Source organism: Pseudomonas sp. CJQ_9 (assembly GCF_043106615.1).
GTDB lineage: Bacteria > Pseudomonadota > Gammaproteobacteria > Pseudomonadales > Pseudomonadaceae > Aquipseudomonas > Aquipseudomonas juntendi.
This window is the reverse complement of sequence record NZ_JBICMS010000023.1, coordinates 1-57,241: the sequence shown is the minus strand read 5'-3', so window position 1 is coordinate 57,241 and position 57,241 is coordinate 1. Positions and strand designations below refer to the sequence as shown.

Below are 57,241 nucleotides of genomic sequence, written 5' to 3'. Positions count from 1 at the left end.
GCCTCGCCCCGGCGGATCCAGCCCTGCGCCTGCAGGGCCTGGAGAAATTGCGGCATGGCCCCAGGTTCAGCCAACCATTGGTTGATAGTGCGCCCCTGTAGCCGGCAACGGTCTGAGTGCATGAACTGGCCAAACTGACGCTTCTGCTCCAAGGCCTGAACCAGTGCTGTTTCCAGGTCGAAAAGGCTGATCAGGCTGGGGGTATCGAGCCCAAGGTCATTCAGGCGGTAGCCGCGCCGTACGCGCTGATAGAATGCGCAGGCGTCATGGGGCGGACAGAGCTGGCGTAAAGCCTGGATAGACAAGTGGGCATGGCCGCTGGCAGCGTTGTCGATCGTGACATGCAATTGGAAATACTGGCCGTCGATCCCCAACTCGGCGAGTTCGTAGGTGGTAATCAGCAAATGCAACGGCGGTTGTTCGTAACCGAGGTTGTAACCGATCAGCTCAGGGAGGAAGTCCTCACCGTAGCGGCCCAGTGCCAGCTGCAGTGCCCCCTGCAAATATCGCTCGTCTTCAAGCTGCAATGGCTCCAGGCAACCCAGGCGGCTCAGCAGCCGCTGATAGATCGCAACATGGTTACAGCGCGCATCACCGCTGCCCAATTCTTCCAGGTAAGTCCGGATCAACCCGTGGTAGCGCGGGTCTGCCCAATGCCGCAATGTGCTGTGCAACCACGCACCGTCAACCGCCTTGGTCGGTGCCACCTGCTGCAGGAACCATAGCGCTTGCGCGCGGGTGGCAAAATAGCGACGTGGCCCACCTTGCTGGCGTTGTGCCAAGTAGGCGGCAAAACCTTGAGCTACTTGCCCGGCGTGGCGCGCGCTCCAGGCTTCAAGCTCCACGGGGTCGGCTGGCAGGTCATCCGGCAAGTGTCTGGCACGCTCCAGTTGCGCATTCAACCAGTCGGCGCCAGTGATGTCAGTGCCTGCCAGCAAGGCTTGGTAACGCTGTTGCAGGCTGGTTGTGGCCAGTGAGGCCGGAACTGTCGCGGCGGTCTTGCGGGTCATGACCGTCATGCCGTTTTCCTCATGCGCGTTTATTGACTGGGTTTCTGACCTGGCATAGGTTCAGGATCGGGCGCAGGTTGGGGCGCGGGTTTTTCGGCGGGCTGGTGCATCTGCAGGGACGATTTGGTGGTGTCGGCGTCGTCCTTGCCTGGGTGGCCATTGTCTCGATCGAAACAGCCCCCAACCAGCACCAGGGCGCCCGTCAGGGCGGCTACGGGTATCCATTGCATAACGACCTCCAGGTTTGCTTGATTGCAGTGCCGGTTGCCCGGCACTGCCAAGCCTCGTTTACGAGCGGCCACCTTTACGGCCTGATTCGCTGCTTTGGCCGCCGCTGGAATGTTGGCCGCCCTTGCGGCCTGCCTCGGAGGCTTTCTCGCGGTCATTGGCAAAGTTGCCCGAGTTCTTGTTACCGCCCTGGCTGCCTTGTTGATTGCCGGTACGGCTATTGTCTTTAGTGGCCATGGTCTGAAACCTCATATGATTTCGGGATGCACGGCATGAGCGCCGTACAGTACTTCGGAGTGCGGGCTCGGGAGGGGATTCGTTCCGATTGGCAGGCTTCGGACCGGTGGCATTAAATAAGCGGCAAGTCCTTATTTGGCGCGCCTTTCAGTCGTGCGGCGGATTATCCATATGGGCCTGACGGCGGCCAAGCCAGCCGCCGGTGGCCGCCCAGGCCACGGCCAGTACCGCGCCAATCAGCATGGCCAGTTGCGGGTGGTCCCCCATCACGTCCAGGGCACGCTTGAGCCAGCCACTGAGGGCGTCACCACCCCGGTACACCACCGTGTCGATGAAGTTCTTGGCCTTGTACTTGTCCTCGGCCGGCAACACAGTGAACAGCATCTCGCGCCCCGGGCGCACCAACGCGTACTCCCCTGCGCGGCGCACCACCATGACCATTACGAACACCGCGAACACGGGGGCCAGCGCCAGCCACAAGAAGCCCGCTGCCATCACCAGCGGCACGGCCATCAGCAATATGCCCACCCCCAGGCGACGCGCCAGCCGCCCGGTGAGCAAGACTTGCGTGAGGATGGCCAAGGCTTGAACAACGCTGTCGATCAAGCCGAATACCTGCGTTTGCCGGGTGGGGTCGGTGAAGGTCTGGCTGACGATGCGTGCCTGCTCGAAGTACAGGAAGGTACTGACACTTGCCAGCAACACCACGAACAGCGCGATGCCCAACAGATAAGGCGAGCGCAGTACCGCAGTGGCACCGGCCAGTGGGTTGCCGCCCAGCGGCCTTGCGGCACCACGCTCGGCATGCGCTGGCAACGGATGCTGCTGTCGCCAGCGCTGCAGGAACAGGCTTGCCCCGACGCTGCCGAGCAGGAATACCGCCGCCAGCAGCAGCAACCCGGCATGGCCCAGCGGCGCCACCAGTAGCGTACCCAGGATCGGCCCGCTGAGGCCACCCAGGCTGGCCCCGGCGGCCAACAGGCCGAACAGGCGCTTGCCTTGGGCCGTAGAGAACAGGTCGGCGAGCACGCTCCAGGCCAGCGAGATGGTCAGCAGGTTGAACACCGAAAGCCAGATGTAGAACACCCTCGCCGTCCACAGGTTTTCTGGCGAGCGGGTTATCAATACGGCGAACAGCAGCAGGTTGCTGACAAAAAAACCATAGGTACAAGGCAGAATGAACCGGCGTTGCACGCCGCTGGCAAGCCAGCCGAACACTGGCAGGCATGCCAGGCTGGCGATGAAGGTACCGGTGAACAACCACTGCAGGTTGTCCACGCCACCGGCAACGCCCATGGTTTCGCGTACTGGGCGCAGCATGAAATAACCGGTGAACAGGCAGTAGAACAGCAGCAGGCCGGCGATAACCGCCGGCCCTTCGCCAGGCTGTAGGTTCAGCCCTTGATCCAGGCGCCGCCGCCAGGCACTCATGTGCTTAGCTAAATTGATTGATCAGCGCCTGTTGCTGCGCCTGGGTAAGCAGTGGGCCCTGGCCAGCCTTGAGCTGGTCGAGCTGGCGGTCAGGTCGACCGGTCGCAGGGATTACTGTCGTCACCGCCGGGTGGCTGATGGCGAACTTGAGAAACAGCTGAGCCCAGCTGCCGATGCCTGCTTCAGCGGCCCAGCCGGGCAAGGGCTGGTCTTTGACGCGGGTAAACAGGCGCCCATCATCGAACGCGCGGTTGATCAGCACCGCTACGCCCCGCTCCTGGCACAACGGCAGCAATTCGCCGGCGGCCTGGGGGGCGCTGACTGAGTAGTTGATCTGGATGAAATCCAGCGCCTCACTGCGCACCAGCTCGGCGACTTCGGCGTGGCCACTGTTCAGGTAATGGGTGATCCCCACATAGCGGGTTTTGCCCTGCTGCTTGAGTTCGCGCGCATAGGGCAGTTGGGTTCGCCAGTCACGCAGGTTGTGCACCTGCAACAGGTCGACCTTGTCGGTGCGCAGCCGCTTCAGGCTGTCAGCCCATTGCGCTTGGGCTTCAGCGCGGCTGTCGGCGGCAATCTTGGTGGCAATGAAGCAGCGTGAATGCCAGCCCCCCTCCTCCAGCAATTGGCCAAGAATGCTGTCGGCGCCACCGTAATTGGGCGAGGTGTCGATCACCCGCCCGCCACCGTCGAAAAAGGCCTTGAGCACTGCCTGCAGTTGCTGGTAGGCAGCCGAGCCGGCTTCTACCTCGAAACTGCCGGAAGTACCGGCGCCAATCACCGGCAGTGCTTCACCGCTAGACGGCACGGCGCGGGTCAACATGCCTGCCGGCGTGGCTGCGTGCAACCAAGGGGCGCTGGCCAACAGGCCCAACGTAGCGCCCACGCGTAGGACATCACGACGTACATACATGGAAAAGCTCCCGTCATTCCAGGGAAACTTCCAAGGCTAGCCGCTCTACCCGGCGCGCGTGGGCGTTTCTGTGTCTGGATGTTTTTACCTGGCCTGCAGCAGCGGGGTCAGGTCGACACCGGTGGCGCTGATTGGCGGGCACCAGTAGTAGCCGCCGCTCAGGGGGCGGCTGAAGCGGTACAGGCCGTCGATGATACCGTCCTCCAGGCCACTCATGCGCCGCAGTTGCACTTCGAAGGCATCGAAGCTGCGGCCCAGGGCAACGAAAGCCAGGCCGGCACCGCGCTGATCGGCCCATGATACCGAGCGGCGCACCATGAAGGCCTCGGGCTCGAAGCTTTCCTGGGCAGTACGCTTGACGTGTGCCGACTCGGGCGCGTCGTCGAGTTCTTCGTTGTCACTGAGGCGGCGGCCCATGATGTTGTCCTGGTCGGCCTGAGGCAGCGACTTGAAGTACGCCAGGTCGTGCTTCCACAGCTGAAACGCAGCAAAGCTGGAACCATCGGCAGCGATCGCTGCCTGCACCGCATCCTCGTCCACCGGGTTTTCCGTGCCGTCTTCGTAGCCGGTCAGGTCCAGCCCACCCCGGTGCAGAAACCCGTCAATACTGTCGGCCAAGCGCAGGGCTGGCGCCAACGCCTGCTCCAGTGCCTGGGCCCGCAGCAGCAGGTCGCCGCGTTCGTTACCACGCAGCCACAGCCACAACGCGTGCTGAGTGCTGGGGTTCTCTACCGCCGCATCCAGCAGCGGGAAGGGACGCAGGCCAGGTACTTCACGGCCCAGGGCCTTGGCCATGGGCGCGCCTACGCCGAGGATCACCTGCACGCCATCGACCTGCGGTAGCAAGGCATCGAGGGCGGCAGGCAACGCCTCAGGCGATTGCAGGGTGAAGAACAAGTGGCGGGCGTGGGCCGGCACCGGGGTGGCAAGCAGACCTTGCTGGAACGGCATGACAGGCTAATCCTCGAAAAAGGCGGCATGCTACTGCGCCTGCGGGCCTGCTGCAACGCGCCATGCAGGGCTGATGAGGGCTGTCCTTGGTAACAAATGGTTACCAAGAGCTGGCTTTTTGCAATTATCTATCCATCCCGGCCCACCTAGACTGCATCGGATCCTTCACCCGAGAGACTGCCGATGACCGCCTCGCCCCTGCTCACCGCCGTTCTGCCCCTGGCCTTGGGCATCATCATGCTGGGCCTTGGCCTGTCGTTGACCTTGGCCGACTTCGCACGGGTGGTGAAATACCCCAAGCCCGTGGTGGTGGGCCTGGCCTGCCAGATTCTGCTGTTACCGCTGGTGTGCTTCCTGATCGCCAACGGCTTTGGCCTGGAGTCGGCGCTGGCGGTGGGGTTGATGCTGCTGGCCGCTTCGCCGGGTGGCACTACGGCGAACCTGTTCAGCCACCTGGCACATGGCGATGTGGCGCTGAACATCACCCTCACAGCGGTCAACTCATTGATCGCTATCCTGACCATGCCGCTGTTGGTCAACCTGTCGTTGAGCTGGTTCATGGCGTCGGACCAGGCCATACCGCTGCAGTTTGCCAAGGTCATGCAGGTGTTCGCCATCGTCCTGCTGCCGGTGGCGCTTGGCATGCTGATTCGCCGCTTTGCCCCAAAGTTTGCCGCGCGCATGCAAAAGCCGATGAAGCTGGTGGCGGCATTGTTTCTGGCATTCACCATTGTCCTGGCGCTGGCCAAGGACTGGCAGACGGTGGTCGAGTACGCGCCGGTCGTGGGCCTGGCGGCGCTGTTGTTCAACCTGTTGAGCCTGGCGGTGGGGTACTGGGTGCCGCGCCTGCTCAACATCCCCAAGCGCCAGGCCATCGCCATCGGCATGGAAATCGGCATACATAACGGCACGTTGGCGATTGCCCTGGCCCTGAGCCCGTCGCTGCTGAACAACCCGACCATGGCAGTGCCGGCAGCGCTGTACAGCCTGATCATGTTCTTCACCGCCGCCGGTTTCGGCTGGTGGGTCAGCCGAGGGCACGCCGTGGCGCAGCCTGAAAGCGGCACCGCCAGGTAACGCCCAGGCAGTCAGCGCCGGTTGCGCTTGCCCCGCAGTTGCTGTTTCAACACCTTCAACGGCGGCGCGTAGAAAAAACCGAACGACACCCCTCCGGTGCGCCCCTTCACTGCATGGTGCAGCCGGTGCGCCCGGTACAGGCGTTTGAGGTAGCGGTTGACCGGCCGTGGCCGGCGCGGCCAGTGCCGATGAAAGAAGCCATCATGGGCCAGTACATACAGTACGCCATAGCCCGCCACGCCACCGCCCACCCACTGCAGCGGCGCATGGCCGCCCTTGCCCAGGGCGATCAGGGCGGCGGCTACCAGCGCCAGCGCCAGCAGGTAGAGGTCATTGGTTTCGAGCATGCCCAGCTGTGGCTCATGGTGCGAGCGGTGCAAGCACCAGCCCCAGCCATGCATGATGTACTTGTGGGCCAGCGTACCTACGCCCTCCATGGCCACCAGGGTGCCGAACAGCACGGTCAGATTGAGCAGCATGGAACGGTCCGGGTGATCGCATAGGGTGGCGCAAGGTTACCGGCTGATGGTTTTTTTTTCCATGTGGCAGGCCCGGCTGCAGGGCATTTGCCGATTAAGCCATTGTCATCTTTCCCCACTTGACCGGTATTGCCGCGGGGCGTATGGTCCGCGTCGCAATTTAGCCGTCCGTACAGGAGACCCACTTTGGACAGTAGCCCCAGTCGCTTGCGACAGGCCCACGTGGCGCGCTAGCTCGGCAGTGTCCTGCACTGTCTGGCCAGCCTGGCAAGACGGTGGTTTCTTGTAACCCCGCTTCACGTCCCTCCCCCCGTGGTCCTGCGCATCTTTCTGGTTTTTCAACAGCGCCCAGTGAAGGCGCTCATGCGGGCGTGTGCCCGTGGAAGAGGTGAGCTATGGATTGGAACGTTTTTCTGCTGCGCGTGGGTGTCGCGCTGCTACTAGGGGCGCTGATCGGCGCCGAACGCCAGTTGCGCCAGCGCCTGACCGGGCTGCGCACCAATGCACTGGTCAGTACCGGGGCCTGCCTGTTCGTACTGATGACCCAGGCAGTGCCCGGCATGGCCGCTGCCGATGCTTCACGCGTTGCCGCCTATGTGGTCTCGGGCATTGGGTTTCTCGGGGGCGGGGTGATCATGCGCGATGGCTTCAATGTGCGCGGCCTGAATACCGCCGCCACCTTGTGGTGCACGGCAGCGGTCGGTGTCTTGTGCAGCCTGGGGCTGTTGCTGGAGGCCGCGCTGGGGAGCCTGATGGTGCTGTGCGCGAACATCCTGCTGCGCGACATCGCCCAACGCCTCGACCGCCAGGGCATTGTGCCTGCCAGCGAGGACGAGCAGCATTTCGAGGTGCGGATCGTCTGCCGCGCCGAGGACGAGATTCAGGTGCGCAGCCTGATGCTGCACAGCCTGGCCGACCCGCAACTACGCCTGCAGTCGCTGCAAAGTGCCGACCTGGACAACCCGGCCAGGCTTGAGGTGCGTGCAGAGTTGTTGGGCACCGCACAGGCACCGGCGCAGTTGGAGCGCCTGGTCAGCCGGGTCAGCCTGGAAAAGGGCGTTAGCTCAGTGCGTTGGCAACTCCAGCAACACGTGCTGGCAGCAGACTGAGCGCCACCGGGGTCGCCGCCGGTGGTGAAAAAGATTAAACCTTTGCCCTGCCCCGGCCCTCAACCGTACGCGACACTGAGGTCGCGCCAAGGTTTAAGGAGTGCAGCATGAGCAGTCTCTTCATCAAGCGTGTCGGGTTATCGTTGGTGCTGGGCCTGGTATCGGCCCACACGCTGGCAGCCAGCTCCGATGATTTCGTCGATGCAGCGGTCGAATCTGGCATAGCCGAAATGGTCACCGGCAAGCTGGCCCAGGAAAAAAGCCAGAACGCAGAGATCAAGACCTTTGCCCAGCAAATGGTCACCGACCATACCCAGGCTAATCAGCAACTCGCCGACATCGCCCGTAAACTGGATATTTCCGTACCCGACGACGCGGCGATGACTGACAAGGTCAAGAAGATGATTCTGGAATGGCGTGACGACTCGTTCGACAAGTCTTACCTCAACAACCAGGTCGATGCGCACGAGAAAGCGGTCGAGCTGTTCAAGAAAGAAGCTGCGTCCTCCGACAAGGCTGAGCTGAAGGCCTTCGCCAGCGAAACCCTGCCTAAGCTGGAACAGCACCTGGAGCACGCCAAGGCACTGCAGGCCAAACACGCTAAGTGAACGTGAGGTTCGATATGAGTAACGATGCACTGAAAAGCGAAGTACTCACCCGTCTGCTGCATGCTCACCCGCAGGGGCTGGGCAAGGAAGTGCTGGACAACTATCGTGGCGAGAAGGCCGTTGCAGGTATGCTCAAGACCCTGCAGGACGCTGGTCTGATTCATGATGGCAGCGTGGTGGTCAGCGATGACCACCAAATCAGCGTCCAGTACCCCATCAAGCTGTCGGCGGCCGGTGTGGACGCCGCCAGGCAAGCCGAGGGCTAAACGCTGGTAAACCGGGGGTTTTGCGGAGCCTGGCCTTACAGGCCCGGCAAATTCCTCGGTAAACCCGCCAGCCCATTTCGCTCAGCTGGCGGGCTTTTCTGCCTGGGATTTCTACTTCTTCTCCACATCCCTGGGTGGCTTGGCGGGGCCCTGCGGGTCAACCTGTGGATCGTCGAGGTCCGGTGAATCCGGGTCGAAACCCAGCTCACTCTTCTTGTCCGCCTGCTCCGACGAGTGCGGCCCCTGTTTGTGCGGTGGATGTTTATCAGGCATGGCGATATCTCCTTGAGGTGTTTAGGGAAGAAAGCGCTGCTTCGAAAAAGTTTGATTAACCTGCTGCTTCGGCCACCAACGCCCGGCACTGCGCCAGCGCCTCGTCACGCTCGCGCAGTTGTTCCTCGAAGTATTTCAACTGCCGTGCTTGCTCGGCACACAGCTCGCGCCGCTGTTCAAGGCTCTGTGCCTGGGTATCCAGTTGCCGGCGCATTTCCTCACTGGCGCCCTGCGCCTGCGCCAGGATCGTGCGCAAACCCTGGATCTGCGCATCACGTTGCTCCAGCAACTCCCCTTGCGCCCGGCATTCGCTGGCCACTTGGCGGTGCTCGCCCAGCAAACGTTCGTTATCGCGGTGCAGGCGGGTCAGCTCGTCCTGCTTGACGATCATGCCCTGCTGCAATTGGCGCATTTCCACCTGCAACTGCTGCAACTGCGCCTCGTGCCGCCGTTGTTCCTGCTCGCGCTGCTCACGGCTAGCGCTGCGGTAATGCTCGAGGGCGTCGCGGGCATGGCGGTGCTTGTCTTCCAGTGACTGGATCTGTTCGTCCTTGTCTGCCAGACGCAGCTGCAGTTCGCCCAGCGACTGGTTGAGGCTCGCACTGCGTAGCTGTTCGGCCTGCAACGTGCTTTGCGTGGACAGCAGCCGCTCGGATTCGGCAGCCAGTGCCGCGGCATCGATCTGGTGCTGCTGGTGCGCGGCCGCCAAGGCTTGCTGCGCGATTTCGAGCTGCGCCTCCAAATGTTCACGCTGCTGGGTAAACGTGCTTTCGGCCTGCTCGATGGTCAGATCGGCCTCGTCCTGCAACTGGGTCGCCAATTGCCCAACCATGCGGGCCAGCACCTCACTCAATGCAACGCCACCTTCCGAGGCAACCGGCTGCTGGCCGTTCAACTCTTTCAGGTAGCGGTGAATGGTGGTTTTCGAGCCGGTATTGCCCAGCTCGATACGAATGGCATCGATGCTGGGGTTTTCCCCCCGGGCGATCAGCGCCTGGCGTGCCTGCTGCACCACCACCTTGTTTATACCACCCCGGGCCATGTGTGCTCCTACGATTTCGTACTGTATTATGTAGCATGTAATTACGTACTGATTATGCCAATCATGGCGTTGGCCGGCAAAGGTTTTCTCACATGGAATAATCACGGCTTATCGCATGTGAAGGCTAAATTCGTGCGATTGGTAGTACTTGCAGTGGTACCAGGCTCGGCAACCACCCGCCTTGTGTCCCAGGCGCTTTGCCGCCACCATGAACGTCCGGTTCCTGCCCCTGCGAAAAGCACCCGATACCAATGACCCTGGATAACTACAAGGCAATTGCCGACAGCATCGCCCTGTTGCTGTACCCGCACGCGGAAGTCATCGTCCACGACCTGCGCAGCCAGACGGTGGTGCACATCGCCAACAACTTTTCCCAACGCACCTTGGGTGACGACTCGGCGATCGATCATGAACTGGGCGACTTGCTCCAGGGCACGAACCTTGGCCCTTACGAGAAACTCAACTGGAACGGCCAGAAGGTCCGCTCGATCAGCACCCTGCTGCGCAATGCCCAGGGCGAAGCCGAGCACCTGATGTGCATCAACCTGAACGTGTCGGTACTGGAGCAGGCCCGTGTTGCGCTGGATGCGTTTTTCCAGATGAGCCGGCTGGTTCCGCAACCGGACGCGTTGTTCCGTAACGACTGGCAGGAGCGCATCAACACCTTCCTGCATGGCTGGCTGCAGGCGCGCAACCTGTCACTGCAAACGCTGCGCATGAAGGACAAGCGCAGCCTGGTGCAGGCACTGCATGCAGAGGGCGCGTTCCAAGGCCGAAGTGGCGTGGACTATGTGGCCAACGTACTGAGCATGGGGCGCGCGACCGTGTACAAGTACCTGAAAGAGCTCAAGGCCCTTTAAACCCACTGTCGCTGGCTTGCCGGGATGAGCACGGCGAGGCATGCGCACGCCCGCTTGCGTCGAATAGAATAAACGTCTACGGTAGACGGATATTCCATATCTATGCAGGTTTACAGCATGGCAGCCACTCCCGCTCTTGCGCCCGTTACCGATGCCACCCATTTGGATGGGCTTTTTCGGTCCATAAAGGATGCCCATACGGCACTACGCCCTGCCGTCAGTGTGACGCCACTGACCCGCAGCGCCCGCCTCTCGGAGCAGACCGGTTGCGATGTACTGCTTAAATGCGAACACCTGCAGCACACCGGTTCGTTCAAGTTTCGCGGCGCCAGCAACAAGATCCGCCTGCTGCCAACCGAACAGCGGGCTGCCGGGGTGATCGCCGCGTCTTCGGGCAACCATGGGCAGGCCTTGGCAATGGCCGGCAACGCTGCTGGGGTGCCGGTAACGGTGTACAGCGCCGCTTCAGCGTCGGCCTACAAGCTGGCAGCGATGCGTGCCTTGGGCGCCGAAGTCATCTGCCTGCCCACCGACCCATTGGGTGCAGAACTGGAGGCCGCCAGGCAAGCGCGGGTGCGGGGTGTGCCATTTGTGTCGCCGTACAACGACCTGCAGGTCATCGCAGGCCAAGGCACCCTCGCAATGGAGTTGTTCGAGCAGGCACCCGACCTGGACGCGGTATTCGTCGCGGTGGGCGGCGGCGGGCTGATTGCCGGTATCGGCGCCGCCCTGCGCGTGCTCAAGCCAGGCACCGAGATCATTGGTTGCTGGCCCGAAAATGACCCCGCACTGGCGCGCTCGCTACAGGCGGGTGAGATCATCGAAGTGCAGGCGCGCGAAACCCTTTCCGACGGCACCGCCGGTGGCATCGAGCCAGGTGCTGTCAGCTTCCCGCTGTGCCAGGCGCTGGTCACCGGGACGGTACTGGTCAGCGAGGACGAAATCCGTGCGGCCATGCGCGACATTGCCCGCCACGAGCGCTGGATCATCGAAGGCGCTGCGGCAGTTGCCGTCGCCGGGATGCAGAAACTGGCCAGGCAGTACCAAGGCAAGCGGGTTGCGGTGGTCCTGTGTGGCCGCAACATTGTCCTGGACAAGTTCCTCGAAGCGGTCGGGTGACAGCTGACGCAGGGCCCGGCATTGCGCCGGGCCCCAACGTCAACCGCTCAGAGCAGGCGCTGCACCTGGGCTGGCGTACGCTGCATCAGCACCTTGCCATGGCGCACCGAGACCAGCGCATGCCCTTGGCTGCGCACCATCTCGTAGTCATCGGGTGCCGACAGCAGCAACAGGTTGGCTGGGCGCCCCACCTCGATGCCATAGTGCTCGCCAAGGTTCAGGGTGCGGGCGCTGTTGTCCGTGATCAGGTCCAGGCAACGCTGCAAGTCTTCGTAGCCGAGCATGTGGCAGATGTGCAGCCCCGCTTCGAGAATGCGCAGGATGTTGCCGTTGCCCAGCGGGTACCACGGGTCCACGATGGAGTCCTGGCCAAAGCACACGTTCATGCCGGCGCGGTCGATTTCGGCTACCCGGGTAACCCCACGGCGCTTGGGGTAGTTGTCGAAGCGCCCTTGCAAATGGATGCTTTCGGTTGGGCAAGACACGAAGTTGATGCCCGACAGCTTCAACAGGCGGAACAGCTTGTAGCAGTAAGCGTTGTCATACGACCCCATCGCCACGGTATGGCTGGCGGTGACCCGGGCGCCCATGCCACGTACCCGGGCTTCCTCGGCCAGAACTTCAAGAAAACGTGACTGCGGGTCGTCGGTTTCGTCGCAGTGCACGTCTACCAGGCAGCCGCTGCGCTCGGCCAGGTCCATCAGGAATTTTATCGACGACACGCCCTGGTCGCGGGTGTTCTCGAAATGCGGAATGCCCCCCACCACGTCGGCACCAATGGCCACCGCTTCGGTCATCAATGCCCTGCCGTTGGCATACGACTCGATGCCTTCCTGCGGAAACGCGACGATCTGCAGGTCGACCAGCCCGCGGACTTCGTCGCGTACCTCGACCATGGCCTTGAGCGCGGTAAGCGTCGGGTCGGTGACATCGACATGCGTGCGCACATGCTGGATACCGTGGTCCACCAGCATGCCAATGGTTTTCTTCGCGCGGGCCTTGATGTCATCGTGGGTGGTGAACTGCTTGCGCTCGGCCCAGCACTCGATGCCCTCGAACAGCGTACCGCTCATGTTCCACCTCGGCTCACCGGCCGTCAGGGTGGCGTCAAGGTGGATGTGCGGCTCGACAAAGGGCGCTACCACCAAGTTCTGTGCAGCGTCCAGGTCGCCGGGCGCCTGCGCCACTGCATTGGCCTGCGGCACGATTGCGCTGATGCGCTCGCCAGCAAGTTCAATGCGGAACAAGCCGGGTTTGCCGCGCAGCCGGGCGTTGATGATGTTCATGCGGTTACTCCTTGCCGTGGGCTTCGCTCATGCGCCATACCAACATGGCGACCGAAGCATTCATGCGAAAAAGCGGGTCGTCGATCGACTGTCCGCTCAGTTGTTCGATGCGCTGTATGCGCTGATTGACAGTGTTACGGTGCAGGCCCAGGCGCTGGGCGGCTTTGAGGCTGTTGCCATTTTCCATGAGCAAGGCGTCGAGGGTGTGGACCAATGCAGTGGCTTGCTTACGCCCTGGTGCCAGTAGCGGGCCAAGGGTACGGCTGACGAAATCGTCGATCAGCGAGCGGTCGACGATGCCCTGCAGCAAGCGCAGCACCCCCAGCTCATTGAAATTGCAGTAACCACTGGCCGGGCGCAGGTGCCGGGCCACATCCAGTGCCTGGCGCGCTTCGTTCAAGGCCTGGCGGTAGTGTGCACAGTCTTCGGCAAGGCTGGAAAGCCCCATGTACAAGCTCAACTCGCCGGCTACCCCTTGTAATTGCCGGTACAGCGCGGTCAAACGTTCCGGCAGGTCTTGCGTGTCGGCCAGCAACACGACGAACAGGTCACCGGGCAGGTGCGCCGTGACGCTGCCCGGCTGCTGCCGGCACCAGGCTTGCAGTTGGTCCTCCAGGGCCTGGCGGGTGTGCTGCCAGCGCCGCTCGCCGAGTGTCAGCCCCAACCGCTCGAACAGCTCATCGACCCCGGCCAGGCGCAAGGCCAGCAGCCGGCGCGGCTCATCCAGCGTCATTTGCAGGTGCGCAGCGCGCTGCCGGGCAATCGCCAGGCTTGGGTAATCGCCACTGAGCAGTTGGCCGAGGATGTCGTTGCGCGAGCGGCGAACCTGGGTCATCTGCACCAGCGCAGTACCGATCAAGTGGGTGACCACCACCATTTTCAGGGCGTAAGGCTGTTCGATCAGTGGCAAACCCAGCTGCTCGGCACGGGCAATCACCGCAGGCGCAATGTGCTGGATGAAACTGCCGCCGGTGAGTATCACCAGCCCGGCAATGCCGACGGCTTCGCCGTCTTCGACCAGGGCAAGCAGGTTGGCCTCACCCCGTGGGTGGTTGATGCCGGTGACGAACACCAGCTCGCCGCCCATCACCCATTCGGCGATACCTTCGTTTTCTGCCACATAAGGCCAGCGTACCCGCCGTTGCAGGTTGCGCGCCCCGGCGCGCACGCTCATCTCGTGCAGGCCGGGCAGCTGCAGGATTTCTTCCAGCGCCAGGCTCACGGTTCGACGCCCGCCTGGGCCGCTGCGCGGCGCCCGCCCAGCTCGAGCACGACGATGTAGCACAGCGCCGAGGCGCCGATACCCACCAGCGGTGCCACCCACGGCGAAGCGTAGGCCAGTACGGCGCCAACGGCGTAGGCGAACAGCCCGACCAGGTTGTAACGGGGCAGCGTTGCAGTGCCCAGCGCCGGGTATTTGCCACGGTGGCGGTACCAGAAATCGGCCATGATCACCCCACCCACCGGCGGAATGATCGAACCCAGCAGCACCAGGAACGGGATCAGCATCTCGTACATCCCACCCATGGCCAACACGATACCCACAGCGGCCGCCAACAGGGTCGCCGTGCGCCGCCGCTCGCTGCGCAGCAGGTGGCACGCGGCAGCCGAAACGTTGTAGATGGTCGGCCCCTGGATGGTCCACAGGTTCAGGCACAGCATGACCACTGCGGCAAAGGACAAGCCCTGCAGCATCATCACTTCGACGATATCGGCCTGCTGGTAGACCATGGCGCACCAGGCGCCTGCCACCACCATCAGGCCGTTGCCCAGCAGGAACGCGACCACACTGGCGCTCACCGCTACCCGCCCGCTGCGCGACAGGCGTGTCCAGTTGGTCGCCTGGGTAGCGCCGCTGGCAAAGGTGCCGAACACCATGGTCACTGCCGCGGAAAACGTCATGGTCTCATGCGGTACCACCGCCGCCAGGCCGGCGAACCCACCGGCATCGCGGGTGGCGATGTACATCGACACCAACAGCAGCACGAACATCAGTGGCACCGAAACCCGGGCCAGCACATCCAGCCCCTTGAAACCGAGGATGGCGGTGACGCTGAAGCCCAGGCCGAAGACCACCATCAACGGCAGGCTGAAACCCTCTGCCAGGCCAAGCAACTTGACCAGCACGATCGCCACCGTGGCGGTGCCCCAGGCGTACCAGCCCAGTTCGGCGAAGCCCAGCAGGAAGTCGGACAGCCGGCTGCCTGCCTCCCCGAAACAGAAACGCCCCATCAACACCGTGTTCAGGCCGCTACGCGAGGCAATGAAGGCCAACGCGGCGGCATACAGCGCAAGCAAGCTGTTACCGAGGGTGGCGACCCATAGCATGTCGGCGAAACTGAACGCCATGCCGAGTTTGCCGCCGGCAAACATGGTGCCGGTGAAGAAGGTGAAACTGAACAGGACCATGGTGATCGGCAGCAGGCCCTTGCGGGCTGATGGCGGCGCTTCGCTGAGTGGAAATTCGCTGGGTGAGCTCATTGCACGGGGCTCCAGGTTGTAGTTGGGAGCAGCTGGAGCAAGATGCGGGCCGCTTTTTGCGGCCGCCAAACAGCGAAAAAAACCGGGCATGCAGCCCATTGCTGCATGTGCACAGTGACCAGTAAAGCTGGGTTTTACCCCGGTGAAAGTGTGCGGCACGACTTCTTTTGAGGCATTCATGCACCAAAGCGGTTCCGGGCTGAGTAGTAACCACTCAGCCCGACACCGCACGCAACGTTATGCCGCCCCGTCCAGCCCCATCTGCCAGAAATCCGCTTCCAGGCTGGAGGCCTGGGCGAAAATGGCTGCCAGTTCGGCAAAACGCTGCTCGGTCATGCTGCGTGCTGCCAGCTCGTCGAGGTGCCGGCGAGCTGCCGCAGCCACCCCCTGGTAGGCTGCACCCGCGTACTCGCCAATCCACTCGCGGTATGGGTGGCCGCTCAAGTCGCCAATCTGCTCGGCCAGGGCGCGGCCGATTTCGGCATAGCCGACCACGCAGGGGGCCAGTGCCACCTGCAGCTCCAGCAGGTCCCCGGCAGCGCCGCAGTCCAGCACGTAACGGGTGTAGGCCACGGTGGCCTGATGCTCTGGCGCCGCTTCAATGTCGGCCTGGCTCAACCCCCAGCGCGCGCACAGCCGCAGGTGCAGCTCGGTTTCATCGAGAATGGCCGCCAGCGTGGTCTGTGCGGCACGAATGTCCGCCGGGCGTCGGCTTTTGTAGGCAGCCAGCGCCCAGGCCCGGGCAAACTGGACCAGGAACAGGTAGTCCTGCACCAGGTAGGTACGAAACGCTTGCTCGCTCAACGTGCCCTCGCCCATCTGCTGCACGAAGTCGTGCGTGACATAGCGGGCCCAGGGGCGATTGGCGGCGGTTTTCAGGCGTTCGAAGATATCCATGCTCACTGGCCCTCCGGGTAGATGGCGTCGAAGAAAGCCAGCTCCAGTGCCACGGTGCGTTGGTAGAAGTCACTGGCCAGCGCCGCGGCCTGCGGGCCTACCCGGTCCAGTTCGGCCTGCAGGAAGGCAACGAAGTCCTGGAAGGCCGGGTTGTCATGCAGCGTGATCCATTCGGCATGGACAAAGTTCTCCGGCAAGGGCTTTGGCGCTTTTAGCGCCCAGTCCAGGTACAGGCCTTCGGCAACGTTGAGCACCGCCAGCGCCGCCGCGTAGGAACGGGTGGCGGCCGCTTCGCGCATGATCGCCTTGAAACCGGCGGTGGGTGCGGTATCGGCGGGTTCACGGCGTTGCGCCGGGCTGACATCCAGCGCCTCGAACGCGCGCAGGAAATAGGTGTTCTCGTCGCTGCAGATCATGCCGGCAAAGCGGCCGAAGCGCAGCCGGGCCTCGAAGGTATCGGCAGTGGCGATGGCGGCACCGAGCAAGGTCAGGAAGCTGTCGAGAAAGCGGTGGTCCTGCACCAGGTAGTCGATCATGATCGGCGCCGGCAGGCTGCCGTCGCACAGTTGGGTCACGAAACGGTGGCCAACGGCGGCCGACCAGGTCGGGTCGCTATGGCGGCGCAGGGTCTGGCTGAAGCGTTCGGTCATGGTGCTGTCCTTGTGGGGGGATGGCAGCGAGACCTTGGCACTGGGCATGAACGAGCCTCGCATGTGAGGCCGGCAAAAAGGCAGGTAACGACACGTATCGAGCCCATCCCTTCGCCGGCATGATCCGGATCAGGTTCGAAGGGTCACCGCGCTGCGATGCTCAGCGGTTTCTCAGCCCGTTGCCGGGCTCCCCTTGGTCGCGCTCAGGTATACCGCAGCGTGCCGCTGCTGTACAGCGCGCCCGATCACGCCCGGGACAGCCGGGTGATTTAGGTTTATCGTGTAGCCGTCCTCCACCGCCGCTTGCACCATGACCGATATCGAACGCTACCTGCGCGCCGCCACCCGCGACAACACTCGGCGTAGCTATCAGGCTGCCGTCGAACACTTCGAAAGCCACTGGGGCGGCTTTCTGCCGGCCACCGCCGAGAGCATCGCCCGCTACCTGGCCGAGCATGCCGACCAGCATGCGGTCAGCACCCTGCGCCAACGGCTGGCCGCGCTTAGCCAGTGGCACGTTGCCCAGGGCTTTCCCGACCCCACCAAGGCCCCCCTGGTGCGCCAGGTGCTGCGCGGCATTCGTAGCTTGCACCCCGCCCCGCCCAAGCAGGCAGCGCCGCTGCTGCTGCAGCACCTGCAAACGGCGGTCGCCTGTTTTGAAGAGGAAGCCCGCCAGGCCCGTGAGCGTCACGACCTGGCCGCCTTGCGCCGCGCTCGGCGCGATAGCGCGCTGCTGTTGCTGGGCTTTTGGCGGGGTTTTCGTGGCGATGAGCTGGCGCGCCTGCGCGTGGAGCATGTCCAGGCCGAAGCGGGTGTCGGCATCACCCTGTTCCTGCCACGCAGCAAGGGTGACCGCGAAGCGCTGGGGGTGCAGCACCGCACCCCCGCGCTCAAGGCCCTGTGCCCGGTCACGGCCTACCTGCAATGGCTGGAGGTTGCCGGCATTGCCCACGGGCCGGTGTTTCGCAAGCTCGACCGTTGGGGCAACCTGGGCGACAGTGCGCTCAACAGCAACAGCCTGGTGGGGCTGCTAAGGCGCATGCTGGCACGCGCCGGGGTTCCGGCAGCCTTGTATACCGGCCACTCGCTGCGGCGCGGTTTCGCCACCTGGGCCACCGCCAATGGTTGGGAGTTGAAAGCGTTGATGAGCTATGTGGGCTGGAAAGACGCCAAGTCGGCGCTGCGCTACATCGATGCGGCACAACGCTTCGGCGAACTGGCCGCCCTACCGGTCGGCCATGAGCAGGTGCTCATTCCCTGACGGCTGCGCAGCGCCACAGGCGGGCGATGTCACAGGCCCGCGCCTGCAGCAGCTCAACGGCATCGGCACACGCCTGCTCCAGGCTCATTGGCCCACTGCTCAGGGCAAAGGCCGCATCCACGCCGTGCGCATACAACTGCTGGTAGCCCTCACCCAAGGTCCCGGCCAGTACCACCACCGGTACCCCGTGGCGCTTGGCGACCCGGGCCACGCCCATTGGCGTCTTGCCGCGCAAGGTCTGTGCATCGAAGCGGCCCTCGCCCGTCACCACCAGATCAGCACCTTGCACCAGGGCATCGAGCCCGGCCAGTTCCGCCACCACCTCTACCCCGGGGCGGAACTGCGCGCCCATGAATGCCCGCGCGGCGAAACCCATGCCACCGGCGGCGCCACAACCTGGGTAGTCACGCACATCCTCACCCAGCAACTGCGCACAGTGGTCGGCAAAATGCCCCAGCGCCTGGTCCAGCGCCTGCACCTGCTGCGGGTTGGCGCCCTTCTGTGGGCCGAAGATCGCCGATGCACCGTTGGCCCCGCACAGCGGGTTGTCGACGTCGGCAGCGACCTCGAATTGCACCTCGGCCAGCCGCGGGTCGAGGTCGCTCGCGTCAACACGGGCCAGCTTGGCCAGGGCAAGGCCGCCTTCTTCCAGCGTTTGCCCATTGGCATCCAGCAGGCGCAGGCCCAACGCACGCAACATGCCGCTACCGGCGTCGTTGGTGGCACTGCCGCCAATGGCCAGCACCACGCGCTGTGCGCCGGCAGCCAACGCGGCGGCAATCAGCTCGCCGGTACCCCAGGTGCTGCTGCGGCAGGCATCGCGCTGCCCGGTTGGGACCAGCTGCAGGCCACTGGCCTGGGCCATTTCGATGATTGCCGTGCGGCTGTGCGGCAACCAGCCCCAGCCGGCTTCCACGCTCTGCCCCAGCGGCCCGCTCACGGTCTGGCGGCGCAGCTCGCCGTCACTGGCGGCAAGGATCGCGTCCATGGTGCCTTCGCCACCATCGGCCATCGGGCATTCGACCACCTGCACACCCGGGCAACCCTCACGCAAGCCGGCAGCGATGGCGCGCGCAACCCCGGCAGCATCGAGGCTGTCCTTGAACGAGTCGGGGGCAATGACGATCTTCATGGGGATTCTCCTGTCCTGATGGCGGCATGCTGACAGCTGTACGCCCAGGAGGCCTCGGTCAAATGCACAAAACCCCGGGTGGGTTGTTTGGGCGGATGCCTTTGGCCTGTTGCGCCCTATCGCCGGCAAGCCGGCTCCCACAGGAAATGAGTGCTGCCCTCAGGCCTGTATCTGTGGGAGCCGGCTTGCCGGCGATAGGGCCGCAGCAGAGAAATGTTTCAGTCTGCAGGCAACAGCTGCAACCCCAGGTACAAGCTCAGCATGCCTTCCATCCGCAGCGGGTCGACCTCGCTCAGTTCGGCAATCCGCTCCAGGCGGTAGCGCAGGCTGTTGCGGTGGATGCCCAAGGCATCGGCACAGGCCTGGCTCTGGCCGTCATGGGCACACCATGCCCGCAGCGTGGTCAGCAACTGGCCGCTGCTGTCCTTGACGCGTATACGCTGTAACGGCTCCAGCAGTTCATCCAGTGCGTCATCATTGCGGTGGCGCCACAGCAGCGCCGGCAGCCGGTAGCGCTGCAGGCTGAGTAGGCGTTCGCCAGGCAATACCTCACGGCCATAAGCCAGCAAGTCACGCACCCGACGGTAACCCCGGCGCAACTGCTCCAGGCTCTGCGCGGCGCTGCCCAGGGCTAGCCGTTCCACTTCCCAGCCATGCCGTTGCAGGCGTTCCAGCAGGCGCGGCTCATCCAGTGCGACACCCGCCGGGCGGCACCACAGCAACGACTGCCGCGCTGGGCTGACGCACCAGCTGTCTGGGTAACGGCTGATCAACCACGCTGCCAGTGCCTCGGCGGCCGGCCCCGAGGCCAGTTCGAACAAGCACGGCACGCGCGGCAGCTGTGGCTTCAGGCCCAGTTGCCGGGCTTCGTCGAGCAACCGCGGGGAATCACCGCTGCCGCCAAGCAGCAACGCCAGCAGGTCGTCACAGCGCTGCCGCCGCCACTGCTGGTCGGCCTGCAAATGGCGCTGGGCCAGCAGCATTTCGGCGGTCATGCGCACCAGTTCGGCATACGTGCGCACGTGCTGCGGGTCGCCGGTCAGGCCCAGCACGCCCATCAACCTGCCGTCGAGCATCAACGGCAGGTTGACCCCAGGCTGCACGCCCTTCAGGCATTTGGCCGCGTCAGTGTCCAATTCCACGATCCGGCCGTTGGCAAGTACCAACTGGGCGCCTTCATGGCGGGTGTTGATGCGTTCCGGCTCGCCGCTGCCCAGGATCAACCCCTGGCTGTCCATGACATTGACGTTGCACGGCAGAATGGCCATCGCCCGGTCAACGATATCCTGTGCCAGGTCATGGTCGAGTTCGAACATTGCGCGGTCCTTAGGGTGTTAGGCTTTTGGGCTCGGGCACAGCAGCCCGCGCCGGGCACTGTGCAAAAGCACAAAGACAGGCACGCCGCAGTCCCCGAGACTCGTCAGGGCGAGCGCCGGCACAGGCGACGCGGCGATAACCATAACAACAGAGAATCCGATCATGGCACACAGCCCAGCCCCTGACCAAGGCACGGACACCACCCGCAACGCGCTGTACCGGCGCATTACCCTGCGGCTGATTCCGTTCATTTTCATCTGCTACCTGTTCAACTACCTGGACCGCGTCAACGTCGGCTTTGCCAAGCTGCAGATGCTCGACGCGCTGAAGTTCAGCGAAACCGTGTACGGCCTTGGCGCCGGCATCTTCTTCATCGGCTATGTGTTGTGCGGCCTGCCCAGCAACCTGGCGCTCAACCGCTTCGGCCCTCGGCGCTGGATCGCGCTGATGATGATCGCCTGGGGCAGTTTGTCCACTTGCCTGATGTTCGTCACCACACCGACCGAGTTCTACACCTTGCGCCTGCTCACCGGGGCGGCCGAAGCCGGCTTCTTCCCGGGTGTGGTGTTGTACCTTTCGCGCTGGTTCCCGGCAGCCAGACGCGGGCGCATCATGGCCCTGTTCATGTCGGCTATCCCGGTTTCGGGCCTGCTGGGCGGGCCGTTCTCCGGCTGGATCCTCGAACATTTCGCCGCCGGCCAGCATGGCCTGGCCGGCTGGCAATGGATGTTCCTGATCCAGGGCTTGCCGACCGTGGCCCTGGGCGTTCTGGCAGTGTTCCTGCTTAGTGACGGTTACCACAAGGCTGCCTGGTTGAGCGCGGGCGAACGCCAGCTGATCGCCGCAGACCTGGCGGCCGATGCTGCCAGCAAGCCTGCCACTACCGGCGACAGTGTGCTGGCGGTACTGACCAACCCGCTGATCTGGACCTTTGGTTTCGTCTATTTCTGTATCCAGAGCGGTGTCTACGCCATCAACTTCTGGTTGCCGTCGATCATCAAGGGCATGGGCTTCGACAACCCGCTGTTGATCGGCTGGCTCAGCGCCATTCCGTACTTGCTGGCCGGCGTGTTCATGATTCTCTGCGGGCGCTCGGCCGATTTGCGCAACGAACGCCGCTGGCATCTGGTGGTGCCGATGCTCATGGGCGCCATGGGCTTGCTGATCGCAGTCAACTTCGCCGCCAACCCGGCCATTGCCATCCTTGGCCTGTCCATCGCCACCATGGGCGCGCTCACTGGTCTGCCGATGTTCTGGCCGATGCCCACGGCGCTGCTCAGCGCCAGTGCCGCCGTGGCTGGCCTGGCGATCATCAACTCGGTCGGCCAGATGGCCGGCTTCCTCAGCCCGTACCTGGTGGGGTTCATCAAGGACCAGACCGGGTCCACCGATACCGCCCTGTACGCGTTGGCGGCACTGATCGTGCTCGGTAGCCTGGTGGCGCTGCGCGTGACCAGGGCCGGTGCATTGAGTGCTGCCCGGGCCAATTGAGCCCGCTGCCAGATCACGCCAGCATACTGATGCAACGGGGTGTTCTGGTGGCACCGGGCCTGGCCCGGTACCACCGGAACACCGGTCGTCAGCCCAACGCACCCCCTCCCCACCTCAGGCGTCAAATGGTTCCAAAGGCCCCCTTTGGAGAACCCCCCATGACCCAGTACGCCGTGGCTTGCCTGGCACAACTCGACGAGCACCGCCCGTTGCGTGTTCAGGCCGGCAGCGAAGAGATCATCCTCGTCCGCCAAGGCCAGCAGGTGCACGCCTACCAGGCCAATTGCCCGCACGCCGGCGCCCCGCTCGACGAGGGAGTGGTGTGCGCTGGGCTACTGGTCTGCCCGTGGCACAAAGCCGCGTTTGCCGTCGACCACGGCGCAGTCTGCGAACCGCCGGCACTTGCCGACCTGCGCCGCTACCGGGTGTGGCTCAAGGGCGATCAGGTGTGGGTCGATGACCAGCCCCTGGCCGCCGTCGAGCCGCCCAGGCACAGCGACGCCCGCTGCTTTGTGGTGGTGGGCGCCGGGGCCGCAGGCAGCGCGGCGGTGGCCGCCCTGCTCAGGCAAGGTTTTGCCGGCCGGTTGGTGTGGATAGACCAGGAGCGTCAGCCCGCCTATGACCGGACCTCCCTGAGCAAATTCGTGATCGCCGGGCAGATGCCCCCCGACGAAGTACCTGCCTTGCTCGACGCCGATGCCTTGCGCCAGGGCCAACTTGAGCGCAAGCACGGCAAGGTGCGCAGCGTGAACAGCCAGCTCCGCCAAATCACCTTGGCTGACGGCCAGTCGATCGAGTATGACGCGTGCCTGCTCGCCACCGGCTGCAAGCCCGTGCGCCCGCAGTTGGCCGGTATCGATCTGCCTGGGGTGTTCACCCTGCGTTCACGCGACGATGCTGAGCGGGTGCTTGATGCGGCCGAGCCCGGCCAGCCGGTGGTCATCGTGGGCGACGGCTTCATCGGCCTGGAGGCCGCTTCGGCCCTGCACGCTTACGGCGCGCGGGTGCATGTGGTTACCCGCCACGAGCTTCCCCTGGCCCGACAGTTGGGTGAACGCATCGGGCGTTGCCTGCGCACGCTGCATGAGGCTCAAGGGGTGGCTTTTCACGGCCCCACCGAGGTCAAGCTGATCGAAGGCCAGGGGCAGGTCGAGGCAGTGGTACTGGCCAATGGCGAGCGCCTGCAAACAGCCTTGGTCGTGCTGGGAACCGGCGTCAGCCCCGCGACGGCGTTTCTGCACGGAGTGCCCCTGGGGGAAGACAAATCGGTGAGGGTCGACGCCGACATGCGTGCTGCCCCTGGCCTGTGGGCGGCAGGGGACATCGCCACATTCCCGCTTACCGGGCGCCCGGTGCGCATCGAGCACTGGCGTCTGGCGCAGCAACAGGCGGTGATCGCAGCGGCCAACATGCTCGGCGAGCAACGCCGCTACGCCGACGTGCCGTTCTTCTGGACCTACCAGCACGGGGTTACCTTCGAGGTGCTGGGGCACGCGCAGGACTGGAACCGCATCGAATTTGTCGGCGAGCCGGAAACAGGTGACTTCATCGCCCTGCAGTGTGTGAACGAGCAGGTCGAGGCGGTGATTGCCAGGGGGTATTCCGACGCCATGGCGGTGCTGTCGCAGCGCATGAAACAGCCATTGACCCTGCAACAGGCCCTGACGCTGATCGGCTGAAGGGGCGTGGGTAGGCCCGCCCTCCGATCACAGGCTCAGGACAGCACCTTTATTACTAGCAGATGCACTGGATAAAACAGATAGCCCCAGCGCCCCACTGCCGGCACCCGCCAATCATCATGGCGCAACAGCGCTAAGCCAAGCGCGAGCGCCGAGGCCGCGCTCAGCAGTGTGAGCAAGGTGATCGGTGCCAGCAAATGCGCCTGCAACCAGCTATTGGTCAGGTTGCCGCCCATGGCCAGCAGGCAAGGCAACACCCAGGCCGCGCCGCCCTGCCGGCGCGCCATCAGGCAGGCGCCTGGCAGCAATACCCCGGGCACCCCATACATCAACTGCCCACTGAACAATAAACCTGCCAGCCCGGCCGCCAAACCCAGCAAACGCAGCGAAAGCAATGGGTAATGCACACCCCAGGCCACCAGCAACCCCAATACCAGCGTCGGCATCACGTTCAATGTCTGCGAGCCGCCGTCCAGCCAGCGATATGCAGGTTCCGACAGCACCGCGAACAGCAGCATCAGCCCCAGGTAGCGCACATTGCCCATGGTATTGAAAGCCGCTGCCCGGGCCCGCTGCACATTCACTGCAATGGCCAGGCAAAACAACGGGAACGCCAGCCTGCCCACCACGAACAGGCCATCGGCTGTGGGCCATATGAAGCGCAGGTGATCGGCGATCATGGTCGCCATGGCGGTCCATTTGACCAGGTCCAGCCCCGCCGAGCGCAACCCTCAGCGCTCGCGTTCGACAGGGCTGACGCCCAGGTAGCGCTCGGTCCACAGGGCCAACGGCAGCGGTGGTTGCTGCTCCAGGACACGCCGCCAGATCAGCACCAGGTCGCGCCTGTTGAACATCGACCCGGGCCCGGTGCTTTGGAAAGCTGCTGGCACATCGACCACCCACTGCCCCTGGCTGTCCCGGTGGGCCATGCGGAAACGGAAGCTGTAGTTGCCCGGGATACCCATGCGCAAGTCCGTGACCACCAGCACGTCGCCGACCTGGTCGTAACGCAACCAGTCATCGGTGAACCAGCGCAGACGTTGGTACAGCTCATCGGTGGCCAACACCTGCGCCAAGTGCATATTGCGCGGCAAGCGCTGCATTTCTGGCGCCTGCCGGTCGAAGGCGCTGCTGATGCCTTCGTAGTAGTCGCCCCCCGGGGTTTTCGCCAACACTCGCCAGACCAGGCTGTTGAAGGCAATGGGCACGGCCCGCAGTTCAGTGGTGATGATACCTTGCTGGTCCAGTGCGGCCTGGAAGCGCTGCTCGGCGGCCATGCGCCCGGCAAGGCCGAAGCCGAGGTACGCCGTGCTGAAAACCAGTGCCAGGGTCAGCAGCCGCGTGGCCCTGGCAGTCACCCCGCGCACGGCCGCGTAGATAACGGCGGCCACCAGGGGCAAGGTATACACCGGGTCAATGATGAATACCGCAGCCCAGCTTTGCGGTGTGACTGGCAGAGGCCAGAACAACTGGGTGCCATAGACCGTGAAGGCATCGAGCAATGGGTGGGTGATCAGCACCAGCCAGAACGCCAGGAACAGCCTGTTCAAGGTATAGCCTTTGTCGGGCCAGCACTTGTTGACCAGCCAGGCCAGCAGCAAGGCCAGCCCGGTGAGCACGAACAGCGAGTGGGAGAAGCCGCGGTGGTAAGTCATCTGCGACACCGGGTCGGCGTAGCGGATGATCACGTCGAGGTCCGGCAGCGTGCCCAACGCCGCGCCGTACAACAGCGCGCGGCGGCCTTGCAGGCGGCCCAGCACGGCACCCTGCAGGGCGGCGCCGAGTACAGCTTGGGTAATCGAGTCCAAGGGAGCATTCCTGGCAGGTGGTGACGGGGAAACTACCCTCAACCAGGGCCGCTAGGCAATTCCCCGCCTTGTTGCCAGATGCAACGCCGCAAGACCAGGCGGTTCAGCCGAGGTCACCGCCACCTACCGGCAGGGTCACGCCGGTGATGTATGACGCTTCATCGCTGGCCAGGAACAGAATTGCCCCGACCTGCTCGTCGATGCTGCCGTAGCGGTGCATCAGGCTGCTGTCGAGGGTCTGGTCGACAATTTGCTGGTACCAGCGCCTCTCCTGCTCGGTTTGTTCGGCGGTGTTGCGCGGCACCCGCCGCGGCGGCGCTTCGGTGCCACCCGGCGCGGTGGCGTTGACGCGGATGCCACGGCCAGCGGTTTCGAAGGCCAGGCAAGCAGTCAGCGCATTGACCCCACCCTTGGCCGCACCATACGGCACCCGGTTCACGCCCCGCGTGGCGACCGACGAAACGTTGACAATGACCCCACTGCCGCGTTCGAGCATGTACGGCAGTGCGGCGTGGCAGCACCACAGAGTGGGGAACAGCGAGCGGCGCACTTCGGCTTCTATCTCTTCGGCTGCGTAGTGCTCGAAAGGCTTGGCCCAAATGGTACCGCCCACATTGTTGACCAGTATGTCGAGGCGGCTGAACGTTGCTACTGCGCTGGCCATGACCCGGGCACAGTCGGCGTGCAGCTCAAGGTCGGCGGTCAGGGTCAGCACCCCCTCGCCGGCCAGTTCGTGGACCAGTTCGGAGCGGTCTACCGCCACCACTTGCGCCCCCTCGGCCTTGAGCCGCCAGCACACGCCACGACCAATGCCTTGGGCGGCGCCGGTGACCAGGGCAACCTTGCCTTGGAATCTGTTGTTCATGTTCAAATCTCCGCTTCCCCGCGGTCCCCGTAGGAGCGGGTTTACCCGCGAATGCGTCCGACCAGGCAACGTTGCTGTACCTGCTGGCCTCTTTGCGGGTAAACCCGCTCCTACAGGGGGGCGGTGTCATGCTCGGGATAAAGGTAATCAGGCCGCCGCCGCGAACTTTTCGTAGTAGAAGTTGGCCGGGGTAATGCCCTGCTCACGCACGTACTGGCTGACCGCTTCGACCATCGGCGGTGGCCCGCACAGGTACACATCCACATCGCCATCGTTGAGGTGGCCCGGCTCGATGTGCTGGGTCACGTAGCCCTTGTGCGGGTATTGGCTGTCCGGGTTGGCCACGCAGGCGCTGTAGGTGAAGTTGGGGATGCGTGCAGCCAGTGCTTGCAGGCGGTCGAGCTCGACCAGGTCGAAGTCGTTGGTCACGCCATAGATCAGGTGCAGCGGGTGTTCACTGCCCTGCTCGGCGATCTTTTCCAGCATCGCGGTGAATGGCGCCAGGCCGGTACCGCCGGCCAGCAGCAACAGCGGGCGCCGAATCGGGCGCAGGTAGAAGCTGCCCAGCGGCCCGGTCAGGCTCATGCTGTCGCCGGCCTTGGCCAGGTTGGTCAGGAAGCTGCTCATCAGGCCGCCCGGCACGTTGCGGATCAGGAAGCTGACTTCGCCGTCCTTCTGCAACGAGCTGAACGAGTAGGCGCGGCTCTGCTCGCTGCCCGGCACCTTCAGGTTCACGTACTGCCCTGGCAGGAACGCCAGGCGGCTCAGCGCTTCGCCCTTGATCGACAGGGCAATGGTGCTGGCCGACAATTGGCGCACATCGCTGATGGCCGCCTCGAAACGGGCCTGTTCGGTCTTGCACAGCTGCGACGACGCCGGAATGCGAATCACGCAGTCGCTTTCGGCGCGCATCTGGCAGGTCAGCACGAAGCCTTCGGCGATTTCGTCTTCGCTCAAGGCCTCATCGATGAAATTGTCGCCCAGGTCGTAACGCCCGGATTCGGCCTTGCACTTGCAGGTGCCGCAGGCGCCGTCGCGACAGTCCAAGGGGATGTTGATGCCTTGGCGGTAAGCCGCATCGGCGACGGTTTCGTGGCCGGTGGCCTCGATGAAGCGGGTGACCCCGTCTTCGAAATTCAGTGCGATCTGGTAGCTCATGTTGCACCTCGCGGGCGAGCCGACCCACGGCGCGTCGCAAAACGCACCGGGCAGTGCTCGCAAAAACCTGTATCAGATGTGGTAGATGTCGATGACCTGGCGCACGTAGTCGTTCTTCAGCACGACCTTTTTCGCCTTGATCAGCGGCTGCTCACCGCGCAGGTCGAGGGTGTAGAAACTGGTGCCGAAGTAACTGTCGGTGGTCTTGTAGCGGAAGCTCAGCGTGTGCCAGTTGAAGCGCACCTTGCAGCTGCCCTCGCCCTGTTCCACGATCTCGATGTTGCTGATGTTGTGCGAGGTGCGGGTATCAGGCACGGTCGCACTGGAGCGCTCGGTCTTGATGCGGAATATGCGGTCTTCCAGGCCACCACGGTTGCCGTACCAGATCAGCGAAATTTCGCTTTGAGGGTCTGCGGTCAGGCTGTCGTCATCGTCCCAGCTCGGCATCCAGAAGCTGGCGTCGCTGGCGTACAGTTCCAGCCACTGGTCCCACTGGGCATCGTCCAGGTAGCGCGCCTCGCGGTAAAGGAAATCGCGCACCGTTTCATGCAGGCTCATTGCACGGCCTCCACGGGGATCAGTTGTTGTTCGTCCTTGAGGGCGCGGACCATGGTGGCCTGCCAATACTTGTGCTGCAGCACGAACAGGCCTTCGTCCTCGGTGCACACGCCAGACAGTAGCGGCTGCAGTTCGATCTCTTTGGCCGCCGCATCGGCGCCTTCCACCCAGTGCGCCGCACCGCGGGACATGTCGTTCCAGCCAGTGCCGCCGCCATAGCCAGTCTGGCACGAGCGGAACTCTTCCAGGTCGTCCGGGGTGGCCATGCCGCTGACGTTGAAGAAGTCTTCGTACTGGCGGATACGCTTGGCCCGCGCCTCGGCGCTCTCGCCTTTCGGCGCGATGCAATAGATGGTGATTTCGGTCTTGTTCACCGAAATCGGCCGGGCAACGCGGATCTGCGAGCTGAACTGGTCCATCAGGTACACGTTCGGGTACAGGCACAGGTTGCGCGAGTTCTCGATCATCCAGTCGGCCCGGGCCTGGCCGAAGTCGGCCGCCAGTTGCTCACGGCGCTCGTAAGCTGGGCGGTCCTCGGGGTTGGCCCAGCGGGTCCACAGCAGCAGGTGGCCGTGCTCGAAGGAATAGAAGCCACCGCCCTGCTTGGCCCAGGCGCCAGCGCTCATGGTCTTGATCGCGTCACCGGCCTCGCGCTGCTTGCGCTGGTTCTGGGTGGCGGCGTAGTTCCAGTGCACGGAGCTGACGTGGTAACCGTCGGCACCGTTCTCGGCAGTGAGCTTCCAGTTGCCTTCATAAATATACGAGCTGGCACCGCGCAGCACTTCCAGGCCTTCCGGCGACTGGTCAACGATCATGTCGATGATCTTCGCCGACTCGCCCAGGTGCTCGACCAGCGGCTTGACATCGGCATTCAGGCTACCGAACAGGAAGCCGCGGTACGACTCGAAGCGCGCCACCTTGGTCAGGTCGTGGGAGCCGTCGCAGTTGAAGCTGTCGGGGTAGCCGGCATTGCTCGGGTCTTTTACCTTGAGCAGCTTGCCGCTGTTGTTGAAGGTCCAGCCGTGGAACGGGCAGGTGTAGCTGGAACGGTTGCCGCGCTTGTGCCGGCACAGCATGGCACCGCGGTGGCTGCAGGCGTTGAGGAAGGCATTGAGCTCACCGTCCTTGTTGCGCACGATGAAGATCGGCTGGCGCCCCATGGTCAGGGTGAGGAAGTCGTTGTTCTCGGGGACCTGGCTTTCATGGGCCAGGTAAATCCAGTTGCCCTCGAAGATGTGTTTCATCTCCAGGTCGAACAGGCGTGGGTCGGTGAACATCTCGCGCTTGCAGCGGTAGATGCCCTTTTCACGGTCGTCCTCGAGCATGGCAGCGAGGTAGTCGAATCCCAGGGACATGGCCAGGGTCTCCCTTGTTATTGTTTAGACCTGGTCAGGTTAGGGAGACCGCTGGCGGGGGACTATCCGGATTGTGCAGAGTGTTATCCACTTACGCGGATGTGCTTTCCGGTTTCCCCAAGCTTCCAATGTACTTTTGTAGCCTTTGCTGCTTCTGCGGGCAGATTTGTGGAAATTTTAGCCAGGAGATCAGTGGTTCTACGCAACACTCTCATATCGTTTTCATCTAGAAGTTTGTGGTTTCTATGCATGTTAAGATTGTACACTTCCACCATGTTGTACTCCTGCTGAGACCAGTTGTCGGTCGTGTGCAATCGCTCCATTTCTTCTCCCATACCTCCCGCAGTAAAACGACCTGAACGCTCAAAGTCTTTCACGCGTTGAGACCGAACCAGCTCACGATGTTCTTGCATGCGGGATGACATTATTTTATTAACGGCTAGTTGCTTAGCGGATGGAGTGCGAGTGAAAGGATCGGCTAACTGTACCCGTGGTGGTCGCCGACGAAATAAGGACCGAAAAGCGTGCCCGCTCGGGTCAATGTTGTTAACAGGATCCCCGCCACAGTAGGCGTAACAATTCAACCCGCCAGCTCCCATCGGGCTCAAGCTGTCCGGGCTATGGAACCTCATCAAAGCCGGATTCAAAGCACGGTATCCATTCCCCAGCAAGTAGTGCCCTGTGGCTGGCTCCTTTCTCTGCCCGCTGAAGCGCAGCACTGATGCGGATTGCTCGCATCCGTCATGCCCATAAACTGTGTACTGCAGTGCACAAGAAGAATTCTGCGTGTTCGACATGGTTACCACCTTTTAGCCGCAATAAAGCAGATGGTGGGTCGCGCATGAAGGACAAGCAACTAGCATAACTATCAGGTGGCAACGCTGACACGCCTCATCCCCGGCGCTTGAACGTCTGCGAAGGCAGCTCGCCAAACTGCTGCCGGTACACATCCGAAAACCGCCCCAGATGCAGAAAGCCATAGTCCAGGGCTAGCTCCGTCACACTGCGCACGGCACAAGTCGGGTCATTCAGGCATGCATGCACCCGCTCCAGCTTGCGCTGGCGAACGTAATGCTTGGGCGTAGTCCCCAGGTGCTGGTCAAACAACGCATACAGCGACCGTAAGCTCATGCACGCCTGCTTTGCCAGCACTTCAGCCGACAGCTCCAGCTTCAGGCTGCGTTCAATGTAATCGAGTATGCGCTCCAGCCCCGCTTGCGGCGCGCTCAGGCTTTCCCGGCGGATATTGGTGCTCATCAGGGTCAGCAGCTTGCTGGCGACGATCTGGCTGTAATGGCCCTGCACCCTGGGCAGTGAATCGCTCACTTCTGCTTCGTGGCAAACCATGGCCAGCAAGTTGACGAAGCCGTCCAGCTCGTCCAGCCGGTAATGATTACGCAAGAAGCGCCCCCCCCCGTCGGGCCGGTGCCAGCGTTGTTCGTCGCAGATCGAGTCCAGCAGCCGGGTCGGCACCTTGAGAATAAATTTTTCGCAGTCTTGCGAATAGGTCAAGTCAACCGGGTCGTCAGGGTTGATCAGCAGCAATTCGCCCGGTACCAGGTGCTGCTCACCCTTGTGCCCGCGCCACAGGCAGTTGCCGTTAAGCAGCACCTGCAGGTGGTAGATGGTCTCCAGTGCGGGCGACGTAACCCGCACACTGCCGCCGTAGCTGATGCGGCACAGGTCGAGTTCGGCGAACTTGCGGTGGCTGAGGCTGGCCTGGGGGTGGGTGGTGCGCGACAGGCCGATGCAATGCTGGCCGACATGCTGGTTGACATAATCGGACACAGCATAAGGGTCGGCGTGGTGAAACACGCTACTGCGTTCGCTCAGCAGGCGGTTTTCCATAGGCAAGGCACTCGGCATCGTTATTGTTCTGGTCGCCGCTTCCTACGCCTTTTTGGGGGCTGTGGTTGCGGTCGTCACGGTCATTTTATCGGGGCGGTTGCGGGTCGCGGGGGCAGGCGACAACCGATGGATGGGCACACTACAGCAAAAAGGCGGGGGTTGGGCAATGCGACGGAAGCACTGAATGGGCGGATAGCGAACACCACACCCAGGGAATGAGTGCGATTATCGACCAACTCAGTGAGTGCCTGCCTACGTCGTTACTTCTCTTCTGCGGAGATTTACATAGACAGCGCTCCACGGCCGACAGTCTGCTTGCAAACAGAATTCAAGTCCGGATGCCATAGTTATTCCTAATGTTTTCGGCATAAGTTGCAGTCTCGCCCACTTCTATGTCCATAATATTTCGATAGACAGAACGCAGCGCAGACATTGGATCCCTGGAATTACCAGCCGTCGTCATGTAAATCACCAGTCTGGTCCTGAAAAAAGTCGGGTCAGAGACAATGGGGTCTACAGAAATAGATGTGGCCAAACGCTTTGACTCATCAAATATTTGACGTGGATTGAGCATCCCTTTTGCTTTGAAAAAATCGGGCCAACTGAGTGAGGATGGTGGCAAGTTGTCTAAAAAATTTAGAGATAAGTTGAATTCTTTACTGCTGTATCCCGAAAGCCTACCTGCTGTATCGAGAGACGTGGCAGATCGACTGCTTGAAGGGCTCTTCGGGGATGGCGACCAGCTCGGAGGTGAAAGCCTCGCGATCTTCGAAGGCTTCGGACTTCCTGCATTACCTGGCGGGGTGGATAGGTGTCCCGTGCGGTCCACATGGTTGACAGGATCATTTTTACAATAGCCGTATATATGTTCACCGCCTTTACCAAACGGACTGAGGGTATCGGGTGATAAGAAACGCATCAGGCTGGGGCTGTACAAGCGATAACCCAAGCCCAATGGATAGCAACCGGAACAAGGATCGTAGTACTCCCCATTGAACCCGATGGGTGAGAAAGACTTCTCATCCGCTTGAACACCATAAACGGTATACGGTAAAAAAATCATAGACGTATCTCACCTAACATGGCTACCGTACAGATTGCATGCTCTTCGTCCGGTTGACACCTGGTAGAAATATCAGTTTTTGCTAGTCAACGATAACGACAATCCTACAGCACCGCCACATCCTGCCGCCCTGCCCAGCCCTGGCTGCGTGCCCGGTACTGCCGCGGTGCAATGGCGAACAACTCACGAAAGCGCCGGTAGAAATGCGGGAAGCTGACAAACCCGCTGGCCACCGCCACTTCGGTCAACGACTTGTTGGTGTGTTGCAACAGCTGCCGCGCATGGGTCAGGCGCAGCTCCAGGTAATACCGTGGCGGCGTGGCCTGCACATGGCGGCGGAACAGGCGTTCCAGGTGGCGGCGGGATAACCCCGCGTGTTCAGCGATCTCGTCGATACCGATCGGGTCTTCGATATTGGCATGCATCAGCTCAAGTGCCAGGCGCACGCCGTGAGGCATGCCAGGGTCAATGTCCGCCACGCCGGCCGCAGTGTCATTTGCCACCCGCGAACGGTCGCACGCCAGCATCTGTTCCACGGCCCGCCGCAACGGCACCCCACCCGCCTGCTCAAGCATGGCCAGCATCATGTCCAGCGCACTGCTGGCACCCGCGCAGCTCATGCGCCTGCGGCCCAGCACATGGGCGTGGCGGCTGATCCGCACCTTGGGGTAGAGCTCGCTCATCATCGCCCGGCCATCAGGGTGAAAAGCGCAGTCGTGGTCATCGAGCAAACCCGCCTCGGCCAGGAAGTAGGCACCGTTCCACAAGCCGCCCAACTGGCAGCCCTGCTGGTCGGCTTGGCGCAGTTTGGCACGCAACTGGGGGGCAGCTTGCAGGCACACGCGTAAACCGCCGCAGACCAGCAGGCAATCCAGGCCTTGCACCTGCAAATCGGTTAGTTCGGTGTTGACCGGCAAGGCAATGCCCAGGTCGCTCATCACCTGCGGCCCCTCGCCCACCACCTCAACCTGGAACAACGGCGTGGCGCTCATCAGGTTGGCGGTTACCAGGCTGTCCATTGCAGCGGTGAAGGCCATCATCGAGAAGTGTTCACGCAGAACGAAGGCCACCCGCTGGCAGGGCATTGGCAGTGAAGTGCGAAAGCCGGGCTCCAGGTGGGCCAGGTTGGTGTTCTTGAGGATGCTTTCGAAGTGGCTCATGGCTATTAACTCAACAGCGAGAATCGCATTGGCTGCTTCGCGGGCTTGCCCGCTCCCACAGGCATTGCACAGTGTTCAGAACCTGTGGCGGACCTGTGGGAGCGGGCGAGCCCGCGAAAAAGCCAACGCTGATGGATCAGGTTACTTACCGGCCTGGGCCGCAGCATCACGCGAGGCTTGCAGCCACTGGTCAAACTGCTGACGGTGGGCGGCAACCCATTCCTTGGCATGGCGGGTAATGTCGGCAGGCTTCTTCTCGCCCTGCTGCATCTTCAGGTTCTGGTTGCTCTCGTCGTCGGTGCTGATCTGCACCAGCGACAGAAACTTCAGCGCCGCCGGGTTCTCCTCGGCAAAGTCCTTGTTCAGCACCGCCACCACCTTGTCGATGGCAAAGCCCAGGTTCTTGCCGTGGTAGGTGGTATCGACGTCGTTGTTGCCATCCGGCAGGTCGGTCTTCGGTACTTCCAGCCAGACGACGTCCTTGCCCTCCACCAGTACGCTGGCAATCCACTGTGGCACCCAGGTGAAGTAGAGGATTGGCTTGCCTTCCTTGAAGCGGGCTATGGTGTCGGCCATCAACGCAAAGTACGAGCCCTGGTTCACGGTTACGGTCTTGTCCAGGTCGTAGGCCTTCATGTGGTGGGAGATCACCAGTTCGCAACCCCAGCCCGGGTTGCAACCCGTCATGTCAGCCTTGCCGTCGCCGTCGGTGTCGAACAGTTTGGCGATTTCGGGTTTTTTCAGGTCGGTGATGTACTTGATGTTGTATTGGTCGGCCGTTTTCTTATCGATCAGGTAACCTTGGGCAACACCGGGCAGGATATTGCCGGTCTTGACCATTACGTCATCGCCACCGGCCTGCTGGTAGAACTTGTCGTGCAGTTTTTCCCACAGGTGCACGGTGAAGTCGGCATCGCCGTTGGCCAAGGCCACCATCATCACGCCGTACTCGGTCTCCTTCGGCTCCTGGACCTTGTAGCCCAGCTCGCGCAGGCCCTCCATCGCCACTTCGCCGCGGAAACGCTCTTCGGCAATGGAGGGGAAGATCGGCGTTACCTTCACGCCGTCGCCGGGTTTGTCCGCCGAAGCGTGTGCGGCCAGCGCGGCGGCGGCCAGGGTCAGCGCGGTCGCGCATTTGAGGATGCTGCGGGAGAACTTGGATGGGTGCATCGTCGCTTACCTTTTCTGTTTTTCTTCAAGTGCGGCAGGTCGAACGGTTCAAAAAATTCTTGCGCGCTTCAGGCAGTCTTGCGCCGCCCTTGCGGTTGCGCGGCACCACACAGGCGCAGCACCACGCCTACGGGGCCGGTGTGGTACCAGCGCACGCCAGGCTCGGCATTGCTGCGCGCGCCGATGGCCTGGGTCAGGCGGTCGAGGAAAATCGCCAGCAGCACCAGCCCTACACCGCCGACCGTAGCCAGGCCCATGTCCAACCGGCCGATACCGCGCAGCACCATCTGCCCCAGGCCACCCACGGAAATCATCGAGGCGATCACCACCATCGACAGCGACAGCATCAGGGTCTGGTTGAGGCCGGCCATGATCGTCGAGGTGGCCAGCGGCAACTGCACGCGGGTCAGCATCTGCCGTGGCGTGCAGCCAAAGGCGCGTGCGGCCTCGATCTTGTCCTCCGGTACCTGGCGGATGCCGAGGTTGGTCAAGCGCACCAGTGGCGGCAAGGCGAACACGATGGTCACCAGCACGCCGGGCACATTGCCGATGCCGAACAGCATCACCACCGGTACCAGGTAGACGAATGCCGGCAGCGTCTGCATGGCGTCGAGCACTGGCCGGATGATGCTTTCCAGGCGGTTGCTGCGGGCGCAGACGATGCCCAGCGGAATGCCGATCACCGCGCAGAAAAACACCGAGGTCAGCACCAGCGCCAGGGTGGTCATCGACTCCGACCACACGCCGATCAGGCCGAGCAAGGTCAGGGTGATGAAGCACAACAGCGCCATGCGCTTGCCGGCCAGCTGCCAGCCCAGCAACGACGAGAGGATGATGCCGATGGTGGGCGGGATGCTCTGCAGGGTGAACTCGATGCCATTGAGCACCTGGTCGATCGGCCAGCGAATGGCGCGAAACACCTCACGGAAGTTGTGCACCAGGAAGTTGAGCGTCGCAGTGACCCAGTCGCCCAGCGGGATGGTGGCCGCCTGGAACGGGTCGAGAAGGCTGAATTCGGACATGAGGGCTTACCTCTTGGTGGCTTAGTTGCGGCTCAGGGTCTGTAGCAGCTCGTTCTTCGACAAGGTGCCCTTGAAGGCACCCTGGCGGTCGAGTACCGGCACCGGGTACGGCAGGTTGGCCGCAATGCCCAGCACTTCATGCAGCGGCGTGTCGGTGTACACCGGACGCTGCTCGTGCAGGCTATAGCGGTCACTGGCGGTGGCGCCGGCCGCATCGGTGTCGACCACACCCAGCAACTGCCCGCGGTCGTCAATCAGGTAGCCAAATGGCACACCGGCCTGGAAGCTTGGTGCCTTGCCGTTGACCTTGCACACCACAGCGGGGTCGAACTTGGCGACATCACCGGCCTTGAGCACCCGCGAGCTGTCGAAATGCTTGAAGAAGGTGCGCACGTAATCGTTCGCCGGCTGGTTGATCAGCTCTTGCGGGGTGCCGATCTGCACCACGCGGCCACCTTCCATGATCGCGATGCGGTGACCGATTCGGATGGCCTCTTCGATGTCGTGGGAAATGAAAATGATGGTGCGCTGCTGCTCGGCCTGCAGGCGGATCAGCTCGCCTTGCATTTCGCTGCGGATCAGCGGGTCGAGGGCCGAGAACGCTTCGTCCATCAGCAGGATGGCCGGGTCGTTGGCCAGCGCCCGGGCCAGGCCCACACGCTGCTGCATGCCGCCCGACAGCTGGTGCGGGTAGCTGTGCTCGTGCCCGGCCAGGCCCACCTGGCTCAAGGCCTCACGGGCACGGCGATGGCGTTCGCTTGGCGCTACGCCGGCAATCTCAAGGCCGAAGGCCGTGTTTTCGAGCACGCTCATGTGCGGCATCAGGGCGAAGGACTGGAACACCATGCCCATTTCCTTGCGCCGCACGTCGAGCAGGGCCTTGTCCGAGAGCCCGGTAATTTCCTTGCCGTTGAGGTGGATGCTGCCGGAGGTGGGTTCGATCAGGCGGTTGAACAACCGCACCATGGTCGATTTACCCGAGCCAGACAGGCCCATGATGACGAAGATCTCGCCACGCTTGACGGAAAAGGTTGCATCGAAAACGCCGACGACGTGGCCGGTTTTGCTGAAGATCTCGTTCTTGTCGGCGCCCTTGCGGAGCATCTCCATGGCCATGTCCGGGTTAGGCCCGAACACCTTGAAGACATTGTTTACCGAAAGAATCTCATCGGCATGGCTCATACGACCCTCTTTATTATGCTTATAACCAATCTTTCAACATCGCACTTTCAATAAGGCGGTAGAGATCAGTGCGAGTACGCTTGGCAGTCCGTTCGAATGCGAACGTGAGTCAAAACCGGCACGCAGGAAATCCTGCTTCAAAAAATTATTCGACATCGATGTCTCGAATGTCGCGCCGTGAGCTCAACGTTAGGGCCTGCACCCCTGGCGGTCCAACGACATTTGTTTGCCGCTAACCATTACCTGAAGTTATCGATCGCCGCTGAGCTGCAGCTCCAGGCGCGGTGCGCACTTACCAGGCAACGTGGAACACGCTAGAGTAGAGCGATTGGCCACCCCCCAAGGACCACGCGCCCGCCCCCATGGTCAGACACCTCGAGCCCGATCAGACGCTGATCAAGATGCCCTCCCTGCGCGCCGTGAAGGTCTTCGTGGCTGCCGCCCGGTACCAGAACTTCACCCGTGCCGCCGAGGCGCTGTGTGTCACCCAGGCTGCTGTCAGCCGGCAGATCCGTGAGTTGGAAACCTACCTGGGGGCCGAACTGTTCAACCGGGTCGGCCGTGCAGTGGAGCTGACCGTGGCCGGCTCGATCTTCTTCGATGCGGTGCAGTTGTCATTCGTCAACATTTCCCAGGCCGCCGAGCGTATCCGCAGTAACACCAATACCAAGCACGTGGTCACCTTGTGCTGTTCGCCGGCGTTCGCGGCGTTGTGGATGGGGCCACGAATGCCAAAATTCTTTGCCGAAAACCCGGACATCGACATCAATCTGGTCACCACGCAGAACTTCCTGTCGATGGAGCCGGGGGTGCGGCCTGACATCTACATCACCAAGCTGGGCAAGGTGCAGGCTGGCTACAGCTCGCACCCGCTCAACCATGACGTGATCTACCCGGTGTGCACCCCACAGTACCTGGCCCGGCACCCCGAGGTGCAGACGCTGCAAGGCTTGCGCGATGGCACCCTGCTCAACCTCAGCCCTTATGGGCGTTCGCAGGTGGCCGAACATGTGGACTGGAACGTCTGGCTGGCCTTCCACGACGTTGACCTGAAAAGCCGCGCCAACACCGCACCGCACTTCTTCAACGCCAACGACTACAACCTGCTGGTGCAACTGGCCCTTGGCAACCAGGGCGTAGCGCTGGGCTGGCACCACCTGGTGGCACAACTGGTGGCCCAGGGGCTGCTGGTGCGCCCGGTGCAAGAGGAGTTGGTGCTCAAGGACACCTTCCACTTCCTGGCCTTCAACGAAGACAAGGAACATGAGCCCAGTTGCCTGCGCTTGCGCGACTGGTTGCTCGAAGAGTTCCAGCCGTTGCTGGATTCACTGGGCAGCAGCTGAGCCGCTGTTTCACAGGCGCGCAACGGCCGGCACTGCTCACCCGCTCACTGCGGTAACAGCTTGCAACCAGTCCAGCCCACCATTGAGGCACTTTCCTCACACGCACGCCCCGGCATCTGGTAAAAAGCCCACATGCCCGCCCTCTTCCTCTCCCACCTACGCCGCCGCTGGCTGACCTGGTTGTGTGCCACCTTGCTGGTGATCGGCCTGCCCAGCAGTTGCGCGGTGCTTCAGCACAAAGAGCGCGAACTGGTGTTCCGCATCGAACCTGGCCAGGCCAGCTGGTTCCGTGGCCTGCCCAGCGGTGTGCAGGAGCTTGACCTGCGGCCGCGCAGTTTCGCTGCCAACCAGAGCCTGCACGCGTGGTGGTGGCCTGCCAGGCGCGCCAATGCCCCGGCCATCCTCTACCTGCATGGGGTGCGCTGGAACCTGACCGGGCAGTTGTTCCGCATCGAGCAGCTGCATGCCATGGGCTACTCGGTGCTGGCCGTGGACTACCGCGGCTTTGGCCAGAGCCGCGGCGGGCTGCCCTCCGAGGCCACTGTCTATGAGGACGCGCGCATCGCCTGGGAGCGCCTCGCACAGTTGCAACCCGACGCGGGCAAACGGCTGATCTTCGGCCATTCGCTGGGCGGTGCGGTGGCCGTGGAACTGGCCCGCGCGCTCGCAGCCGAAGCACGCCAGGGCGGTGCCGCGGCCCCGGCGCGTGGGTTGATACTGGAATCGACATTCACCTCGTTGGGCGATGTCGCCGCTGCGGTAGCCAATACATCATTGCCGGTGCGTTGGTTGCTGTCGCAGAAGTTCGACTCGCTGGGCAAGATCCAGGACATCGGCTTGCCCGTGCTGCTGGTGCACGGGCTGGATGACCGCTTCGTGCCAGCGCGTTTCAGCCAGCAGTTGTTCGATGCCGCCCAGGAACCCAAGACATTGCTGCTGGTGCCCGGGGCGAGCCATAACAACAGCATGAGCCTGGCCGGGCAGCGTTATCGACGGGCAATACAGGCGCTACTCTGAAAGCGTTACTGGCCCCCTTTGTAGGAGCGGCCTTGCGTCGCGACAGGGCTGCGCAGCAGTCCCGGCAATGTGTCGTCATGGCTAGATGCAACAGCCAAAGTCACTGTACAGGCAGGAAGTTCATCAGCAGCAGGCTTTGTGCATAGTTCAATCCGATCCGCCGATACCGCTCATCCAGCAACTCTGCCAGCAAATCCAGGCGCGCCACGATCTTTCCGAACTCCACGGCAAAGCTCAGGTTGCTGCCCTCTTCGGAAATCTCGTTGGAAAACAGCAGCAACACGCCATTGGCATCTTGCCGCTGGCTCAACATCCAGGTGGCCTTTTCGATATTGCGCGCGGCGTTGTTGATGAACAGCGGGTCGATCGTGTCAGTCATGTAGAACTCGGTGCGCCCGCCGTGAGCGGTGATCAGCATGCTGCCGATGGCATAGATGAAGGCGCCGACGCGGTCACCGCGAAACTCCGGGCTCAACGCGTAACTCAAGGCTGCCAGGTCGCGACGGTTGCCCAGCTGCGCCAGCGGCTGGCGGTGTTCGATGGCCTTGCGGATCTGCCGCTCGGCAGTGGCGGCGTCGACGTACCCCGACATCTTCAACTGGTTGGGGTTGCGCAGGTACAGCTTGTTCATCAGCAGGTACAGGCTTTGCAGGTTGTCGCGCATCGACAGCGTGGCCAGGCGGTCGACACTGGTCTGGAACAGTTCGCTGGGCTTGCCGTCGGCAAACTGGTCGAGCATGTCGCGGCCCTGTTCCTGGGTGCAGGCACACAGGCAGGTGAGCACGCCTGCCAGCAGCACGCGGGGAATCAGATGAGGGTAGCTTGCAACCATCGGCACCGGGTCGATATTCGGCGGCCGCAACGGGGATCGATGTGGCCTGGCCAAGCATAGAGCGCGGAAATGGCAAAAAGTGCAGTGTAAAGGCCGCCGCAGGCCCGGCGGCACACCCTCACATGGCGTGGCGCAACTTCTCCACCATCTGCGCGTGCAGCACTGGGTCACCACAGGCCACTACACAGCCACCGTGCTGCGCCGAACTGCCATCCCAGGCGCTGATCACCCCACCCGCCCCTTCGATGATCGGCATCAGCGCCTGTACGTCATAGGGTTGCAAGCTGGCCTCCACGATCACATCGACGAACCCCGACGCCAGCATGCAGTAGGCATAGCAATCGCCGCCGTAGCGCATCAGCCGCGCCTGGCCGGCTACCTCCTCGAAGGCGGCCTTGCGCTTGGCCGTGTCAAACATGTCGGGGGTGGTGCACATCAGCGTGGCCGTAGCCAGGTCGGCGCAGGCACGGGTACGCAAGGGTGTAGCGTTGCGCCAGGCCCCCTCGGGCGTGCCAATGAACCGCTCGCCGGTAAAGGGCTGGTTCATCACCCCCAGTATTGGGCGGGTACCATCGTTCAGCGCAATCAACGTCCCCCACAGTGGCAGGCCGGTGATGAAGGCACGGGTGCCGTCGATGGGGTCGAGCACCCAGGTCAGCGGGCTGCTGCCCACCGCCACCCCAGCCTCTTCGCCAAGAATGCCGTGCTCCGGGTAACGCGCCTGGATCAACGCGCGCATCGCGTCTTCGGCCGCCTTGTCGGCCACCGTCACCGGGTCGTACAGGCGCCCCCCCTTGTCCTCGACGTCCAGGCTGGCACGGAAGTACGGCTTGATCGCCTGTGCAGCGGCGTCGGCCAGTTGCTCGGCGAATATACGCAATTCACCCATCTGTGGGGCACTCAGGGACATTGGCAACAGGCCTCGTGACAGTTATGAAGGTCGGCATCATACCCTACAACCTGCATTGCACCAGCCGTGAGCAAAAGATGCCACTATAATGCCATTAGGCGCCCTTCATTTAACCGTCACTCATTCGTTGTACTAGGATACCGAACAGGTTCGCCCGCAAGCCGAGGATGCGGCTGGCAGACACGCAACGGCACAACCCTTACTGGCCTTCATGGACGATACGATGAATTCAAAACAGCTTTACCCGCAAATTGGCAAAGTCATCGCCAGCACCGGCAGCCATCAGTTTCCGCGCATGCTGCACGACCTGATCCAGGCTCACCTCGCCATCGACGCCATGCAGATCCGCCACCTGCCTGGCCTGCCTTGCGAATCGAGGCTGTTCGATGAAACGGTATTCTCCCCCCAGGCACAGCCAGGCAGCGACTTCAACGACCCTGCCCGCCTGCACCGTATCTGCCATAAAGGCAATGCGCGCATGGAGATCCAGGTGCTGCGTGCCGACTCCACCTACGGTTTTTCGAGCTTCGAGCGCCGCCACCTGGACGCGATTTCCCCCTTGCTGCTGCCCATGCTGGAAAAGCACATCGACGCCTTGCAGCCTGGCCCCGAGCGCCATGCCCGGGAAAACCTCGAACAGCGCTTCGTCGACCGCCTGGCGCAGTCGGGGCTCAAGCTTTCCGAGCGCGAGCGCCAGGTGTGCCTGGGGTTGCTGGCCGGGCATACCGCCCCACAGCAGGCCGAGCGGCTGGCCTTGAAGGTGAATACGGTTGAAAGCTACCTGCGTCGGGCGGCGATCAAGCTGGGCATCAGTGGGCGGCATTCGCTGATGCGCTGGATGTATGCCGAGGGCTGATTAGTGTTTCCGTGTATCGGCCTCTTCGCGGGCAAGCCCGCTCCTACAGGTACATCACAGGTTCTGAAAACTGTGCAAAACCTGTGGGAGCGGGCGTGCCCGCGAAGCGGCAGGCACAGGTCTGCCTCAATCCCGGGCCAACGCCTCGATCGGATCAAGCCGCGCTGCGTTCCTTGCCGGTACAAACCCGAATACCACACCGATCAGCGTCGAGCAGGCAAACGCCATGACGATCGAGGCTGGCGAAAACACCATTTCCCACTGTTTGACGAACAGCTCGAACAGGTACCCCACGCCATACGACAAGCCGATCCCGACCAGGCCGCCAAACAGGCACACCATCACCGCCTCCACAAGGAACTGTTGGCGAATGTCCGACTGGCGTGCCCCCACCGCCATGCGAATGCCGATCTCGCGGGTACGTTCGGTCACCGACACCAGCATGATGTTCATCACCCCGATGCCGCCCACCACAAGCGAAATCACGGCAATCAGTGACAGCAGCAAGGTTAGCGAGCGGCTGGTCTTCTGCACCGTCTGCATGATGCTGTCGAGGTTGTTGGTGAAGAAGTCCTTGGTCCCATGGCGCTGCAGCATCACCCGGGTCACCTCCTCTTCAACGCGCTTGCTGGGCACGCCATCCTTGATGCGCACACTGATGCTGTCCAAGTGCCGCTGGCCCAGGATGCGCCCGGCAGCGGTTTCGTAGGGTACCCAGATGTTCAACTGGTTGCTGGCGACGAACAGGTTCTTGTTTTCGGCCGTTACCCCGATCACCGTGCACGGCAGGTTGCCGACCAAAATCACCTGCCCTAGCGGGTCAACGTGCGGGCCGAACAGGCGCTTGCGGGTGTTGTGGTCGATCACCACCACTTGTGCCTGGCGCCGTGCATCGTCGGCGCTGAACACGATGCCGGCGGCCAACGGTATGTTGCGCACCTGAAAATAATGCTCGCTCACGCCATTGAGCTGCGCGTCCACGTCCAGGTTGCGGTAGCGCACCAGGGTGCTCTGGCCGATCACTGGGGTGGCGCTGTCGACGTAGTACAGCGCGTTGAGCGCTGCCGCGTCGGCAGGTAGCAAGGTTTCGATGGTCTTGGCCCGGCTGTCACCGAAATTGCTGCCGGAGTAGATGTCGATGGTGTTGCTGCCAATGGCCTGGATATCTTTCAGTACATAGCCCTTGGCACCCTCGCCAATGGCCGAGATAGACACCACCGAGGTGATGCCGATGATGATCCCGAGCATGGTCAGCAGGGTGCGCATGCGGTGCGAGATCAGCGCGAGCCACGCCATCTTGAACGCCTCGCGGAACAGCCCCAGGCTGACCCGCAGGCGGCGCCCAACCGCCACCTGGGCCACAGGTGCCGGTTGGGCTTCAGGTTCAGCGATGGCGATGGCAGGTGCGCTGGTACGTCGGTCGCTGACAATCTGCCCATCACTGACCTCGATGATGCGTTCGGCATGCGCCGCCACCTTGGGGTCATGGGTCACCAGGATCACCGTGTGCCCGGCCGCGTGCAGCTCTAGCAGGATGTTCATCACTTCCTTGCCGCTGGCGGTGTCCAGTGCGCCGGTCGGCTCGTCGGCCAGAATCACCTGGCCGCCGTTCATCAGCGCCCGGCAGATACTCACCCGCTGCTGCTGGCCGCCCGACAGTTGGCTGGGGCGGTGCTCCAGGTGGTGCTTCAGGCCCAGCCGGGTCAGCAGCTCGCACGCCCGGGCATGGCGCTGGCCCTGCGGCGAGCCGGCGTACACCGCCGGTATCTCGACGTTGTGCAGGGCATCCAGGTGCGGCAGCAGGTGGTAGCGCTGGAAGATGAAGCCAAAATGGTCACGGCGCAGCGCCGCCAGGGCATCATCGTCCAGCTCCCGGGTTTCCTGCCCTGCAACCTGGTAGCTACCGCTACTGGCGTGGTCGAGGCAGCCAAGGATGTTCATCAGCGTCGATTTGCCCGAGCCTGAGGCGCCGATGATCGCCAGCAGCTCACCGCTGTGAATCTGCAGGTCGATACCCTTCAGCGCCAGGAAAGCTCGATCGCCAGCCTGAAAACTGCGCGTCACCCCCTGCAAGCGCAGCAATGGCTGTGCCGGGTTGCAGGTCACCGCCGTGCCTGCGCCAGGCTGCACATTCATGTTCATGCTCACGCCCCCGTTTCGCCTGACACCGGCTCGCCAATCACCACCCGGTCACCTTCGGCCAGGCCATCCTCGATCTGCACCTTGACGTTGTTGTTGATGCCCGCCTGCACGTTGCGCAACTGGGCGAACCCCTTGGCATCGAGCACCCGCACCGGGAAGCTGCCATCAGCGTTGCGTGTGCCCAGTGCGGCCACGGGCACGGTGAGTACGCCGCGGGCGGTGTCGAGCACGATATGCACCTGCGCAGTCATGGAAATGCGTAGGCGGTGGTCGGAGTTGGGTACTTCGAACAAGGCGTTGTAGAACACCGCGCCAGTCGGCTTGCCACGGCTGCCTTCCTGTTTGTCGCTGCTTTGTGCGTAGTTCTGTGGTGCGGGTTCGGTGCCGCGTAGCTTGGCGTAGTAGCGTTTGTCCTCGCCAAGGATGGTGAAATACACCTCCTGGCCAGGGGCAATGTGGATCACATCGGCTTCCGACACCTGGGCCTTGACCGTCATGGTGTCGAGGTTGGCCAGCTTGAGCAGTACCGGCGCCAACTGGTTGGCGATCACGGTCTGCCCCTCCTGGGTGACGATGCCCACTACATGGCCGGTGATGGGCGCATTGATGCGGGTATAGCCCAGGTTGACCTTGGCCGTGTCGATTTCCACCCGCGCGCTCTGGATCTGCGCATCCAGCGAGCGCACGGCAGCCTGCTGCACTTCGTATTCCGACTCGGCATTCTCGAAGTCCTGGCGCGACACCGACTCGTCAGCCTGCAGTTCGCGGTAGCGCTGGTACACGCGCCGGGTCTGCTTGAGCTGGGCCAGGGCCGAACGCCGTTCGGCCTGCAATTTCTCCTCGTCCACTTCTGCCTGACGCAGGGTATTGCGCAATACCAGCGGGTCGATCTCGGCCAGCCACTGGCCCTGGGTCACCTTGTCGCCGAGCTTGACCTTCAGCGACTTCAACTGCCCCGACACCTGAGCACCCACATCCACCTGCTTGATGCCTTCGAGCGTGCCACTGGCCAGCACCGCGTTCTCGATATCGCCACGCTCGACCGTGGCGGTGATGTATTGCGGTGGCTTGGCCGGGGCCTGAATGGCGTACAGGCTCATGCCTGCAACCAAGGCCACTGCCAGGCCGAAGCCGTACTTGCGCAATCTGGACTTGTTCATGAACACTCACTTTCCCAAGAAATTCACTCGACCCCGGCAGCGCCTGCCCCTCGCCGAAGGCAGGGGGCAAGCTGCCGTGGTCACGGGCTGACCTTGCCGTGCTGCACGGCCTGGCCGTCGTGCCACCAGGCCGCCAGGCTGAACACGTCCGGCACTTTCAAGATGCTGAAGTGGTCGCCCGGCCCCTGCCACAGCGTCAGTTGCGGCATCAGGTGCTGCCAGCCTTCCTGCATGGCAGCGTGCTCGCGGGCGTTGCCCAGCGCGTCCAGTTGCGGGTCATCGACCAATACCAGGCCCACCGGCCCGGTATACGTCAGCGACGGCCGATAGACGGTGCGCAGGGCCGTGGCGAAGGTACGCACTGTGCCCTCCAGCACCGCTGGCGTGGACCGCGCTGGCAACAGCCCGTTGCGCACCATGCCGGCATGCAACTGCCGCAACTGCTCATCAGCCGTGGCCAGGGCAAACGCTGCCGGGTCGATGGCCAAGGTTTTGCCGGTAGACCGTTGCAGCGCTTCAACCAGCTGCTGCAACGCCTCGCCGAAGGTGTACGGCTGGCCGCAGGTTCCTCCGGCGCCCGGCGCCTCGCTGTCGATCAGGGTCAACGAGCGCACCGGCCGGCCCTTGGCCTGTAACCGGGCGGCGATGGCATGCGCAACCCACCCGCCGAACGAATGCCCGACCAGGTTCAACGGCCCGTGCGGGTACACCGCCTCGATCGCCTGCACATGGCTGTCGGCGGCGGCTTCGACGGTACTGTGCGGTAGGCCGGCACCGTCCAGGCCGCGGGCCTGCAAGCCATGCAATGGCCAGTCCGGCCCCAGGGCTTCGGCAAGGCCAATGAAGCTGGTGACGCTATCCCCGGCCCCCGGTACGCAGAACAGCGGCGCGTGCCCTGCGTGCCCGCTCTGGATCGCCACGTGCGCGACCGGGGCCGGTGCCACGGCGTTCGGGCAACCGGCAAGCGCCTCGCTCATCACCTGCCCAAGGGCAGCGACGTGCGGGGCCTGCATCAGGCTGCGGTGGTCGCCCGGCACCGTCAGGGTCTGCAAGCGCTGGCCGGGCAGTGCCTCGCCCCAACCCAGGGTCGGCAGAGGGGCTGGGCCCTGCTCGGCGCGGAACAGGTGTACCGGTATGGGCAACGGCGCCGGGCGGTAATGCGCCAAGGCATAGCCATGGGCCAGTTCACGGCTGAAATAATGCAGCAGTTGCGCATCGCTCATGCTCGCCCACAGGCCATAGAGCAGGCCCTGTGCTCGACAGGCGGTCAGCAACGTGGCGAAGTCCGCCTGCACCGCCTCCAACTGCTGCAATTGCGCAACCTTACCGGCAGCCGCCAGCCCTTGCGTGCGCCAGAACGTCGAGCAGTTGAGCAATAGCTGACGCTCCAGCGCATGGTGCCCTGCCCAGCGCGCCTTGCCCTGGTCGGCCAGGCGCGGCGCGTAGCTGTCGATCAGCCCGACGAATTCGACGCTTTCGTCAGCCCCCAGCAACTGGTTGGCCATTTCAAAGGCGACGATGCCGCCGAACGACCAGCCAGCCAGGCGGTAGGGCCCGTGCGGCTGAACCTGGCGCATCTGCCCGATGTGGTAGCGGGCCAGGCACTCCAAGGTACGCGGTTGCGGCTGCTCGGCAGGTACGCCGGGCAAACCGTAGATCGCGAACGCGCCGCCCAGTTGCTGGCCCAGCACGGGGAAGTAGAAATCCAGCCCGGTGAACTCGTGGACCAGGAACAGCGGCGTGCCTGCCGTACCGGCACGTACCGTGACGGCCCCACCCGCTTGCCTGGTGTTGTCGTCCAGCCGTGCTGCCAGCAAGGCGACGCTGGGCTGCTGGAACACATCGTTCAGGGCTGCCTGCAAGCCCGCTTTGTTGAGCCTGTCGAGCAGACGGATAGCCGCCAGGGAATGTCCGCCCAGCTCGAAGAAGTTGTCGTGCCGCCCTACCCGCTCCACGCCCAGCAGCTCGGCCCACAGGGCCGCCAGCAGGTGTTCGGTGTCGCCTTGCGGGGCTTCGAACGGGCGGTCCAGTACCGCGCCGGGGGCTGGCAGTGCCTTGCGGTCGAGCTTGCCGTTGGGGCTCAGCGGCAGGGTGTCCAGGTGAATCAGTACCGCCGGGACCATGAACGCCGGCAAGCGGCTGAGCAAAGCGGCGCGCAGCACCTCCAGCGTCTGGGGTTGGCCGGTGTAGTAGGCCAGCAATTGCTGTTCGCGTGCGATCACCACCGCTTCCTGGACACCTTCGATACCGGTGAGGCAAGCCTGGATTTCGCCCAGTTCGATACGCAGGCCATGCAGCTTCACCTGGTCGTCGTTGCGGCCGAGGTATTCGATGTTGCCGTCGGGCAGGTGGCGCGCCAGGTCCCCGGTGCGGTACAGGCGTGCGCCGGGTACGAACGGGTCGTCGATGAAGCGCTCGGCGGTGAGTTCGGCGCGGTTGAGGTAGCCCCGGGCCACCTGCACGCCGCCGATGTACAGCTCGCCGGCTACCCCCTGGGGCACCGGTTGCTGCTGGTCGTCGAGGATGTACAGGGTGGTGTTGGCGATGGGTTTGCCGATCGGGGTGTTGTCCGGAGCGCTGGTGCAGTGCCAGGCGCTGACATCCACCGCAGCTTCGGTCGGGCCGTAGAGGTTGTGCAGCTCGACGGTTGGCAACTGAGCGTGGAAGCGCCGCACCAAATTCCCCGGCAACGCCTCACCCGAGCAGATCACACGTACCAAGGGTAGGCGCGGCCTTGCGTTGTGATCGGGCTGCGCGGCCGCCCCGGCGACAGGGGCTGTCGAGGAGAGGAACACGTCGAGCATCGAGGGAACGAAATGCAGGGTGGTGACGTGCTCGCGGGCGATCACCTCGCGCAGGTATTCCGGATCACGGTGCCCACCGGGGCGGGCCATCACCAGCCGTGCACCGGTCTGCAACGGCCAGAGGAACTCCCACACCGATACGTCAAAACTGAACGGGGTTTTCTGCATCACCACGTCGGCCGCATCCAGGCCGTAAGCGTTCTGCATCCACAGCAGGCGGTTAACGACCCCGGCATGCTCGTTCATCACGCCTTTCGGCAGCCCGGTCGAACCGGAGGTATAGATCACGTAGGCCAGGTGCCGGGCATTGAGCCCTGCTACAACCGGGTCAACCACAGGCTGATCCGTCCAGCTCGGCTGGTCCAGATCAATGAGCAGACCCACTTCCGGGACGTGCCGGGTAGCCGCATGCACCAGCACCGCCACCGGCGCGCTGTCGCTGAGCATGTACCGCACGCGCTCGGCCGGGTAGTCCGGGTCCACCGGCACATAAGCGCCACCGGCCTTGAGAATGGCCAGCAGCCCCACCACCATCGACAGGCTTCGTTCGACGCAGATGGCCACGCGATCGTCCGGTTTGACCCCCAAGCCGATCAAGTGGTGCGCCAGGCGGTTAGCCTGCTGGTTGAGCTGGCCGTAGGTCAGCTCGCCCTTCTCGGCCCTGACCGCCACCGCCTCGGGGGTGCGCCGAACCTGCGCCTCGATCAGGCCGTGCAAGGTCTGCCCCAGGTCGTAGGCGACGGCTGTGTCGTTGAAGTCCAACAGCAAGCGCTTGCGCTCGTGCGCATCCAGCAGCGGGGCATGCGCGGCAATGGCACGGTCACCGGCCACAAAGGCCCACAGCAGTTGCTCGAAATAGCCCGCGAACCGCGCAATGGTGGCCCGCTCGAACAGCGCCGTGGCGTACACGATGCCGCCAGCAAAGCCGTCGCCACGCTCGCCCAGGCTCAAACTCAGGTCAACCTTGGCGACGCTGGCCGGGCCGCCCAGTGCAGTCACCGCCAGGTCTGCCAACTGCAGCGCCTCGCGGCCTGGGTTGCCATCCCAATCCAGCGACACCTGGTACAGCGGCGTATGCGCCAGGCTACGGCGTGGGCGCAGCCGTTCGACCACTTGCTCGAACGGCAGATCCTGGTGCGCCTGGCCGCCCAGTACGACCGCTTTTACCCGCGCCAGCAACGTCGCCACATCCGGTCCGCCCGACACATCCAGGCGCAGCGCCAGGGTATTGACGAACATGCCGATCAGCCCGTCCACCTCTGCTTGCTGGCGGTTGGCGACCGGCGAGCCGACCACGACTTCGTCCTGGCCGGCCAGGCGCGCCAACAGTACCCCCCAAACCGCCAAGAACAGCATGTATGGCGTGACCGCATGGCGCCGGCACAGGGCTTTGAGCTCGCTGCTCAAACGCGGATCCAGGCACAGTTCGACACTGTCGCCGGCATACTGCTGCCGCTCCGGGCGGGGGCGGTCGCAAGGCAGGCTGATAAGCACAGGGGCGCCGCTCAACTGTGCGGCCCAATAGTCCGCCTGCTGTTGCAAGGCCGTGCCACTCAACCAGCGGCGCTGCCACACGGCATAGTCCAGGTATTGCACCGGCAAGGCAGGCAGTGGGTCTGGCTGCCCGGTGCTGAAGGCCTGATACAGTGCACCCAGCTCCCTGACCAGTACCCCCAGCGACCAGCCATCGGCGACCAGGTGGTGCAGCGTCAGCAGCAGCACATGGTGGTCCTGGCCCAGGCGCAACAGCCGCCCGCGGATGGGCAGGTCATGGGCCAAGGCAAAGGCCTGGCCGGCGTCTTCGCGCAGCAACGCCGCCAACGCCACCGGGTCAAGGCCTGGGCAGTCCTGCCAACCCAGGCTGAAACCGCGGCTGTCACTGGCCAGGCGTACATGGGGCTCGCCATCCGCTGCGACAAAGTGGCAACGCAGGCTTTCGTGCCGCTCGATCAGCCGGTGCAGCGTGCGCTCCAGTGCGGCACGCTGCAGCGGGCCCTGCAGGCGCAGGGCGATGGGGATGTGATAGGCCGCACTGGCTTCCTGCAATTGTGCCAGGAACCACAGGCGCTGTTGCGCGAACGACAGCGGCAGCCGGCCTGTGCGGGGCGCCGGCGTGATGGCCGGCAACGCCTGGCCCTCGCGCGTCAGGCAGGTGGCCACCGCTGCCAGGCTGTCGTCGGCAAACAGGTCGGCCAGTGCCAACTCATGGCCCAGCCGTTGGCGCACCTGCGCCAGCATGCGCATGGCCAGCAGCGAATGGCCGCCCAGCTCGAAAAAGCGGTCCTGGCGGCCGATCGGCTGTACGTCCAGCAACTCTGACCACAGCGCCGCCAAGGCCTGCTCGCGCTCGCCTTCGGGCGCCTCGTAGGCCGCCACCGCAAAGTCCTGCGGCCCCGGTGCCGGCAAGGCCCGGCGATCGACCTTGCCGTTAGCGTTCAACGGTAGCCCTGCCAAGGCGACGAACGCCGATGGCACCATGTACTCCGGCAACCGGCCGCGCAGGTAGCCCCGCAGTTGCAGGGCGTCCAGGCTGGCAGCCTGGCGGGTGTACCAGGCCACCAGGCGCAACGGCCCGGACGCATCGGCAACGGCCATTACCACGACTTCGCCGATGCCCGGGGCCTGAGCCAACTGCTGCTCGATCTCGCCCAGCTCGATGCGAAAACCGCGGATCTTCACCTGATCGTCGTTGCGCCCCTGGTACTCCAGTTGGCCGTCGCCGCGCCAGCGCACCAGGTCGCCGGTACGGTACAAGCGCCCACCCGGCTGGGTGCTGAAGGGGTCGTCGATGAAACGTTGGGCCGTCAGCTCGGCACGGTTCAAATAGCCCAGCGCCACGCCATCGCCACCAATGTACAGTTCCCCAACCACACCTTCTGGCACCAGCCGTTGCCAGGCATCCAGCACATACACCTGGGTATTGCCGATAGGCCGGCCAATGGGTACCTGCGCGGCGTCTTCCGCCAACTCGCGTACCTCGCAGGTCACCGCAAAGGTGGTGGTTTCGGTCGGCCCGTAGCCGTTGAACAAACGCAAGCCGGGGGCCTGTTGCAGCAAACCCCGGAACGCTGCCGGCTCGGCACGTTCGCCACCGCACAGCAACACGCGCAGCCGGGCAAGCGCCGCAGGGACCAGCTGTACATACTGGTTGAACAGCGCAGTGGTCAGGAACAGCACGCTGACCTGCTGCTCCAGCAGCGCCGTGGCAAAGCTAGCGGGGTCGATCAGCGTGGCATGATCGATCACGCGCACCTGGCCCCCGTTCAGTAGCGCGCCCCAGACCTCAAAGGTGCTGGCATCGAATGCGGGGTTGGAGGCAAAAGCGAAGCGGTCGCTGGCCAGCAGGTCGACATAGCCGTTGTTCAATACCAGGCGCGCGATGCCCCGGTGCGGCACACACACGCCTTTGGGTGTGCCGGTGGTGCCGGAGGTGTACATCACATACGCCGGGCTGCCGGCATCCAGCACCGCGGCAAGGTTGACGACGGGTTGGCAGTCGAGTGCCAACCCATCGAGTTCCAGGCGGGGCACCGGCAGGCCAGGTGCCATGCCGGCAACCGTGAGCAGCAACGCGGCCTGGCAGTCCTCGAGCATGAACAGCTGACGCTCGGCGGGGGCATGCAGGTCGAGCGGCACGTAGACGGCACCGCACTTCAGCACGGCCAGTTGCGCCACCAGCAGTGACAGCGAACGCGGCAACAGGATGGCCACGCAAGCGCCAGGCTTTACCCCGCTGGCGTTCAGGTAGTGGGCCAGGCGGTTGGCGCGCTCGTTGAGCTCGCCATAGCAAAGGGTCTGTTCGCCCTGCACCGCCGCCACAGCCAGCGGGTGGAGGGCCACGCGCTGCTCGAACAGGTGGTGCACGGCAACGTCACGCGGGTAGGCGTAATGGGTGGCGTTGCGCGCGTGTAGCAAATCCTGGCGCTGCGCCTCGTCAATCAGCTCCACCTGGGCCAGGGCTTGCTGGTCATCATCGGCCATGGCCCACAGCAGGCGCTCGAAGTAGCCCAGGTAGCGCTGCACGGTGGCGGCGTCGAACAGTGCCGTTGCGTAGTCAAGGCTGCCGGCCAAGGTATCGCCCTGCTCGCCCAGGTTGAGCGTGAGGTCGAACTTGGCCACTGCCGCGGCCTGGGGCACGGCCTCCAGTTGCAGGCCTTGCAGGTGCAAGGCTGCGCCTTGGGTGGCCTGCCAGTTCAAGCTGACCTGGAACAGCGGCGTGTGCGCAAGGCTGCGCGCCGGGCGAAGCATTTCCACCACCTGCTCGAACGGCAGATCCTGGTGGGCCTGGGCTTGCAACACGCGCTCGCGCACCTGCTGCAACAGTGCCTGCGCGGTGCCTGCTGCGCTGCTGTCGATGCGCATGGCCAGCGTGTTGACGAACAACCCGGCCAGCGGCTCCAGCTCGGCCCGGCCGCGGCCTGCCACCGGGCAGCCCACCACCACTTCCGGCTGGCCTGCCAGGCGGCCGAGCAGGGCCGCCCAGGCACCGAGCACGGTCATGTACAGCGTCACCCCGTGGCGCCGGGCCAGGCCGCGCAGGGCAGCGGTCAAGCGTGGCTCGAACTGCACCGGCAGGCTTGCACCGGCAAAGTCTTGCCGCGGCGGCCGTGGCCGGTCAGCAGGCAGCTTGAGCAGCTCGGGGGCACCTTCGAGGTTCTGCTGCCAGAAGGCCGCCTGGCGTTGCAGCTGCTCGCCAGCCAGCCAGCGGCGCTGCCATACCGCGTAGTCTGGGTACTGGATGGCCAACGGCGGCAGCGGGTCATCGCGACCGTTGCACACGGCTGCGTACTGCACGCTCAGTTCATGGGTGAGCACCCCCAGCGACCAGCCATCGGCGACGATGTGGTGCACGGTCAGTGCCAGCACATGGTGTTGCGCGCCCAAGCTCAGCACGTGGGCACGAAGCAACGGCCCGTGGGCCAGGTCGAACGGCGCTGCCGCCAGTTCCTGCAGGCGGCCTGGCAACGCTTCAGCGGCCAGTGTTTCACAGCTGAACCAGCCGTCGCCCGCAGTGGCGGCAATCACCACCTCGGCGCCGTCATCACGCGCAACGAAGCGGCTGCGCAACGTTTGGTGGCGCTCGATGATGCGCAACAGCGCGCCCTCCAGCGCAGCACTATCCAGCGGCCCGCGCAGGCCCAGGGCCAACGGCACGTTGTAGGCCTGGTTGCCGCCCTCCATCTGCGCCAGGAACCACAGCCGCTGCTGGGCGAACGACATCGGCAGCGGCTGCTCATGCGGCACCGGCACGATCGCCGGCAGCGCAGTGCCAACGGCCCCGGCCAACACCTGGGCTACCGCAGCCAGCTGCGGGTTGGCGAACAGCTCGGCCAGGCTCAGTTCCACGCCCAGGCGCACGCGCACCTGCGACACCATGCGCATGGCCAGCAGCGAATGGCCACCCAGGCTGAAGAAATGGTCGTCGCGCCCCACGCGCTCGACCTGCAGCAGTTCCGCCCAGATCTGTGCCAGGGCCAGCTCCAGCTCACCCTGCGGCGCTGCGTAAGCCTGTTCGAACAGCGCCGCACGCCCAGGGCGCGGCAACGCCCGGCGGTCGAGCTTGCCATTGGCCGTCAGTGGCAACACCGGCAGCTCGACGAACGCCACCGGCACCATGTAGGCCGGCAGGTGTGCCTGCAGCTGCCCGCGCAGGCCTTCAGGGTTGAGCGGCTGCACGTCGGGGCTGGCGGTGAAATACGCCACCAGCTGCGGGTGCCCGGGTTCATCCTCACGCGCGATGACCACCGCTTCGGCGATACCGGCCAAGGCTGCCAGGCGGCTTTCGATTTCGCCCAGCTCGATGCGTACGCCGCGGATTTTCACCTGGTCATCGTTACGGCCCAGGTAGTCGAGCGTGCCGTCCGGCAGCCAGCGCACCAGGTCGCCGGTGCGGTACAGGCGCCCGCCCGCCATGAACGGATCGTCGCAGAACCGCTCGGCGGTCAACTGCGGGCGGTTCCAGTAGCCCCGGGCAACCCCGACGCCACCGATGTACAGCTCGCCCGGCACGCCCAGGGCGACCGGTTGCATATGCGCGTCGAGCACGTACAGCCGCGCATTGTCGACCGGCTTGCCGATATGCAGCACACCGCCCGCCTCCAGCGCCCCGGAACTGGCCACCACAGTGGCCTCGGTCGGCCCATAGTTGTTGACCACGGCAAAGCGCTGGGTGCGATTGAACTGGCGCAAGCGGTCGCCACCTATCAGCAGGGTGCGCAAGGTCGGATGTTCCAGGTGATGGCTGAAGGCATATTCAGCCACCGGTGTGGGCAGGAAACTGACGTCCAGCGGCTGCGCCTGCCACCAGGCGAGCATGGCGTCGAGGTCGTCGTGGCCCTCGGTGGTCGGCGCCAGGTGCAGCGTGGCCCCGGCGCACAATGCCGGCCACACTTCCCAGGCCATGGCATCGAAGCCAAAGCCGGCCAGGCTGGAGGTGTGCCGCCCCTGGCACAGGTCGAAAGCACGGCAGTGCCAGTCAACCAGGTTGCTGACGCTGCGGTGTTCAACCATCACGCCCTTGGGCTGCCCGGTCGAGCCGGAGGTGTAGATCACATAGGCCAGGTGCTGCGCAGCAAGCCCGGGCACGACCGGGTTGGCGTCGCTGGCAGGCCAGTCCGCCTGGTCCAGTAACAGCAGCGGTACGCCGGTGTGACCCAGGCGATGGCTCAACGCCTGTTGCGTCAGTACCACCGCGGGGCTGCTGTCTGCCAGCAGGTAGCCGATGCGCTCGTCGGGGTGCGCCGGGTCTACCGGCACGTAACCTGCGCCGGCCTTGAGCACGGCCAGCAGGCCGACCAGCGTGTCCAGGCCGCGCCGGGCCACCACGGCCACCCGGTCGTCCGGGCGCACACCCAGGCTGATCAGGTGGTGGGCCAAGGCATTGGCGCGGCGGTTGAGTTCGCCGTAGCTCAGTTGGGCGCCGCCACTCGTTGCCGCGATGGCCTCTGGGCAACGGGCAACCTGTTGCTCGATACGTTGGTGCAGGGTCAGGTGCTGCGCGTGGCGGGTGGCGCAAGCGTTGAAGCCTTCCAGCAGCGTTTCGCGTTCAGCGGGGGGCAGCATGGCCAGCCGGTTCACCGCCAGGTGTGGGGTTTGCAGCAGGCTTTCCAGCGTTTGCTGGACATACGCACACACGCGCTGTGCCGGCACTTGCGGGCTGGCCAGCAAGGTCAGGCGAAACGCCTCGCCCAGGTCGTCCACGCTCAGCGTCAGCGGGTAGTTGGTCGCTTCGGCCGAGTCGATGATATCGATGCCGCTCAAGGCGGCACGGCGTGGCTCGCTGCTGCCTGGCGCGCTGTGGCGGTAGTTCAGCAACGCATTGAACAACGGCGCCGGTGCGGCCACGCCGCTGCAGCGTTGGGCCAAGGCCAGGGGCGCATGTTCATGGCGCATCAGCGCGCTCAGGCGCTGGTGGGTGGCGCGCACCGCGCTGCCCAGGTCGGCGCTGCCCAGGTCAACCCGCAGTGGCAAGGTATTGATGAAGATCCCCAGCGCCCGGTCGGTCGCCTCGGCGCCCAACAGGCGGCCCATCAGCACGGTGCCGAACACCACCTGCTCACGCCCGGTCAGGCCCCCCAGTACCCGGCCCCAGGCCAGGTGGAACAGGCTGGCGACGCTCACCCCCAGGCTGCGGGCCTGGGCGCGCAAGCCTTGGCACAGGGCCAATGGCAGGTCGAGCTGGTGCTCGGCATGCACCTCGCCAGCGCCCTGCACGTCCTGCAAGCCATACGCCAGGGTGGCTTCGTCGACACTGCCAAGCATGTCGCGGAAGAATGCTTCGTGCCCGGCTTCGCTGATCCCCAGCACCGCCTGCGCAACATAGTTGCGAAACGGCACCGGTGTGCCCAGTTGCGCCTGAGCGCCGCTGAGAAATGCAATCAGCTCGTGGCGCACCACCTCCAGGGCACTGTGGTCCATGGCGATATGGTGGAACTGCAAGGTCGCAGTCAGGCGCCCGTCGGCCTGTGGCGCATCACGCAGCAGGCGCATCAGCGGCGCCTGGGTCAGGTCGAGCCAGTCACGCTTTGGGGCATCGACGGGCAGGGTCATGACCGTCAGTTCGGCCTTGCGCCATACCACCTGCACCGGCGCTTGCAACCCTTGCCAGTGCACCGAGGTGCGCAGGATATCGTGGCGGGCGATCACCCCGTTCAAGGCGTCGGCGAATGCCTGCAGGCGCGCCTCGCTGGCGAACACAAAGCGCGCCTGCATCACGTACGGGTCATGGTCGCTGGCACTGGCGTGGTGGAACAGCATGCCTTGTTGCAACGGCGCCAGTGGGTAGATGTCCTGCACGTTGGCCGCGCCACCCGGGATCACGCTGACCACGCTGTCCAGGCTGGCCTGGTCGAGCGTGACCAGGTTCAGCAGTTGCGGGGTGATGTGCGTGCAGCCTGGCGCAATGAGGTTGCCCGGCACCTGTACCGCGCCCTGCTTGACCGCCACGTACTCCCCTCGCTCGAGCATGCCGACAAGGGTGGGTTTGTGCGCACGCAGTTGCGCCACCAGGGTGCTGTCGGTCAGCGCCTGGCGGTTGCCCTGGACCACCAGTTGGCCATCCTTGAGTGCCAGCTGCACATTCTGCGCGGTCAGTGTTGCCAGTAATTGGTTGATGCTCACAGGACGATCTCCATGCTGTCTGTGATGGCTGCGTAGCCGGCCAGGGTCGGTTGGTCGAACAAGGCGCGCACATCGGCCTCCAGGCCTTGCTCGCGTAGCCGTGACGTCAATGTCACGGCCAGCAGCGAGTGGCCGCCCAGTTCGAAGAAGTTGTCATGCCGCCCCACCTGCTCCACGCCCAGCAGTTCGCACCACAGGGCCGCGAGCAGGGTTTCGGTTTCGCCTTCGGGGGCAGCGTAGGGGCGGTCCTCGATGGCACCGGGTGCAGGCAAGGCCTTGCGGTCGAGCTTGCCGTTGGGGCTCAGCGGCAGGGTGTCGAGGTGCATGAACAGTGCCGGGACCATGAACTCCGGCAACTGCGCGAGCAGCGCCGTGCGCAGGGTGTCCGTGCTGTGCAGGGCGCCGGTGTAGTAAGCCACCAGGCGTTGGTCATGGGCGAGCACGACAGCCTCCTTGACGCCTTCGATGGCCGTGAGGCCGGCCTGGATTTCGCCCAGTTCGATACGCAGGCCACGCAGTTTGACCTGGTCGTCGTTGCGGCCGAGGTATTCGATGTTGCCGTCGGGCAGGTG

Annotated in this window: 47 protein-coding genes, 1 pseudogene and 1 riboswitch (1 of these 49 cut by a window edge); of the genes and pseudogenes, 12 read left to right on the top strand and 36 right to left on the bottom strand. The window is 63.9% G+C overall.

Annotation, left to right across the window (positions count from 1 at the left end; genetic code table 11):
• From ACF8SD_RS03610 to ACF8SD_RS03585, 6 genes are all read right to left on the bottom strand, one after another.
• A protein-coding gene (locus tag ACF8SD_RS03610; RefSeq protein WP_392483770.1) for an iron-containing redox enzyme family protein crosses the window boundary here: on the bottom strand, positions 1–1,019 show its 5' portion. It extends 313 nt beyond the left edge of the window; the window shows 1,019 of its 1,332 coding nt (coding positions 1–1,019); it begins with the start codon at positions 1,017–1,019; its stop codon lies beyond the left edge, outside the window.
• A 20-nt stretch (positions 1,020–1,039) separates the two neighbouring features.
• Positions 1,040–1,240, bottom strand: coding sequence for a hypothetical protein (locus ACF8SD_RS03605; RefSeq protein WP_173889169.1), 201 nt, complete (start codon positions 1,238–1,240; stop codon positions 1,040–1,042).
• Positions 1,241–1,298: 58 nt separating this feature from the next.
• The gene (locus ACF8SD_RS03600; RefSeq protein WP_173889167.1) at positions 1,299–1,475 is read right to left on the bottom strand and encodes a general stress protein; all 177 of its coding nucleotides are present in this window, start codon (positions 1,473–1,475) and stop codon (positions 1,299–1,301) included.
• Positions 1,476–1,622: 147 nt separating this feature from the next.
• Positions 1,623–2,906, bottom strand: a complete 1,284-nt coding sequence (locus ACF8SD_RS03595) for an NTP/NDP exchange transporter (RefSeq protein WP_392483769.1) — start codon at positions 2,904–2,906, stop codon at positions 1,623–1,625.
• Between the two features lie 4 nt (positions 2,907–2,910).
• Complete coding sequence (locus tag ACF8SD_RS03590) at positions 2,911–3,819, bottom strand: aldo/keto reductase (protein WP_392483768.1); 909 nt, start codon at positions 3,817–3,819, stop codon at positions 2,911–2,913.
• 84 nt (positions 3,820–3,903) lie between these two features.
• Positions 3,904–4,770: a Dyp-type peroxidase gene (locus ACF8SD_RS03585; RefSeq protein ID WP_392483767.1), complete on the bottom strand. Its 867-nt coding sequence runs from the start codon at positions 4,768–4,770 to the stop codon at positions 3,904–3,906.
• A gap of 183 nt (positions 4,771–4,953) precedes the next feature.
• On the opposite strand from ACF8SD_RS03585, the gene ACF8SD_RS03580 reads away from it, so the two are divergent.
• Positions 4,954–5,847, top strand: a complete 894-nt coding sequence (locus ACF8SD_RS03580; RefSeq protein WP_173889160.1) for a bile acid:sodium symporter family protein — start codon at positions 4,954–4,956, stop codon at positions 5,845–5,847.
• A gap of 11 nt (positions 5,848–5,858) precedes the next feature.
• Here ACF8SD_RS03580 and ACF8SD_RS03575 read toward each other — a convergent pair whose 3' ends face one another.
• Positions 5,859–6,326: a sterol desaturase family protein gene (locus ACF8SD_RS03575; protein ID WP_173889158.1), complete on the bottom strand. Its 468-nt coding sequence runs from the start codon at positions 6,324–6,326 to the stop codon at positions 5,859–5,861.
• Between the two features lie 395 nt (positions 6,327–6,721).
• On the opposite strand from ACF8SD_RS03575, the gene ACF8SD_RS03570 reads away from it, so the two are divergent.
• The 3 genes from ACF8SD_RS03570 to ACF8SD_RS03560 all read left to right on the top strand — a co-directional run bounded on the left by ACF8SD_RS03570 (position 6,722) and on the right by ACF8SD_RS03560 (position 8,309).
• Positions 6,722–7,435: an MgtC/SapB family protein gene (locus ACF8SD_RS03570; protein WP_173889156.1), complete on the top strand. Its 714-nt coding sequence runs from the start codon at positions 6,722–6,724 to the stop codon at positions 7,433–7,435.
• Between the two features lie 107 nt (positions 7,436–7,542).
• On the top strand, positions 7,543–8,043 hold the full coding sequence (locus tag ACF8SD_RS03565; RefSeq protein ID WP_392483766.1) for a DUF4142 domain-containing protein: 501 nt from the start codon (positions 7,543–7,545) through the stop codon (positions 8,041–8,043).
• A 14-nt stretch (positions 8,044–8,057) separates the two neighbouring features.
• Positions 8,058–8,309 carry a hypothetical protein gene (locus tag ACF8SD_RS03560; RefSeq protein WP_173889152.1) on the top strand — a complete coding sequence of 84 codons (252 nt, stop codon included), beginning with the start codon at positions 8,058–8,060 and terminating at the stop codon, positions 8,307–8,309.
• A 111-nt stretch (positions 8,310–8,420) separates the two neighbouring features.
• Here the strand turns inward: ACF8SD_RS03560 and ACF8SD_RS03555 are convergent, their stop codons facing one another.
• Together ACF8SD_RS03555 and ACF8SD_RS03550 are read right to left on the bottom strand one after the other, a co-directional pair.
• The gene (locus tag ACF8SD_RS03555; protein WP_173889150.1) at positions 8,421–8,582 is read right to left on the bottom strand and encodes a DUF6021 family protein; all 162 of its coding nucleotides are present in this window, start codon (positions 8,580–8,582) and stop codon (positions 8,421–8,423) included.
• Between the two features lie 55 nt (positions 8,583–8,637).
• Positions 8,638–9,624, bottom strand: a complete 987-nt coding sequence (locus ACF8SD_RS03550) for a DNA-binding protein (RefSeq protein WP_173889148.1) — start codon at positions 9,622–9,624, stop codon at positions 8,638–8,640.
• A 251-nt stretch (positions 9,625–9,875) separates the two neighbouring features.
• Between ACF8SD_RS03550 and ACF8SD_RS03545 the strand changes: the two genes are divergently transcribed.
• The gene (locus ACF8SD_RS03545) at positions 9,876–10,484 is read left to right on the top strand and encodes a transcriptional regulator (protein WP_173889146.1); all 609 of its coding nucleotides are present in this window, start codon (positions 9,876–9,878) and stop codon (positions 10,482–10,484) included.
• A 117-nt stretch (positions 10,485–10,601) separates the two neighbouring features.
• A complete protein-coding gene (locus tag ACF8SD_RS03540) occupies positions 10,602–11,603 on the top strand; it encodes a threonine/serine dehydratase (protein WP_173889144.1) in 1,002 nt (333 codons plus the stop codon).
• Positions 11,604–11,650: 47 nt separating this feature from the next.
• On the opposite strand, the gene codA is transcribed toward ACF8SD_RS03540, so the two are convergent.
• The 5 genes from codA to ACF8SD_RS03515 form a co-directional block, all read right to left on the bottom strand.
• Positions 11,651–12,889 (bottom strand): cytosine deaminase, encoded by a 1,239-nt coding sequence (gene codA, locus ACF8SD_RS03535; RefSeq protein WP_029886206.1) that lies wholly within the window; start codon positions 12,887–12,889, stop codon positions 11,651–11,653.
• 4 nt (positions 12,890–12,893) lie between these two features.
• A complete protein-coding gene (locus tag ACF8SD_RS03530) occupies positions 12,894–14,111 on the bottom strand; it encodes a PucR family transcriptional regulator (protein WP_392483764.1) in 1,218 nt (405 codons plus the stop codon).
• Complete coding sequence (gene codB, locus ACF8SD_RS03525; protein ID WP_173889138.1) at positions 14,108–15,370, bottom strand: cytosine permease; 1,263 nt, start codon at positions 15,368–15,370, stop codon at positions 14,108–14,110. The genes ACF8SD_RS03530 and codB overlap by 4 nt, the downstream gene beginning before the upstream one ends.
• Positions 15,371–15,607: 237 nt before the next feature.
• Entirely contained in the window at positions 15,608–16,267 is a 660-nt protein-coding gene (tenA, locus tag ACF8SD_RS03520; protein WP_173889137.1) for a thiaminase II, read from the bottom strand.
• 2 nt (positions 16,268–16,269) lie between these two features.
• On the bottom strand, positions 16,270–16,917 hold the full coding sequence (locus tag ACF8SD_RS03515; RefSeq protein ID WP_392483763.1) for a TenA family protein: 648 nt from the start codon (positions 16,915–16,917) through the stop codon (positions 16,270–16,272).
• A gap of 89 nt (positions 16,918–17,006) precedes the next feature.
• Positions 17,007–17,121: riboswitch (TPP riboswitch) on the bottom strand.
• A 106-nt stretch (positions 17,122–17,227) separates the two neighbouring features.
• Between ACF8SD_RS03515 and ACF8SD_RS03510 the strand changes: the two genes are divergently transcribed.
• Positions 17,228–18,178 (top strand): site-specific integrase, encoded by a 951-nt coding sequence (locus ACF8SD_RS03510; protein ID WP_392483762.1) that lies wholly within the window; start codon positions 17,228–17,230, stop codon positions 18,176–18,178.
• Here ACF8SD_RS03510 and ACF8SD_RS03505 read toward each other — a convergent pair.
• Both ACF8SD_RS03505 and ACF8SD_RS03500 read right to left on the bottom strand, forming a co-directional pair.
• A complete protein-coding gene (locus tag ACF8SD_RS03505) occupies positions 18,168–19,310 on the bottom strand; it encodes a glycerate kinase (RefSeq protein ID WP_392483761.1) in 1,143 nt (380 codons plus the stop codon). The two genes, ACF8SD_RS03510 and ACF8SD_RS03505, sit on opposite strands and share 11 nt — an antisense overlap.
• Before the next feature lie 218 nt (positions 19,311–19,528).
• Entirely contained in the window at positions 19,529–20,626 is a 1,098-nt protein-coding gene (locus tag ACF8SD_RS03500; RefSeq protein ID WP_173889129.1) for a sugar diacid recognition domain-containing protein, read from the bottom strand.
• A gap of 163 nt (positions 20,627–20,789) precedes the next feature.
• Between ACF8SD_RS03500 and ACF8SD_RS03495 the strand changes: the two genes are divergently transcribed.
• Positions 20,790–22,118, top strand: a complete 1,329-nt coding sequence (locus ACF8SD_RS03495) for an MFS transporter (RefSeq protein WP_392483760.1) — start codon at positions 20,790–20,792, stop codon at positions 22,116–22,118.
• Between the two features lie 158 nt (positions 22,119–22,276).
• On the top strand, positions 22,277–23,797 hold the full coding sequence (locus ACF8SD_RS03490; protein WP_392483759.1) for an FAD-dependent oxidoreductase: 1,521 nt from the start codon (positions 22,277–22,279) through the stop codon (positions 23,795–23,797).
• Between the two features lie 35 nt (positions 23,798–23,832).
• On the opposite strand, the gene ACF8SD_RS03485 is transcribed toward ACF8SD_RS03490, so the two are convergent.
• From ACF8SD_RS03485 to ACF8SD_RS03420, 14 genes and pseudogenes are all read right to left on the bottom strand, one after another.
• Complete coding sequence (locus ACF8SD_RS03485; protein ID WP_173889123.1) at positions 23,833–24,525, bottom strand: TraX family protein; 693 nt, start codon at positions 24,523–24,525, stop codon at positions 23,833–23,835.
• Between the two features lie 3 nt (positions 24,526–24,528).
• Positions 24,529–25,605, bottom strand: a complete 1,077-nt coding sequence (locus ACF8SD_RS03480) for a metal-dependent hydrolase (protein ID WP_173889121.1) — start codon at positions 25,603–25,605, stop codon at positions 24,529–24,531.
• A gap of 103 nt (positions 25,606–25,708) precedes the next feature.
• Positions 25,709–26,470 carry a 1,6-dihydroxycyclohexa-2,4-diene-1-carboxylate dehydrogenase gene (locus ACF8SD_RS03475; protein ID WP_173889119.1) on the bottom strand — a complete coding sequence of 254 codons (762 nt, stop codon included), beginning with the start codon at positions 26,468–26,470 and terminating at the stop codon, positions 25,709–25,711.
• Between the two features lie 147 nt (positions 26,471–26,617).
• Positions 26,618–27,628 (bottom strand): benzoate 1,2-dioxygenase electron transfer component BenC, encoded by a 1,011-nt coding sequence (gene benC / locus ACF8SD_RS03470; RefSeq protein WP_173889117.1) that lies wholly within the window; start codon positions 27,626–27,628, stop codon positions 26,618–26,620.
• A gap of 72 nt (positions 27,629–27,700) precedes the next feature.
• Positions 27,701–28,186, bottom strand: a complete 486-nt coding sequence (gene benB, locus ACF8SD_RS03465; RefSeq protein WP_392483757.1) for a benzoate 1,2-dioxygenase small subunit — start codon at positions 28,184–28,186, stop codon at positions 27,701–27,703.
• Positions 28,183–29,541, bottom strand: a complete 1,359-nt coding sequence (gene benA, locus ACF8SD_RS03460; RefSeq protein ID WP_392483756.1) for a benzoate 1,2-dioxygenase large subunit — start codon at positions 29,539–29,541, stop codon at positions 28,183–28,185. Before benA ends, benB begins: the two co-directional genes overlap by 4 nt.
• 83 nt (positions 29,542–29,624) lie before the next feature.
• Positions 29,625–29,954 (bottom strand): hypothetical protein, encoded by a 330-nt coding sequence (locus tag ACF8SD_RS03455; RefSeq protein WP_392483784.1) that lies wholly within the window; start codon positions 29,952–29,954, stop codon positions 29,625–29,627.
• A 123-nt stretch (positions 29,955–30,077) separates the two neighbouring features.
• Positions 30,078–30,338, bottom strand: a pseudogene (locus ACF8SD_RS03450) (RHS repeat-associated core domain-containing protein); the annotation flags it as partial.
• A gap of 94 nt (positions 30,339–30,432) precedes the next feature.
• The gene (gene benR / locus ACF8SD_RS03445) at positions 30,433–31,389 is read right to left on the bottom strand and encodes a benABC operon transcriptional activator BenR (protein ID WP_392483755.1); all 957 of its coding nucleotides are present in this window, start codon (positions 31,387–31,389) and stop codon (positions 30,433–30,435) included.
• A gap of 328 nt (positions 31,390–31,717) precedes the next feature.
• A complete protein-coding gene (locus tag ACF8SD_RS03440; RefSeq protein WP_173889109.1) occupies positions 31,718–32,452 on the bottom strand; it encodes an RHS repeat-associated core domain-containing protein in 735 nt (244 codons plus the stop codon).
• A gap of 104 nt (positions 32,453–32,556) precedes the next feature.
• Complete coding sequence (locus ACF8SD_RS03435; RefSeq protein WP_173889107.1) at positions 32,557–33,612, bottom strand: GlxA family transcriptional regulator; 1,056 nt, start codon at positions 33,610–33,612, stop codon at positions 32,557–32,559.
• A 141-nt stretch (positions 33,613–33,753) separates the two neighbouring features.
• The gene (gene proX / locus ACF8SD_RS03430; protein ID WP_173889105.1) at positions 33,754–34,782 is read right to left on the bottom strand and encodes a glycine betaine/L-proline ABC transporter substrate-binding protein ProX; all 1,029 of its coding nucleotides are present in this window, start codon (positions 34,780–34,782) and stop codon (positions 33,754–33,756) included.
• 68 nt (positions 34,783–34,850) lie between these two features.
• Positions 34,851–35,804, bottom strand: coding sequence for a glycine betaine/L-proline ABC transporter permease ProW (gene proW / locus ACF8SD_RS03425; protein WP_392503463.1), 954 nt, complete (start codon positions 35,802–35,804; stop codon positions 34,851–34,853).
• 21 nt (positions 35,805–35,825) lie between these two features.
• Positions 35,826–36,986 carry a glycine betaine/L-proline ABC transporter ATP-binding protein gene (locus ACF8SD_RS03420; RefSeq protein ID WP_173889101.1) on the bottom strand — a complete coding sequence of 387 codons (1,161 nt, stop codon included), beginning with the start codon at positions 36,984–36,986 and terminating at the stop codon, positions 35,826–35,828.
• Between the two features lie 362 nt (positions 36,987–37,348).
• Here ACF8SD_RS03420 and ACF8SD_RS03415 point away from each other — a divergent pair, with 362 nt between their 5' ends.
• Together ACF8SD_RS03415 and ACF8SD_RS03410 are read left to right on the top strand one after the other, a co-directional pair.
• The gene (locus ACF8SD_RS03415; RefSeq protein ID WP_054912987.1) at positions 37,349–38,329 is read left to right on the top strand and encodes a LysR family transcriptional regulator; all 981 of its coding nucleotides are present in this window, start codon (positions 37,349–37,351) and stop codon (positions 38,327–38,329) included.
• Positions 38,330–38,461: 132 nt separating this feature from the next.
• Positions 38,462–39,346 (top strand): alpha/beta hydrolase, encoded by an 885-nt coding sequence (locus ACF8SD_RS03410; protein ID WP_392484827.1) that lies wholly within the window; start codon positions 38,462–38,464, stop codon positions 39,344–39,346.
• A 100-nt stretch (positions 39,347–39,446) separates the two neighbouring features.
• Here the strand turns inward: ACF8SD_RS03410 and ACF8SD_RS03405 are convergent, their stop codons facing one another.
• Entirely contained in the window at positions 39,447–40,178 is a 732-nt protein-coding gene (locus ACF8SD_RS03405) for a hypothetical protein (RefSeq protein ID WP_033690390.1), read from the bottom strand.
• 118 nt (positions 40,179–40,296) lie between these two features.
• The gene (gene hisN / locus ACF8SD_RS03400; protein ID WP_173889097.1) at positions 40,297–41,088 is read right to left on the bottom strand and encodes a histidinol-phosphatase; all 792 of its coding nucleotides are present in this window, start codon (positions 41,086–41,088) and stop codon (positions 40,297–40,299) included.
• Between the two features lie 223 nt (positions 41,089–41,311).
• Here hisN and ACF8SD_RS03395 point away from each other — a divergent pair, with 223 nt between their 5' ends.
• A complete protein-coding gene (locus ACF8SD_RS03395) occupies positions 41,312–41,944 on the top strand; it encodes a helix-turn-helix transcriptional regulator (protein ID WP_173889095.1) in 633 nt (210 codons plus the stop codon).
• Between the two features lie 126 nt (positions 41,945–42,070).
• Here the strand turns inward: ACF8SD_RS03395 and ACF8SD_RS03390 are convergent, their stop codons facing one another.
• From ACF8SD_RS03390 to ACF8SD_RS03375, 4 genes are all read right to left on the bottom strand, one after another.
• On the bottom strand, positions 42,071–44,080 hold the full coding sequence (locus tag ACF8SD_RS03390; RefSeq protein ID WP_173891691.1) for a MacB family efflux pump subunit: 2,010 nt from the start codon (positions 44,078–44,080) through the stop codon (positions 42,071–42,073).
• 8 nt (positions 44,081–44,088) lie between these two features.
• Positions 44,089–45,246 carry a macrolide transporter subunit MacA gene (gene macA, locus ACF8SD_RS03385; RefSeq protein WP_173889093.1) on the bottom strand — a complete coding sequence of 386 codons (1,158 nt, stop codon included), beginning with the start codon at positions 45,244–45,246 and terminating at the stop codon, positions 44,089–44,091.
• Positions 45,247–45,326: 80 nt separating this feature from the next.
• Positions 45,327–56,627 carry an amino acid adenylation domain-containing protein gene (locus ACF8SD_RS03380; RefSeq protein WP_392503466.1) on the bottom strand — a complete coding sequence of 3,767 codons (11,301 nt, stop codon included), beginning with the start codon at positions 56,625–56,627 and terminating at the stop codon, positions 45,327–45,329.
• A gap of 38 nt (positions 56,628–56,665) precedes the next feature.
• The coding region (locus ACF8SD_RS03375; protein ID WP_392503461.1) for a phosphopantetheine-binding protein at positions 56,666–57,241 on the bottom strand (576 nt) is incomplete at its 5' end.

Bases quoted from the DNA above. Each gene is read 5' to 3' on its own strand.
- ACF8SD_RS03605 (WP_173889169.1), bottom strand. From the start codon at position 1,240: ATGCAATGGATACCCGTAGCCGCCCTGACGGGCGCCCTGGTGCTGGTT.
- ACF8SD_RS03600 (WP_173889167.1), bottom strand. From the start codon at position 1,475: ATGGCCACTAAAGACAATAGCCGTACCGGCAATCAACAAGGCAGCCAG.
- ACF8SD_RS03595 (WP_392483769.1), bottom strand. From the start codon at position 2,906: ATGAGTGCCTGGCGGCGGCGCCTGGATCAAGGGCTGAACCTACAGCCT.
- ACF8SD_RS03590 (WP_392483768.1), bottom strand. From the start codon at position 3,819: ATGTATGTACGTCGTGATGTCCTACGCGTGGGCGCTACGTTGGGCCTG.
- ACF8SD_RS03585 (WP_392483767.1), bottom strand. From the start codon at position 4,770: ATGCCGTTCCAGCAAGGTCTGCTTGCCACCCCGGTGCCGGCCCACGCC.
- ACF8SD_RS03580 (WP_173889160.1), top strand. From the start codon at position 4,954: ATGACCGCCTCGCCCCTGCTCACCGCCGTTCTGCCCCTGGCCTTGGGC.
- ACF8SD_RS03575 (WP_173889158.1), bottom strand. From the start codon at position 6,326: ATGCTGCTCAATCTGACCGTGCTGTTCGGCACCCTGGTGGCCATGGAG.
- ACF8SD_RS03570 (WP_173889156.1), top strand. From the start codon at position 6,722: ATGGATTGGAACGTTTTTCTGCTGCGCGTGGGTGTCGCGCTGCTACTA.
- ACF8SD_RS03565 (WP_392483766.1), top strand. From the start codon at position 7,543: ATGAGCAGTCTCTTCATCAAGCGTGTCGGGTTATCGTTGGTGCTGGGC.
- ACF8SD_RS03560 (WP_173889152.1), top strand. From the start codon at position 8,058: ATGAGTAACGATGCACTGAAAAGCGAAGTACTCACCCGTCTGCTGCAT.
- ACF8SD_RS03555 (WP_173889150.1), bottom strand. From the start codon at position 8,582: ATGCCTGATAAACATCCACCGCACAAACAGGGGCCGCACTCGTCGGAG.
- ACF8SD_RS03550 (WP_173889148.1), bottom strand. From the start codon at position 9,624: ATGGCCCGGGGTGGTATAAACAAGGTGGTGGTGCAGCAGGCACGCCAG.
- ACF8SD_RS03545 (WP_173889146.1), top strand. From the start codon at position 9,876: ATGACCCTGGATAACTACAAGGCAATTGCCGACAGCATCGCCCTGTTG.
- ACF8SD_RS03540 (WP_173889144.1), top strand. From the start codon at position 10,602: ATGGCAGCCACTCCCGCTCTTGCGCCCGTTACCGATGCCACCCATTTG.
- codA (WP_029886206.1), bottom strand. From the start codon at position 12,889: ATGAACATCATCAACGCCCGGCTGCGCGGCAAACCCGGCTTGTTCCGC.
- codB (WP_173889138.1), bottom strand. From the start codon at position 15,370: ATGAGCTCACCCAGCGAATTTCCACTCAGCGAAGCGCCGCCATCAGCC.
- tenA (WP_173889137.1), bottom strand. From the start codon at position 16,267: ATGGATATCTTCGAACGCCTGAAAACCGCCGCCAATCGCCCCTGGGCC.
- ACF8SD_RS03515 (WP_392483763.1), bottom strand. From the start codon at position 16,917: ATGACCGAACGCTTCAGCCAGACCCTGCGCCGCCATAGCGACCCGACC.
- ACF8SD_RS03510 (WP_392483762.1), top strand. From the start codon at position 17,228: ATGACCGATATCGAACGCTACCTGCGCGCCGCCACCCGCGACAACACT.
- ACF8SD_RS03505 (WP_392483761.1), bottom strand. From the start codon at position 19,310: ATGAAGATCGTCATTGCCCCCGACTCGTTCAAGGACAGCCTCGATGCT.
- ACF8SD_RS03500 (WP_173889129.1), bottom strand. From the start codon at position 20,626: ATGTTCGAACTCGACCATGACCTGGCACAGGATATCGTTGACCGGGCG.
- ACF8SD_RS03495 (WP_392483760.1), top strand. From the start codon at position 20,790: ATGGCACACAGCCCAGCCCCTGACCAAGGCACGGACACCACCCGCAAC.
- ACF8SD_RS03490 (WP_392483759.1), top strand. From the start codon at position 22,277: ATGACCCAGTACGCCGTGGCTTGCCTGGCACAACTCGACGAGCACCGC.
- ACF8SD_RS03475 (WP_173889119.1), bottom strand. From the start codon at position 26,470: ATGAACAACAGATTCCAAGGCAAGGTTGCCCTGGTCACCGGCGCCGCC.
- benC (WP_173889117.1), bottom strand. From the start codon at position 27,628: ATGAGCTACCAGATCGCACTGAATTTCGAAGACGGGGTCACCCGCTTC.
- benB (WP_392483757.1), bottom strand. From the start codon at position 28,186: ATGAGCCTGCATGAAACGGTGCGCGATTTCCTTTACCGCGAGGCGCGC.
- benA (WP_392483756.1), bottom strand. From the start codon at position 29,541: ATGTCCCTGGGATTCGACTACCTCGCTGCCATGCTCGAGGACGACCGT.
- ACF8SD_RS03455 (WP_392483784.1), bottom strand. From the start codon at position 29,954: ATGCAAGAACATCGTGAGCTGGTTCGGTCTCAACGCGTGAAAGACTTT.
- benR (WP_392483755.1), bottom strand. From the start codon at position 31,389: ATGGAAAACCGCCTGCTGAGCGAACGCAGTAGCGTGTTTCACCACGCC.
- ACF8SD_RS03440 (WP_173889109.1), bottom strand. From the start codon at position 32,452: ATGATTTTTTTACCGTATACCGTTTATGGTGTTCAAGCGGATGAGAAG.
- ACF8SD_RS03435 (WP_173889107.1), bottom strand. From the start codon at position 33,612: ATGAGCCACTTCGAAAGCATCCTCAAGAACACCAACCTGGCCCACCTG.
- proX (WP_173889105.1), bottom strand. From the start codon at position 34,782: ATGCACCCATCCAAGTTCTCCCGCAGCATCCTCAAATGCGCGACCGCG.
- proW (WP_392503463.1), bottom strand. From the start codon at position 35,804: ATGTCCGAATTCAGCCTTCTCGACCCGTTCCAGGCGGCCACCATCCCG.
- ACF8SD_RS03420 (WP_173889101.1), bottom strand. From the start codon at position 36,986: ATGAGCCATGCCGATGAGATTCTTTCGGTAAACAATGTCTTCAAGGTG.
- ACF8SD_RS03415 (WP_054912987.1), top strand. From the start codon at position 37,349: ATGGTCAGACACCTCGAGCCCGATCAGACGCTGATCAAGATGCCCTCC.
- ACF8SD_RS03410 (WP_392484827.1), top strand. From the start codon at position 38,462: ATGCCCGCCCTCTTCCTCTCCCACCTACGCCGCCGCTGGCTGACCTGG.
- ACF8SD_RS03405 (WP_033690390.1), bottom strand. From the start codon at position 40,178: ATGGTTGCAAGCTACCCTCATCTGATTCCCCGCGTGCTGCTGGCAGGC.
- hisN (WP_173889097.1), bottom strand. From the start codon at position 41,088: ATGTCCCTGAGTGCCCCACAGATGGGTGAATTGCGTATATTCGCCGAG.
- ACF8SD_RS03395 (WP_173889095.1), top strand. From the start codon at position 41,312: ATGAATTCAAAACAGCTTTACCCGCAAATTGGCAAAGTCATCGCCAGC.
- ACF8SD_RS03390 (WP_173891691.1), bottom strand. From the start codon at position 44,080: ATGAATGTGCAGCCTGGCGCAGGCACGGCGGTGACCTGCAACCCGGCA.
- macA (WP_173889093.1), bottom strand. From the start codon at position 45,246: ATGAACAAGTCCAGATTGCGCAAGTACGGCTTCGGCCTGGCAGTGGCC.